Annotated in this window: 40 protein-coding genes, 3 tRNA genes and 1 pseudogene (1 of these 44 running past the window's edge); 25 read left to right on the forward strand and 19 right to left on the reverse strand. The window is 38.4% G+C overall.

Features of this window, described 5'->3' with window-relative positions:
* The 3 genes from MKX14_RS00005 to capA all read left to right on the forward strand — a co-directional run.
* Positions 1-4,264 (forward strand): beta strand repeat-containing protein (locus MKX14_RS00005; RefSeq protein ID WP_240281468.1); only part of this gene is annotated, 4,264 nt, incomplete at its 5' end.
* Positions 4,265-4,407: 143 nt separating this feature from the next.
* On the forward strand, positions 4,408-6,063 hold the full coding sequence (locus tag MKX14_RS00010) for a poly alpha-glucosyltransferase (protein WP_240281469.1): 1,656 nt from the start codon (positions 4,408-4,410) through the stop codon (positions 6,061-6,063).
* On the forward strand, positions 6,060-7,790 hold the full coding sequence (gene capA, locus MKX14_RS00015) for a CapA family protein (RefSeq protein WP_240281470.1): 1,731 nt from the start codon (positions 6,060-6,062) through the stop codon (positions 7,788-7,790). The genes MKX14_RS00010 and capA overlap by 4 nt, the downstream gene beginning before the upstream one ends.
* Here capA and MKX14_RS00020 read toward each other — a convergent pair.
* The gene (locus tag MKX14_RS00020; protein ID WP_240281471.1) at positions 7,787-8,503 is read right to left on the reverse strand and encodes a metalloprotease; all 717 of its coding nucleotides are present in this window, start codon (positions 8,501-8,503) and stop codon (positions 7,787-7,789) included. The two genes, capA and MKX14_RS00020, sit on opposite strands and share 4 nt — an antisense overlap.
* An 81-nt stretch (positions 8,504-8,584) precedes the next feature.
* Here MKX14_RS00020 and MKX14_RS00025 point away from each other — a divergent pair, with 81 nt between their 5' ends.
* Both MKX14_RS00025 and MKX14_RS00030 read left to right on the forward strand, forming a co-directional pair.
* Positions 8,585-8,914 (forward strand): MGMT family protein, encoded by a 330-nt coding sequence (locus MKX14_RS00025; protein ID WP_002115572.1) that lies wholly within the window; start codon positions 8,585-8,587, stop codon positions 8,912-8,914.
* Between the two features lie 25 nt (positions 8,915-8,939).
* A complete protein-coding gene (locus MKX14_RS00030; RefSeq protein WP_240281472.1) occupies positions 8,940-9,689 on the forward strand; it encodes a hypothetical protein in 750 nt (249 codons plus the stop codon).
* Between the two features lie 41 nt (positions 9,690-9,730).
* On the opposite strand, the gene MKX14_RS00035 is transcribed toward MKX14_RS00030, so the two are convergent.
* The 5 genes from MKX14_RS00035 to carA all read right to left on the reverse strand — a co-directional run bounded on the left by MKX14_RS00035 (position 9,731) and on the right by carA (position 15,947).
* Positions 9,731-10,168, reverse strand: coding sequence for a universal stress protein (locus MKX14_RS00035; protein WP_240281473.1), 438 nt, complete (start codon positions 10,166-10,168; stop codon positions 9,731-9,733).
* A 121-nt stretch (positions 10,169-10,289) separates the two neighbouring features.
* Positions 10,290-10,922 (reverse strand): CatB-related O-acetyltransferase, encoded by a 633-nt coding sequence (locus MKX14_RS00040; protein ID WP_240281474.1) that lies wholly within the window; start codon positions 10,920-10,922, stop codon positions 10,290-10,292.
* Positions 10,923-10,997: 75 nt separating this feature from the next.
* Positions 10,998-11,474, reverse strand: coding sequence for a transcription elongation factor GreA (gene greA / locus MKX14_RS00045; RefSeq protein ID WP_002115570.1), 477 nt, complete (start codon positions 11,472-11,474; stop codon positions 10,998-11,000).
* An 88-nt stretch (positions 11,475-11,562) separates the two neighbouring features.
* Complete coding sequence (gene carB, locus MKX14_RS00050; protein ID WP_005067595.1) at positions 11,563-14,793, reverse strand: carbamoyl-phosphate synthase large subunit; 3,231 nt, start codon at positions 14,791-14,793, stop codon at positions 11,563-11,565.
* A gap of 14 nt (positions 14,794-14,807) precedes the next feature.
* On the reverse strand, positions 14,808-15,947 hold the full coding sequence (gene carA / locus MKX14_RS00055; RefSeq protein WP_005067597.1) for a glutamine-hydrolyzing carbamoyl-phosphate synthase small subunit: 1,140 nt from the start codon (positions 15,945-15,947) through the stop codon (positions 14,808-14,810).
* A gap of 124 nt (positions 15,948-16,071) precedes the next feature.
* Here carA and MKX14_RS00060 point away from each other — a divergent pair.
* Positions 16,072-16,231: pseudogene (locus tag MKX14_RS00060) on the forward strand (hypothetical protein).
* A 29-nt stretch (positions 16,232-16,260) separates the two neighbouring features.
* Positions 16,261-16,848 (forward strand): hypothetical protein, encoded by a 588-nt coding sequence (locus tag MKX14_RS00065; protein WP_033847991.1) that lies wholly within the window; start codon positions 16,261-16,263, stop codon positions 16,846-16,848.
* A gap of 59 nt (positions 16,849-16,907) precedes the next feature.
* On the opposite strand, the gene MKX14_RS00070 is transcribed toward MKX14_RS00065, so the two are convergent.
* Together MKX14_RS00070 and yhbY are read right to left on the reverse strand one after the other, a co-directional pair.
* Positions 16,908-17,444, reverse strand: a complete 537-nt coding sequence (locus tag MKX14_RS00070; RefSeq protein WP_068531175.1) for a DOMON-like domain-containing protein — start codon at positions 17,442-17,444, stop codon at positions 16,908-16,910.
* 16 nt (positions 17,445-17,460) lie between these two features.
* Positions 17,461-17,784 (reverse strand): ribosome assembly RNA-binding protein YhbY, encoded by a 324-nt coding sequence (gene yhbY, locus MKX14_RS00075; RefSeq protein ID WP_002115576.1) that lies wholly within the window; start codon positions 17,782-17,784, stop codon positions 17,461-17,463.
* Between the two features lie 199 nt (positions 17,785-17,983).
* Between yhbY and rlmE the strand changes: the two genes are divergently transcribed.
* The 4 genes from rlmE to MKX14_RS00095 all read left to right on the forward strand — a co-directional run bounded on the left by rlmE (position 17,984) and on the right by MKX14_RS00095 (position 22,098).
* The gene (rlmE, locus tag MKX14_RS00080) at positions 17,984-18,634 is read left to right on the forward strand and encodes a 23S rRNA (uridine(2552)-2'-O)-methyltransferase RlmE (RefSeq protein ID WP_000235573.1); all 651 of its coding nucleotides are present in this window, start codon (positions 17,984-17,986) and stop codon (positions 18,632-18,634) included.
* Positions 18,635-18,767: 133 nt separating this feature from the next.
* Positions 18,768-20,663, forward strand: a complete 1,896-nt coding sequence (gene ftsH / locus MKX14_RS00085) for an ATP-dependent zinc metalloprotease FtsH (RefSeq protein ID WP_005803954.1) — start codon at positions 18,768-18,770, stop codon at positions 20,661-20,663.
* Positions 20,664-20,799: 136 nt separating this feature from the next.
* On the forward strand, positions 20,800-21,651 hold the full coding sequence (folP, locus tag MKX14_RS00090; protein WP_240281475.1) for a dihydropteroate synthase: 852 nt from the start codon (positions 20,800-20,802) through the stop codon (positions 21,649-21,651).
* Positions 21,652-21,783: 132 nt separating this feature from the next.
* On the forward strand, positions 21,784-22,098 hold the full coding sequence (locus tag MKX14_RS00095; protein ID WP_005067609.1) for a DUF5713 family protein: 315 nt from the start codon (positions 21,784-21,786) through the stop codon (positions 22,096-22,098).
* Here MKX14_RS00095 and MKX14_RS00100 read toward each other — a convergent pair whose 3' ends face one another.
* Together MKX14_RS00100 and MKX14_RS00105 are read right to left on the reverse strand one after the other, a co-directional pair.
* Positions 22,099-22,476 carry a hypothetical protein gene (locus MKX14_RS00100; protein WP_417891305.1) on the reverse strand — a complete coding sequence of 126 codons (378 nt, stop codon included), beginning with the start codon at positions 22,474-22,476 and terminating at the stop codon, positions 22,099-22,101.
* Positions 22,477-22,516: 40 nt separating this feature from the next.
* Positions 22,517-22,602, reverse strand: a tRNA-Leu gene (locus MKX14_RS00105).
* A 196-nt stretch (positions 22,603-22,798) separates the two neighbouring features.
* On the opposite strand from MKX14_RS00105, the gene phoD reads away from it, so the two are divergent.
* The gene (phoD, locus tag MKX14_RS00110) at positions 22,799-24,562 is read left to right on the forward strand and encodes an alkaline phosphatase D family protein (RefSeq protein WP_240281476.1); all 1,764 of its coding nucleotides are present in this window, start codon (positions 22,799-22,801) and stop codon (positions 24,560-24,562) included.
* Between the two features lie 103 nt (positions 24,563-24,665).
* Here the strand turns inward: phoD and MKX14_RS00115 are convergent.
* Both MKX14_RS00115 and MKX14_RS00120 read right to left on the reverse strand, forming a co-directional pair.
* Positions 24,666-24,751, reverse strand: a tRNA-Leu gene (locus MKX14_RS00115).
* A gap of 11 nt (positions 24,752-24,762) precedes the next feature.
* Positions 24,763-24,836: transfer RNA gene (locus MKX14_RS00120), tRNA-Cys, on the reverse strand.
* 152 nt (positions 24,837-24,988) lie between these two features.
* Here MKX14_RS00120 and folD point away from each other — a divergent pair.
* Together folD and MKX14_RS00130 are read left to right on the forward strand one after the other, a co-directional pair.
* Entirely contained in the window at positions 24,989-25,837 is an 849-nt protein-coding gene (folD, locus tag MKX14_RS00125) for a bifunctional methylenetetrahydrofolate dehydrogenase/methenyltetrahydrofolate cyclohydrolase FolD (protein WP_002115552.1), read from the forward strand.
* Between the two features lie 270 nt (positions 25,838-26,107).
* Entirely contained in the window at positions 26,108-26,776 is a 669-nt protein-coding gene (locus MKX14_RS00130) for a class I SAM-dependent methyltransferase (protein WP_001278008.1), read from the forward strand.
* 21 nt (positions 26,777-26,797) lie between these two features.
* On the opposite strand, the gene MKX14_RS00135 is transcribed toward MKX14_RS00130, so the two are convergent.
* Positions 26,798-27,220, reverse strand: coding sequence for a hypothetical protein (locus tag MKX14_RS00135; RefSeq protein WP_002115580.1), 423 nt, complete (start codon positions 27,218-27,220; stop codon positions 26,798-26,800).
* A 117-nt stretch (positions 27,221-27,337) separates the two neighbouring features.
* Positions 27,338-28,669: an MFS transporter gene (kgtP, locus tag MKX14_RS00140; protein WP_240281477.1), complete on the reverse strand. Its 1,332-nt coding sequence runs from the start codon at positions 28,667-28,669 to the stop codon at positions 27,338-27,340.
* 375 nt (positions 28,670-29,044) lie between these two features.
* Between kgtP and glpK the strand changes: the two genes are divergently transcribed.
* Together glpK and glpD are read left to right on the forward strand one after the other, a co-directional pair.
* Complete coding sequence (gene glpK / locus MKX14_RS00145; RefSeq protein ID WP_240281478.1) at positions 29,045-30,553, forward strand: glycerol kinase GlpK; 1,509 nt, start codon at positions 29,045-29,047, stop codon at positions 30,551-30,553.
* A gap of 154 nt (positions 30,554-30,707) precedes the next feature.
* Positions 30,708-32,225 carry a glycerol-3-phosphate dehydrogenase gene (gene glpD, locus MKX14_RS00150; protein ID WP_240281479.1) on the forward strand — a complete coding sequence of 506 codons (1,518 nt, stop codon included), beginning with the start codon at positions 30,708-30,710 and terminating at the stop codon, positions 32,223-32,225.
* A 41-nt stretch (positions 32,226-32,266) separates the two neighbouring features.
* Here glpD and pckG read toward each other — a convergent pair whose 3' ends face one another.
* Positions 32,267-34,099, reverse strand: a complete 1,833-nt coding sequence (pckG, locus tag MKX14_RS00155) for a phosphoenolpyruvate carboxykinase (GTP) (protein WP_002115528.1) — start codon at positions 34,097-34,099, stop codon at positions 32,267-32,269.
* Between the two features lie 391 nt (positions 34,100-34,490).
* On the opposite strand from pckG, the gene MKX14_RS00160 reads away from it, so the two are divergent.
* The 5 genes from MKX14_RS00160 to groL all read left to right on the forward strand — a co-directional run bounded on the left by MKX14_RS00160 (position 34,491) and on the right by groL (position 47,996).
* Positions 34,491-35,429, forward strand: a complete 939-nt coding sequence (locus MKX14_RS00160) for a diacylglycerol/lipid kinase family protein (RefSeq protein WP_240281480.1) — start codon at positions 34,491-34,493, stop codon at positions 35,427-35,429.
* Positions 35,410-36,168 carry a metallophosphoesterase family protein gene (locus MKX14_RS00165; protein ID WP_240281481.1) on the forward strand — a complete coding sequence of 253 codons (759 nt, stop codon included), beginning with the start codon at positions 35,410-35,412 and terminating at the stop codon, positions 36,166-36,168. Before MKX14_RS00160 ends, MKX14_RS00165 begins: the two co-directional genes overlap by 20 nt.
* A 304-nt stretch (positions 36,169-36,472) precedes the next feature.
* The gene (gene blp1 / locus MKX14_RS00170; RefSeq protein WP_240281482.1) at positions 36,473-45,772 is read left to right on the forward strand and encodes a biofilm-associated Ig-like repeat protein Blp1; all 9,300 of its coding nucleotides are present in this window, start codon (positions 36,473-36,475) and stop codon (positions 45,770-45,772) included.
* Between the two features lie 240 nt (positions 45,773-46,012).
* Positions 46,013-46,303 (forward strand): co-chaperone GroES, encoded by a 291-nt coding sequence (gene groES / locus MKX14_RS00175; RefSeq protein ID WP_002120604.1) that lies wholly within the window; start codon positions 46,013-46,015, stop codon positions 46,301-46,303.
* Positions 46,304-46,361: 58 nt separating this feature from the next.
* Complete coding sequence (groL, locus tag MKX14_RS00180) at positions 46,362-47,996, forward strand: chaperonin GroEL (RefSeq protein ID WP_002120607.1); 1,635 nt, start codon at positions 46,362-46,364, stop codon at positions 47,994-47,996.
* 172 nt (positions 47,997-48,168) lie between these two features.
* Here groL and MKX14_RS00185 read toward each other — a convergent pair whose 3' ends face one another.
* The gene (locus MKX14_RS00185; protein WP_002118962.1) at positions 48,169-48,543 is read right to left on the reverse strand and encodes a diacylglycerol kinase; all 375 of its coding nucleotides are present in this window, start codon (positions 48,541-48,543) and stop codon (positions 48,169-48,171) included.
* A gap of 106 nt (positions 48,544-48,649) precedes the next feature.
* Here MKX14_RS00185 and MKX14_RS00190 point away from each other — a divergent pair, with 106 nt between their 5' ends.
* Complete coding sequence (locus tag MKX14_RS00190) at positions 48,650-49,612, forward strand: MBL fold metallo-hydrolase (RefSeq protein ID WP_046813449.1); 963 nt, start codon at positions 48,650-48,652, stop codon at positions 49,610-49,612.
* A 46-nt stretch (positions 49,613-49,658) separates the two neighbouring features.
* Here the strand turns inward: MKX14_RS00190 and glpQ are convergent, their stop codons facing one another.
* On the reverse strand, positions 49,659-50,801 hold the full coding sequence (glpQ, locus tag MKX14_RS00195; RefSeq protein WP_240281483.1) for a glycerophosphodiester phosphodiesterase: 1,143 nt from the start codon (positions 50,799-50,801) through the stop codon (positions 49,659-49,661).
* A gap of 263 nt (positions 50,802-51,064) precedes the next feature.
* Between glpQ and MKX14_RS00200 the strand changes: the two genes are divergently transcribed.
* Positions 51,065-54,160 (forward strand): multidrug efflux RND transporter permease subunit, encoded by a 3,096-nt coding sequence (locus tag MKX14_RS00200; RefSeq protein ID WP_240281484.1) that lies wholly within the window; start codon positions 51,065-51,067, stop codon positions 54,158-54,160.
* Positions 54,161-54,232: 72 nt separating this feature from the next.
* Complete coding sequence (locus MKX14_RS00205; RefSeq protein ID WP_060464891.1) at positions 54,233-54,808, forward strand: DUF4112 domain-containing protein; 576 nt, start codon at positions 54,233-54,235, stop codon at positions 54,806-54,808.
* A gap of 48 nt (positions 54,809-54,856) precedes the next feature.
* Here the strand turns inward: MKX14_RS00205 and htpX are convergent, their stop codons facing one another.
* Both htpX and MKX14_RS00215 read right to left on the reverse strand, forming a co-directional pair.
* On the reverse strand, positions 54,857-55,762 hold the full coding sequence (htpX, locus tag MKX14_RS00210) for a protease HtpX (RefSeq protein ID WP_016146201.1): 906 nt from the start codon (positions 55,760-55,762) through the stop codon (positions 54,857-54,859).
* 258 nt (positions 55,763-56,020) lie between these two features.
* Positions 56,021-56,881: a lytic transglycosylase domain-containing protein gene (locus tag MKX14_RS00215; protein WP_240281485.1), complete on the reverse strand. Its 861-nt coding sequence runs from the start codon at positions 56,879-56,881 to the stop codon at positions 56,021-56,023.
* A 505-nt stretch (positions 56,882-57,386) separates the two neighbouring features.
* Here MKX14_RS00215 and ttcA point away from each other — a divergent pair.
* Positions 57,387-57,671: the 5' end (the start) of a tRNA 2-thiocytidine(32) synthetase TtcA gene (gene ttcA, locus MKX14_RS00220; RefSeq protein WP_002118895.1), read on the forward strand. It continues 621 nt past the right edge of the window; only the first 285 of its 906 coding nucleotides appear in the window; the start codon lies at positions 57,387-57,389; the stop codon falls past the right edge of the window.

Genomic DNA, 57,671 nt, shown 5'->3' on the forward strand with positions numbered 1-57,671 from the left:
CACGATTCCTGAAGACTTAAATGGCGACGGTATCTTAAATGCAGACGAGCTCGGCACAGACGGCAGCTTCAATGCACAAGTGGCGTTGGGACCTGATGCAGTCGACGGCACCGTGGTGAATGTGAACGGTACTAACTACACCGTGACAGCAGCGGATATTACCAACGGCTTTATCACCGCAGCGATTCCTGTGACAGGCGAAGGCCCTGTGACCATCCATGCAGAAGCAGTGGATGCCGAAGGTAACCTGGATGTTGCAGATGCAGATGTAACGGTAACTCTAGATGTTACTCCACCTGATATCACTACAACTGTGTTAGCAATTGACCCAGTTACTGCTGATAACATCTTGGATGCGACAGAAGCTGGTGGATCAGTGACCTTAACAGGTACATTGACAAACATTCCTGCAGATGCGGCAACAACAGGTGTTGTGGTTACTATAAATGATGTTGACTACGTTGCGACTGTAGATGCCATAGCTGGTACTTGGACAGTTGATGTGTTAGGTAGTGACCTTGCAGCAGATGCAGATTTAACAGTTGATGCCACTGCGACATTTACAGATCTTGCTGGAAATAGTAGTAACGTTCAAGATACGCAAATTTATACTCTTGCAAGCTCTATTATTGCTTTCGATAACACTGATACAGCGGTACTCGCACCTCAACCATTGCTTGTACAAGACGATGCAGCACTAGGAAGTAATACTTATCTAGCACTTGTATCACTTGCTGGACTTGATTTGCAGTTAGGATCAGAGTCAATTGGCTTTACGGTAGCTCCTGACCAAGAAGGAACAGCAACATTTACATACAGTGCATTACTCGGTGCAGATGTTTTATCTGATTACTCATTGGTACTACAAAAACTAGACCCAGTAACAGGTGATTGGACTTCTGTTTACGGTGGTGGTGAAGCTGATATTCTAGATTTAACTCTGCTAGGTGGAACTCCGAGTGTAGTTATTGACGGATTAGAGGAAGGCACATACCGTGCGTTCATGACATATAATGGATTAGCTGGTATTGGTTTACTTGGTACATTAACAGGCACAATGGATGTTTATGACACAACACAAGTAGGCGGCTACTATACTGAAGTTGCTGATGGTAATGTCATTACAGAAATAAATGATGTTGGTCAAGTAGACGTTGTGACTCCAACAACTGTTGTAAGCGCAGTTAACGGTCAACCTGTTCTAGCAGATGGTACGATCATTAATGGTACTTACGGTACCTTGGAAATCAATCTTGATGGTTCATACATTTATACGCCTACTGCAAGTGCAGCAGGTGTGGGTCAAACAGATGTATTTGTTTACACATTAACTGACCCTCTGACTGGTGATACGGCTCAAGCAAATCTCAATATCCAATTGAGTTCTGTAAAAGCGGTGGATAATGTTGTAACAGCAGAAATTAACCCAGAACCATTGCTTGTTGCTGATGATGTAGCGTTAGGCAGTGCGGATTATCTTGTAGCTGTATCGTTAGCTGGTCTGGATTTACAATTGCTTGGTAACGATGCAATTGAATTTACTGTTGATCCAAACCGTGAAGGCACAGCAACGTTTACTTTCGATGCCATAATCACAGCAGATTTACTCAGCGATTATGCGATTGTTGTTCAAAAATTTGATGAAACAACAGGTGAATGGGTATCGATTGGTGGTACTAACCCAGAAGCATCACTCATTGATCTATCACTAATCGGTGGTACACCAACTGCTGTACTTGAAGGATTGGATGCTGGTCAATACCGTGCATTCATTGGATATGAAGGTTTAGTCGGTGTAGGTTTAGGCGGAACATTAACTGGTACGATGGATGTCTACAATCCATACATCGTGGCTGGTTACTCAGTTGAGCCGATCTCTGGCAATGTCATCAAAGATGCAAGCCTCACTGGTGAAGTTGATGCGGCAAGTAGCAATGCTGTGATCTCTGAAGTGAATGGTGTTACGGTTGATCCAGTTGCTGGTGCAACGATCACTGGCGCATACGGTACATTGGTGATCGACCAAGATGGTAACTACACCTATACCCCAACTGTAGATGGTGCAAACCTAGGTCAGGTAGATCAATTTACCTACACCTTGCTTGATCCTGTAACAGGTAACACTTCTGAGGCGACACTTTATGTTCGTCTCGATAGTGACAGTGTAGATATGACCTGGAACGATGCAGATCCATCTCAACCAGCTGTAATTACTAGTCCGCTTCCAGTAGATGCGATGGATAACGTTGCTTCAGCTGAAATAGACATGGTTTATCCTGTAACGACTGAGGTACTTGATAACGCGATTAGCTACAGCTGGTTACTCGGTGTGGGTGGTATCGTTATCGGAGCTAAAGAAGGTACAGCGACATTTACAGTTGATCCAGGTAATCTGACAGATGCCATTATTGCAGTGAACTTTGGTTCGGTTGCTACGGTTGTCGACGGTTTACATGTGGTATTAACACGAGTAAATCCAGATGGCACTCGTACTGTAGTTGCGGATAGTTCTGATACTGGCGTGATTGATTTGTTAGGTATCTTCGGCTCTGAAGTTCAATTCAAGATTGATAACTTAAGTGCTGGTACTTACGAGTTGTTCATGGAAAGCAACACACTTCTTACTGCTTTAGGTAGTGTTACTGCGGATATCACGCTGAATCATGGTGATATTACTCAACCACCTGTACTGGTTGTTGACCCTGTAACTGGTAATGTGCTCTCTGACGATAACTCTGCTGTTTATGGTACAAATTATGTACCAGACTACATTACAACAACTTCAGTCGTAACCATAGTGACTGCTGAAAATGGTAATACAGAGTCGGTTGTAGTCGGTACTCCAGCAACGGTTGTGGGTGTATATGGAACTCTGACTATTAATGCAGATGGTACTTATAGTTATCAGGCAACTGCGGATATGGCGAATGTAGGTAAAGTTGATAGCTTCACTTACACAGTGACAGATCCAGTGACTGGTAGAACTGATACCGCTACATTACATGTTCAAGTTGGTTCACCAGATGTTGATGTAACTTGGAATACAGCAGATCCTTCGGCAGATGCTACACTTCCAACACCGTCTGTAACAGCTGATATAGATGATGCAACAATCAGTATGTCACCAGTGGTAGATCCAGTTGTGGATGTGGTGAGTGGTAATGTGACCATCGGTAACTTGGTTGGTTTCCCAATCCCGCTTCCTGTACTCAGTAGTACTGTAACATCAGACCAGTTTGTGATTGCTGCAAATACAGTAAGTGATGTACATGTACAGCTAAACTACACTGCGACGTTGAGTCTGTCTGCTTTCCCAACAACTGGATATACAATTCAGCAGTTCGTTGGTGGAACATGGGTAGATACAGCATACTCTGGTTCTGCAACAGCATTGGCAGGAGTGTTGGGTGCTCCAGCATACTCAGCAGATATACCGCATTTATCAGCAGGTACTTATCGAGTTGTATTCAGTCTATCCAGTGTACTTTCACTAGGTGTGGTAACTCTAGACTCTGTAGTAACAACTACAGCGACTCATCTAGACCAATACACACCAGATGGTCAAACCGACTGGATTACTGGAAACGTCCTTACTAATGATGTAGTAGAAGGTACTCAACTCTATGTAATGAACTCAACAACTGGCACTTATGAACTAGCTGCTGGTCAAGGAGTGAATACAGGTGAAGGTACATTGTATCTATACAATGATGGTTCTTACTTCTACAAACCATTAGACAGCGCGGCAAATGCGACTGTTGATGTGATTGATTACAAGTTGGTTTCAGTGATCGATGGTAGTGAATACACTTCTTCATTGACGATTAACTTGAGTCAAGAGTTGAATAGCCTTGCAGTAAGTACTGCGGCAAATGATACATTTGCTCTTGGTAATGGCTCTGATACCTTGATCTACAACACATTAACTGCTGCAAGCGTAACTAACGCAACTGGTGGTAACACAACAGGTGGTGGTGTAGATGTATGGACTGACTTCCATGTAGGTGATACTGCAACAGATGATCAGGCTGATAAGATTGACTTAAGTAACTTGTTAATTGGTTCTCAAACTAACTTAACAATCGGTCAATATGTGACAGTAAGTTATGATGCTGGTACTCAAACTGCGACAATCAGCGTAGACCGTGATGGTGGAGTACTTGTAGAAGGTACTTACACTGAAACACCATTGCTTCAATTGACTAACCTCACTGGTCCAGTCACATTGAATGACTTGATCAACAATGGTCAAATCATTTTCTAATCTGACAATCGACTTATAAAAAAAGAGCCTTCGGGCTCTTTTTTACGTCTAAACAATACGTTAACTTAGCTTTTTATATGTTCATGCTATGATGGATTGAAAACTTTATAGAACAACAAATAACGGATAGGGACTGATTTCGAGTGACAGCATTTTTAAACTTCCAAAGACAACTGAACCTTTGGTTAGAACATATCGCTCCCCATGTTTCAGATCATCAGAAAGAAACGATTTTATTTATATCATTTGGTCCCAAAGACCAAAGATGTAATGTCTGGCATAGTGAAAAAACAAGCTTTTCTCAAGCAAAAATACAATTATTAGCTTTCATTAATGACCAGTTTGCACATGAGTCACTTGTTGATTATATAAAAATTGATGTTGCATATAATTTAACGAAACAAGCTTGGAAAGTAGTAGAGCAGCAAGTCCATCATCAATTTCACAATAACCACTACCGTAAAGGTATTGGGTTTGATGAACAATGTTCAGTGGCTTTTCTGGAGCAAGAGATTTATGGAAAAGCAATTATTCGAGGTTTGAGCTATGACAAACCCAACTTTTTTGATGAAACAAACCTAAATTATGCAATTAAGCAAAAATATAACTCGACTAAACCACAGATTAAACTACAAGAGCTACAAGACATTTGGACTTTTGATACCTACGCAGCATTTTATGAAAATGGGCAATTCATTAATTTAGCGAGCGGTTATGATGCGAATGGTATTAGGGCGATTTCGAGCAATAAGAAACAGCATTTTCAGTCGTTAATTGAAAAAAATTCGGCATTTTTGCATGATCAAATTCAAGAAAATGGCAAATTCATCTATGGCTATTTTTCTGCCTATGATCGAGATATTCGTAACTACAATACGGTACGCCACTGTACCTCAGTGTATGCCTTACTAGAAACATTTGAAGTGCAGAGCAAACCAGAATATTGGCCCAAGATACATGCTGCTATCCAATATGCACTGACCAACTTTTATAAAGAAAAAGACTCAGAAACTGCTTTCATGATTGATGGTAAAGAAGGGGAATTTGAAATTAAATTAGGTGCCAATGCGGCTGCTATTTTAATGTTCACTAAATATCAAGAAATTACTCAAAAAAATGATTATCAAAAATATGCAGAAAAACTAGCAAATGGTATTTTAAAATTAGTCGATTCAAATGGCTCAACCACTCATGTATTAAATTATCCAGATTATGATTTAAAAGAAAAATTCAGAATTATTTATTATGATGGTGAGGCTGCTTTAGCTTTATTAAGGTTATATCAAATTAACCAAGATTCTAGATTATTAGAAACTGTTAAATTAATGTTTGAATGTTTTATTGAAAATAGATACGAAAAATATCATGACCATTGGTTAAGTTATTGTACCAATGAGCTTACAAAAATATGTCCTGAAGATAAATATTTTATTTTTGGTTTAAATAATTATTTAAAACATTTTATTTTTATTCGTAACCGAAAAACAACGTATGCGACCTTATTAGAAATGTTAATGGCTGCTTATAAAATGGTTAGCCGCTTAAAAGAGCAGGGGCGGACAGCACTTTTTGAGCAGGCGTATATGCCTGAGCTTCAAAAATTAATTGAGTTTAGAACTGATTTTCAAACAACAGGATTTTTTTATCCGGAAGTGGCTATGTATATGGCACGACCAGATAAAATTTTACATGCATTTTATATTCGTCATGACCGTTTTCGAGTAAGGATTGATGACCAAGAGCATAACTTATCGGGTTACATCGCTTACGTTAAAGATTACAAAGGTGATGAGCTATGAAGTATCAACCCGTTGAAATCAAGTTATTAGCACATATCGACACTACAAATTTTGATGAAGCTGTATGGCAATTCGAATTTGACGATGACATCTCCATGTTATTGCTGATCGACTATGCATTAGAACAATTTCAGCAAAAAAGTGTACTGGCTCAAGACGTCTATGTTGTGCCACAAAATATGAATAAGCACATTGGGCAGCAAAATTTAGGTTTAAAAGCATCTGAAAAGTATACATTTACTAAACTGTTCCAGTTCTTAATTTTTACTCAAGCAGTAGATGTAAAAGAAGCTTTAAGTAATATGCTCTGCGGTACAAATGAGCAAGCTTATTTAATTTTGTCAAAAAGAGCCGCTGCCTATAACTTAACTTTAAAAAATGAAGCTACCCAAAATCAACTAACGCATTTGTTTCTATTACTCAGAAAAATTTATAGCTATTCCAATGAAATAAAAAAGCTCTTCTTTATAAAAGAGCTGAATTTTAAAGGTAAGTCTTATCTCCCTCAGACACCATTAATGGGACAGAATGTAGTAGAGGTCTTATATCTTACAAACTCATTTAGAAAAATTTATCTGACGTTCTTTGAAGAAAACCAAACGATCGGTTTCTTTTCTTTCTTAGATGATATTCATCGTGCTGAGCACTTGATTCCTTATTATCACTGTTTTCAAGCACAGACGGTAAGACCTAAAGTTTGCTCAGCTCCAAGTGGCATTATTAATATTTTAGGCGATACCTACTTTGGGGAAATCTACACTGAAAAGCGTAAGGCTAGAGGGCAAATAGATGCTCTGCAACAGTATGGATATGACTATTCTTTTAAAAAAATAAAAGCTTTTTTAGGTGAACATGACTTAAATATTGCTAACTTTGAAGCGGTATTTTCTTTAGAAAACCAATCTCCTTTAGATCATAAAAAGCCTTTTATTCTTAAAGCTGATGTTCAACAAACATTAGCAGCATTCAAAAATATACACCTTAATCATGTGGTGTTGGCAAATAACCATCTAAAAGACTATGGGGATCGTGGGCTGACCTATACATTACAACAGTTGGATCAGGCTAACATTTCTTATATCGGGGCAGGTGTAAACCAAAAAGATGCTCATAACTACTTTGAGCTCTCTTTTGAAAATAAGCGTTATGCTATTTTTAACGGATACTGGCACAGAGACACTGCCTATCTCGATTATGATTTTTATGCTTTAGGTCATAAGAGTGGGGTTGCGTGTTTAAATGGCGTTTTACTTGAACAAATAGGTCGCTATAGGCTGACTCATCCTGAACATAAAGTTATTGTTATTTGCCATTGGGGTATCGACTTTAAGCCCATTACAAAAGAGCAGAGTAAGCTTGCTGCGATTCTAACCCAAGCTGGCGCTGACCTGATCATTGGTCATGGTGCTCATACTATTCAACCTGTCCAGATCATCAACCAAAAGCCAGTCGTGTTTGGTATTGGAAATGCTGTGTTTAATAGCAATGGCGAATATGATAAACACAATGCTTTACCATTTGGCTGTATAGCAAGGTTAGATTTATCAAAAGACTTACTTCGCCTTTATCCAATTTACACCAATAATTTGAAAACATTTTGGCAACCGTATCCAGTCGATGCTGAAGATTTCTTAAAGGCCAGCACTTACATGACATCTTTACTGACCCCTGAAAATTACATCGCTACCCAAGATAACTTAGGAGCATATATTGAAATTAAATTTTAGGGATATTGTTTGTATGTCGATAAAATAGTTTGAAGTTGTACTGGCGTAAATCCTAAATTTCTTAAGCCACCACTGCCTAATTTACATTCGGCGCTTGCCATGATGTTGGTTGGAGTACGTTTTGTAGCTTTTGGCGCACAAACATGTTTTAGACCAAACACATGTCCCATTTCATGCACGCTACCAGCCTGAATATTATAATTAAGTCGGTTCCAGTCTAATAAAATAAAAGGTTTGCCATTATTGCGAAACGCTCTACTCGTTACATCTTCAAATTTCCATTTCGTTGAGTAGGCATCATAAATAAAAACAATCACTTCTTTACTTGCAGTTCGTTTCGGAAAACACGTATTTACACTGGCAGGAATGGTTTCAATCGTAATTGGGTAGGGCTGATTAATCTGTTGTTTTAAATCACAATGTAATTTTGAAAACTCTTCATAAGGAATATAACGATGTAATTTAAATTTAAAAATTTTATTATTTTTATCATCTACATAGTATTTATTTAATATTTTAATTTCCTTACGCATCTGTTGATAATTATCAAACTTTGTAGCTTCTGGAGAGTTGGTTGTAAAAACAAAAGTGACTGAAATAATAGGGCGGCCATCTGTGGAGACTTTAGGTGTTTCTCCTAAAGGAAGAGGAGGGCGTGTAGTACAAGAAACGCATAGTAAAGTGCCAGTAATCACCAGTAATGTTTTTTTCATGCAGATTTCCCTCAAGCCCACCTTGGATTGCATTTAGTTTTGTTCAAAATTTTTTATATGATATGAATGATGTCAATTTTTATGGAGTCCATTTTGACAACTCAGTATGAACTACATCGGCAAATTTTAGAAGTCATTGCTTTGATTCCTTACGGAAAAGTTGCAACCTATGGACAAGTGGCTCGTATGGCAGGATTACCAAAACATGCAAGATTAGTCGGCTATGTATTGAAACATCTTGAAGCTGATCATCAAGTTCCTTGGTATCGTGTAATTAATTCTCAAGGCAAAATTAGCCTAAGTAAATTTAATGAAAAAGGTGAAAATATTCAGCAATTAAAATTGGAAGCTGAAGGTGTCTATTTGTTAAATGGTAAAGTTGACTTAAAGCAGTTTGCTTGGCAGCCTTAATATTTATGTTAGTGAGTAAATACACATGCAAAAGAATAATAAATGGTGTAGTGGAGCAGTATTACTTTTAAGTTTGATGGCGCAGGTGAGTTATGCTGAAAAGGATATTTCAACTCAACCTTTTGCAAATATAAAGGCTTCTCAGCAAGACATAGATTTGATATGCAAGCAACTGAGACAGAAATGCAGTGGTGAAGCTATCCTGTGGAAGGGAAAAAATACGCAAGATCTAGTTTATTACCTAATAGATGAAAGTCCACAAATTGTTCAGGTTAAGAAGCAAAATAATCAATATAAAGTAGTTGATCAATGGGACTTTAAAGATTATCAACATAATAATAAAGAGCCTCACACCGATGATTTGGCACCAGATGGATTACAAATCTTTCCAGCTTTATATCCATTAAATAAAAATGAGTATGCAATAGCAGTAGTTAATAGATGGTTTACGGGTTACTCAGGAGGAGGGCGTTTTGAAGAAAATGCTGACTTCATTAAGCTCAAACCTCATGGGAAGTATCAAGTTGCACTAAAAGATATTGCTTTTTCTTCACGAGAAATGATTCGAGCATGTTTTTCAGAACAAGATTATAAAAAATCGCCCCATTGTCATGATGAGGCATGGATGATACTAAACATTCAATTTAAAGATGTGGGACAACCATATTATTTATGGCAATTAAATTATAAAAATTATTCTTGGGAAGCTTTCAAAAGTAAAAAAACGATAACGGTTGAGCAATCGCGTGAAGAGGTTATGCCTTTTAAGAAATAGAAGCCTATCTTGCTCACTTTAGCCAGACAGGCATTCTCACTTTAGCGAACAATTAACACGGGAATATGGCTTTCCCCTAAAACTTTTTGTGCAACACTTCCTAACACAAGTTTTCGGACTCCTGTGCGTCCATGAGAACCCATGACAATCAGATCTGCATTTAAGTCTTGAGCAGCTTGAATGATTTCCTCATGTACAACAAAGCCTTCCAACAGTTTGGTTTCAATAGTAATGCCTTCGTTGGCAAATTCTTGTTTTGCTTGTTCTAAAATGTCGAGTAAATAAGCTCGTGTGCGTTCAATCAACTCATTAGTTTGACCAGTTTTTACGTAGACATCAGCAATAAATGGATCAAGTGCCATCACTTGTACAACTGTAATTTTACTATTTAACGCTTTTCCCAGCTTAATAGCCTCTTTCATGGCGACCATAGAAGTTTCAGAACCGTCAATTGGAACCAGAATATGTTGATATAACATGAGTATTTTCCTTATTGTAATGATGCTTATTTATTAATACTTTATACTTATTTTTTGACGATTTAAATTCAAGCACGTAATCATTTGTGATTTTATAACAACAAATTTTGTAGGTAAATTTTTATAAAATGCGCAAATTTTCTATATGCGTAGATAAAGCATCAATATCGTCAGTTTGAAGATATTCACGTATTTTCAAAATTTGCTTCTCATCTAAATCATAAAGTTTTAAAGCAAGTAGTTTGTCGATTTGTTCTTGAGGAAAGCGATATTTAATAATTTTCGCAGGCACTCCACCTACAATTGCATAGGGAGGAACATCTTTAGTTACTATGGCTCCAGTGGCGACCACTGCGCCTTCACCTAGTTTGACACCTTGCATAATCATTGCACGGCTACCAACCCAGCAGCCATCAGCAATAATAGTATCGCCAGCCGCCAGAAAACTACGAGTATCAAAAGGAAAAGTTGAAATCCAGTCGGGTCTATGAAGCTGATTACCACCCATCATGATTACACACTCAGCGCCAAAACAAACAAAATTGCCAATATAAAGTTGGTCAATTGGTTTTTCTGGCGTTGAAGCTTTGTCATGTAAATAACGGACTACACAACGTTCAAAGCCTTGATCCCAATAGGCCGAATAATAAGAATAATTTCCTTTAATATGGATATTTGGATTTTTCACAGTTTTTGAAATAAACTCAAATTCACACCAATGACGAACAGGAGTGTTAATTAAAGGAGTATCCATAAGTATTTTTCCAAAAAGTATATCAACGCTTGAACTAAAAAACCCCTCTTTAAGAGGGGTTGTTTGTACATTATCTTAGAGATATTCTACACTTACAATTTCATATTCCACTTCGCCTTGAGGAGTAACGATTTTTACTTCATCACCTTCACTCTTGCTCAAAAGGCCACGTGCGATTGGTGAGTTCACTGAGATTTTATTGATTTTAAAATCAGCTTCATCATCACCAACAATTTTATAAGTCTTGCGTTCTTCAGTATCAAGGTTTTCAATCGTTACCGTAACACCGAATACAACACGACCGTTTTGTTCTAAGTCTTTAACATCGATGACTTGTGAAGCACCCAATTTTCCTTCGATATCTTGGATGCGTCCTTCACAGAAACCTTGCTGTTCACGAGCAGCATGGTATTCTGCATTTTCTTTTAAGTCCCCATGTTCACGTGCTTCAGCAATTGCTTGAGTAATACGTGGACGTTCAACAGATTTCAGATGTTGTAATTCTTTCTCTAAGGCGATTTTACCTTCAGGGGTCATTGGATAACGTTGCATTTCGGTCCCTCTTAAGTTGAGAAAACACAGTTAAAAAAATGAAAAAATCCCGCCACCGATAAGGTGACGGGACTTATCGGTAAAAAAATTAACCTACAGTTAAATCTTGCAAGCGGTATACATCCATTGGCAATTTCACAGCAAAGGCTTGGCAAACAGCTTCTGCACCATTGATAGTCGTTGTGTAATACACTTTGCCTTGTAGGGCAGCACGACGAATCATTGCAGAGTCATATTGAGCCTGTTTACCTTCAGTGGTATTGACAATAAGGTGTATTTCACCATTTTTCAAGCGGTCAACAATATGTGGACGACCTTCAGTAACTTTATTAACAGATTCGCATTCTAAACCTGCTTCTTTAAGCACTTGGTAAGTACCACCTGTTGCAACAAGCTTGAAGCCATATTCAACTAATTTCTTAGCGATATCAGCGATGTATTTCTTGTCAGATTCACGTACTGATAAGAAAGCATGTTTTACTTCGCCTTCAGTTGGTAAACCAGGTAAACGTTCATTTGAGCCTAAAACAGCTTTATAGAATGCTTCACCAAATGTTTTACCTACGCCCATCACTTCACCTGTAGATTTCATCTCAGGTCCAAGCATAGGGTCTACGCCTTGGAATTTAGCGAATGGGAAAACGGCTTCCTTCACAGCAAAGTGAGTTGGAATGATTTCTTTAGTAAATCCTTGAGACTCAAGAGATTGACCTGCCATACAACGCGCAGCAACTTTCGCTAAAGAATCTCCAATACACTTAGATACGAATGGAACTGTACGTGAAGCACGTGGGTTAACTTCTAGAACGTAAATATCGTCACCTTTTACAGCGAACTGAACGTTCATCAAGCCAACAACACCAAGTTCTTTTGCCATCGCAATTGTTTGACGACGCATTTCATCCTGAATTTCTTTTGATAAAGAATAAGGAGGAATTGAACATGCAGAGTCACCTGAGTGAATACCCGCTTGTTCGATATGCTGCATGATGCCGCCGATCACAACGTCTTTACCGTCAGATACACAGTCAACATCAACTTCAGTTGCGTCATCTAGGAAACGGTCAAGAAGAACAGGGGCTTCATTAGATGCTTGAACTGCTTCACGAAGGTAACGTTTAAGTTCTTCTTCGTTATATACGATTTCCATTGCACGACCACCTAATACATAAGATGGGCGAACAACAAGCGGATAACCTACTTTTGCAGCTTCAGAGATACCTTCTTCAGCAGATTTTACAATGCTGTTGTTTGGTTGACGAAGCTGTAAACGTTGGATCATTTGTTGGAAACGTTCACGGTCTTCAGCACGGTCAATCGCATCTGGTGATGTACCGATAATTGGAGTACCTGCTTCTTCTAAAGCACGTGCCAATTTAAGCGGAGTTTGACCACCGTACTGTACGATTACGCCTTTAGGCTTCTCTGTACGTACGATTTCAAGTACATCTTCAAGTGTTACAGGCTCGAAGTATAGACGGTCAGATGTGTCATAGTCGGTAGAAACAGTTTCAGGGTTACAGTTCACCATGATTGTTTCATAACCGTCTTCACGCATAGCTAAGGCAGCATGTACACAGCAGTAGTCAAATTCGATACCTTGACCAATACGGTTTGGACCGCCACCAATCACCATGATCTTGTCACGGTTTGATGGATTTGCTTCACATTCTTCATCGTAAGTTGAATACATGTATGCAGTACCAGACTCAAACTCTGCTGCACATGTATCAACACGTTTGTAGACTGGATAAACACCCAAGTTCCAACGTTGTTTACGGAATTGCTTTTGTGAAATGCCCATGAGGTGAGCAATACGAAGGTCAGATAAACCTTTACGCTTGAACGAACGGATGTTGTCAGCGTTTAAGTCACCAAAACCTAAAGTTTTCACTTGAGCTTCAGTTTTAACGATGTCTTGAATTTGGATAAGGAACCAGCGGTCAATCTTAGTCGCTTCAAAAACTTCATCTAAAGAGAAACCATGACGGAAAGCATCCGCTACGTACCAGATACGCTCAGGACCCGGAACTTTAAGTTCTTTTAGAATAATTTCTTTTGCATTTGTTGCACCAGCTTCGATTTTTTCATCAAAACCGCTTACACCAACTTCAAGACCACGTAATGCTTTTTGTACAGATTCTTGGAAGTTACGGCCAATTGCCATCACTTCACCAACAGATTTCATCTGAGTGGTAAGAACTGGTTCAGCTTGCGGGAATTTCTCGAAGTTAAAACGAGGAATTTTCGTTACAACATAGTCAATTGATGGTTCGAAGCTTGCAGGAGTCACGCCACCAGTGATGTCATTTTTCAATTCATCAAGGGTATAACCAACAGCAAGTTTTGCTGCGATTTTAGCAATCGGGAAGCCTGTTGCTTTAGAAGCAAGTGCAGATGAACGAGATACACGAGGGTTCATCTCGATAACAACCATACGGCCGTCTTTCGGGTTAATACCGAACTGAACGTTAGAACCGCCTGTCTCAACACCAATTTCACGAAGAACTGCAACCGAAGCGTTACGCATCAATTGGTATTCTTTGTCAGTTAATGTCTGAGCTGGTGCTACAGTGATTGAGTCACCAGTGTGTACGCCCATTGGGTCGAAGTTTTCGATCGCACATACGATAATACAGTTGTCATTTTTGTCACGAACAACTTCCATTTCGTATTCTTTCCAACCAATTAAAGATTCATCGATCAATAACTGGTGAGTAGGAGAGAGATCAAAACCACGTTCACAAATCTCAAGGAATTCTTCACGGTTATATGCAATACCGCCACCCGAACCACCCATTGTGAATGATGGACGGATAATTACCGGGAAACCAAAGCGTGACTGGATTTCTAAAGCTTCTTCCATTGTTTCAGCAATGGCAGCTTTTGGACATTCCAAGCCAATTTTACGCATAGCGATATCGAAGAGTTTACGATCTTCGGCTTTCTCAATTGCGTCTTTAGTTGCACCAATTAATTCAACATTATATTTTTCAAGAACGCCGTGCTCATCAAGTGCAAGAGCACAGTTCAATGCAGTTTGGCCACCCATAGTTGGCAATACTGCATCTGGGCGTTCTTTTTCAATAATCTGTGCAACTGTTTGCCAAGTAATTGGCTCAATATATGTTGCATCAGCCATTGAAGGGTCTGTCATAATGGTTGCTGGGTTAGAGTTAACCAAAATAACACGGTAGCCTTCTTCACGAAGCGCTTTACACGCTTGAGCACCTGAGTAGTCAAACTCACATGCCTGACCAATCACAATCGGGCCAGCACCAATAATTAAGATGCTTTTAATATCCGTACGTTTAGGCATTATTCGCTCCTTAATTACTGTTTAGATGCTTCGATAAGTTCGATGAAGTGATCGAACAATGGGGCACAATCATGTGGACCTGGGCTTGCTTCAGGATGACCTTGGAAGCTGAAAGCTGGTTTGTCTGTACGGTGAATCCCTTGTAAGGTGCCATCGAACAATGATTTATGCGTTGCTTTTAAGTTAGCCGGTAAAGTTTCAGCATCTACAGCGAAACCATGGTTTTGTGAAGTAATCATCACTGTACCATCTTCAAGATTTTGTACAGGGTGGTTAGCACCGTGGTGACCATGGTTCATTTTTACAGTTTTTGCACCAGAAGCGAGTGCCAAGATTTGGTGGCCTAAGCAAATACCAAATACAGGTAATGTTGTGGTTTCAACAATAGTTTTTACAGCTTCGATTGCATAATCACAAGCAGCTGGATCGCCAGGGCCATTTGAAAGGAATACGCCATCCGGATTAAGTGCCAATACTTTTTCAGCCGGAGTTTCTGCAGGTACAACGGTTAATTTGCAACCGCGGTCTGCAAGCATACGCAAGATGTTGGTTTTGACACCGTAATCGTATGCAACTACATGATATTTTAATTCAGGTTGAGAGAAGCCTTGGCCTAGAGTCCATGAACCTTCAGACCATTCAAAACCAGTTGGATCGCAACATTCTTTTGCAAGGTCTAAACCGTTTAAGCCACCAAAAGCGCGAGCTTTGGCAATTGCTTCTTCTTCAGTAATATTTTCGCCAGCAAGGATGCAACCATTTTGTGCACCTTTGTCACGCAAAATACGTGTTAATTTACGTGTATCAATATCCGCGATTGCAACAACATTGTGTTCTTGCAAATATTCACTCAAAGACTGCTCAGCACGGAAGTTACTGTGTAGTAGAGGAAGGTCACGAATAATTAAACCATTCGCCCATACTTTATGGATACGACCAGATTCAACGTCTTCTGCGTTGCAGCCAGTGTTTCCAATATGAGGGTAAGTTAATGTCACAATTTGTTGTGCATAACTTGGGTCAGTCAAAATTTCTTGATAGCCTGTCATGGCTGTGTTAAAAACGACTTCTCCAGTCGTACTTCCCGTTGCGCCGATTGACGTTCCTTTAAAGATCGTTCCATCTGCGAGGGCTAAAATGGCGGGGGTGCTCAAACCAAAGCTCCTGAATTTCGGCTGTAAAAAAGCGAGTAGACCCAAAAAAGATAGGCGATGTTGTGATAAAACATGCCCCTCCCTATCGGTCTGCTCGCTTGTAACTTAACAGCGCATTATACGCATGGAACCTCAAAAAGTCTATTTATTTTCTGCTAAAAAACATAATTCATTGCTTGATTTTTACAAAAAAAATTATCAGCTCATCCGAATCAGTTACTTTTGATAAATTGTCTAACAATTTGCTGGCTGAATTTTTAGAACTGGATTTATTGTATTGCTAGTTAAAAAATAAACAATATGAGGAAATAGCATGAGTAATGATCAAGTTTCAAAAGATGTGAGCGAGAAAGCTCAAGCAGTCGTTGATTCAGTAAAAGCTGAGGTGAATGAAGTGAAAGAAACCGTAGCTGCTACTACAACTAAAGCGAAAAGAACAGTAACTGCTAAAACTGCGCAAGTCAAAGAAAGTGTTGCCGAGAAAACTGAGCAGATTAAAGAAGTTGCTACAGAAGCGAAAACTCAGGTGAAAGAAGCTATTACTGAAACTCAAGAGCAGGTCAAAGAAGTTTTAAGTGAAACTCAAGAAAAAATTGAAGCTGAAACTCATGAGTTAAACAAGAATATTCAAAATCAATTTATTCAAATTAAACAAGATATTCTACAACGTCTTGATGTGATTAAAGCTCAGTTTAGCACTTCACAAGAAGGACTATCTGAACTTAAAAATGCTTTGAAAGCAGAAATTAACGCGCTTATCGAAGATTTGACTAAAGTCAGTAAAGAATTGAAAGGTGATATTAGCCAGATTTCTTTGAAGCACAAAGATTCTTTAAGTGAAAGTATTAAGCGTACTAAAAATAATGCAGTTGAAGCCTGGAATAAAGCACGAGATAACTAATGATCTTAGCTTTTGGCCAGCTATAAAAAAGCGAGAATTAATTTCTCGCTTTTTTATTTTTAAAACTGATGTAACCAGTCACGCTTATTATGGAAATCTGCACTTTTTCCACTATGCTGCATTGCATAGTACTGGATACCTTCTTTGGTTTTTAAAACTGCAGTTAAACCTAAATAAAGGTTTGCCCATTTCAAGCGATGCTGTTGCATAAATTGTCCCAAATCAAGACTAACATTTAAGCCATAATGAGTACGCTTGAGATGGTTCAGTTCGATATCGTAAGCAGCAAGGGGAGGCATACTTTCTGGATAGCGATATTCTTCAAACTGATAAGACTGCCATGCTTGAGAAGGGGAAAGATTAATTTCCCGATAATAATCTTCATCATGCACGCCAACAAAAATTTCGAAACAAGTTTCTTCCCACAAAAAATCCTGACGAGGATTAGCCGTGACTTCTTGGGGCCAGACAATGAGTTGATTTGGATCACGAATCCAAAAACCGACATTTAAGGTGTGCGGTGCTTGCTGTTCAATTGCGCCAACAACAGAAACAGCATGAAAACGATCAAAAGCTGAAAGTTCGTAACTTGCCATAGTTTGTCAAATCAAATTAGTTTGCTAAATGAGCGTGGCGAACAAGATTAGACAAATGCTGGTTTTGTTTAGCTGCTTTTTTGTAAAGTAAAACAATTTTACCAATCTTTTGCACAGCTTCTGCACCAGTAGCTTCTACAATTGCATCAATTACAGCAGTACGTGCTTCACGGTCTTCACCAGCAACTTTAACTTTGATAAGTTCGTGGTCGTTTAAAGCACGAAGAGTTTCTTCGATAACAGCATCTGTTAAGCCTTGTCCACCAATCATGACAACCGGATTAAGCACATGACCAATTTGACGTAAACGTTTACGTTCATGGATAGATAAAGCGGCCATTAAAAATACCTGATTTTAAAAACGACTTAGTATAGCAAAAAACTTAAATTCAGATGTACGAAAAACTGTATAAATAATCGATCAACATTATTGAAAAAAAACTGTAAAACTTGGTGAGATTACGCTACATCCGTACTGTAATGAGAGTAATTTTCACGTACAATGAACGATCAGAAGTTTTTTTGATATTTAGTGAGTTATGGCAACACGCATTACAAACCAGAAATTGTCGAAAAGCAGTCGTGCGTGGATGAGGGAACATCTAGACGATCCTTTTGTAAAAAAAGCACAAAAGGAAGGATATCGTGCGCGAGCAGCATATAAACTTCTTGAAATCCAAGAAAAATATAAGTTGATCAAGCCAGGCATGACGGTAGTCGATTTGGGTGCAGCTCCTGGTAGCTGGTCTCAAATTGCTGGAAAACTTGTGGGTAGCAAAGGTTTAGTGATTGCTTCCGATATTTTGCCCATGGATGCTTTGCCTGATGTCACTTTCTTACAAGGCGACTTTAGAGAAGAAGCTGTATTTGAAAAATTGTTAAATATTTTAAATGGGCGACAAGTAGACATTGTAATTTCTGATATGGCCCCCAATACATCAGGTAATAGGGCTGTTGATCAACCTAGACAGATTTACTTATGTGAACTGGCTTTAGATTTTGCTCAAAAGGTTCTTGGTCCTAATGGACAGTTTGTGGTTAAAGTGTTCCAAGGCGCAGGATTTGATGAGTTTCGTAAACAAGTGGTTGATAGTTTTGATGTGTTAAAGACAGCAAAACCAGCAGCTTCTCGGGCACGCTCTAAAGAAGTTTTTTTGGTTGGACAAGGGCGTAAGAAAGCATTGCAATAAAGTTTACTTGCCAAGCTCCTAAAAATTGTGCATTTTGTACTTTTAGGTTATCCGCAAGCAATACAGTTGCTGTTTTTATGACGATCAGCCAAGATTAGGCATGATCAAATTAGATCGATATGGGAATAAAGCTTTGAGCGATTACTTCAAGAATGCCGTATTGTGGCTAATAATACTTGGTGTTCTGATTTTAATTTTCAGTAATATCAGTGACCGCAATAAGCCTACTGCGATGAAATATTCAGATTTCGTTGCAGCGGTGAATGCTGGCCAAATTAAGCAAGTCACAATTGACGGTTTAAATATTAATGGTGAAAAAACTAACGGATCACAGTTTGAAACTGTTCGTCCGCAAGTTGAAGACACTGAGCTTATGCCGAGCTTAAATAAGCAAAATGTTGTTGTAGAGGGAACAGCTCCTCAACGTCAAGGCATTTTGATGCAACTTCTCATTGCTAGTTTCCCTGTACTGTTAATCATTCTGTTATTCATGTTCTTTATGCGTAACATGGGTGGTGGTGCAGGCGGAAAAAATGGACCGATGAGCTTTGGTAAGTCGAAAGCAAAAATGCTTTCTGAAGACCAAATCAAAGTCAATTTTTCTGACGTTGCCGGCTGTGATGAAGCAAAACAAGAAGTTGTTGAAATTGTAGATTTCTTAAAAGACCCTGCAAAATTCAAACGTTTGGGCGCTACTATTCCTCGTGGCGTACTTATGGTTGGTCCTCCGGGTACTGGTAAAACGTTATTAGCCAAAGCAATTGCTGGTGAAGCTAAAGTTCCTTTCTTCAGCATTTCAGGTTCTGACTTTGTCGAAATGTTCGTGGGTGTGGGTGCGTCCCGTGTCCGTGATATGTTCGAGCAAGCGAAGCGTCATGCGCCTTGTATTATCTTTATTGACGAGATTGATGCAGTAGGTCGTCACCGTGGTTCAGGTACAGGTGGTGGTCATGATGAACGTGAGCAAACCTTGAACCAAATGCTTGTAGAGATGGATGGTTTTGAAGGTAACGAAGGTGTAATCGTAATTGCTGCGACGAACCGTGTTGATGTCTTGGATAAAGCATTATTACGTCCAGGTCGTTTTGACCGTCAAGTAATGGTAGGTTTACCTGACATTCGTGGTCGTGAGCAGATTCTGAATGTACATTTGAAAAAATTACCTTCAGTTACGGGTGTGGATGTTAAAGTTCTATCTCGTGGTACTCCAGGTTTCTCTGGTGCACAGTTGGCAAACCTTGTTAACGAAGCTGCATTATTTGCTGCACGCCGTAATAAGAACACTGTTGACATGCATGACTTTGAAGATGCAAAAGACAAAATCTACATGGGACCAGAGCGTAAATCGATGGTTCTACGTGAAGAAGAGCGTCGTGCAACTGCTTATCATGAAGCGGGTCATGCGATTGTTGCAGAGATTTTACCGGGTACAGATCCTGTTCATAAAGTAACGATTATGCCGCGTGGTTGGGCTTTAGGTGTAACTTGGCAGTTACCTGAACAAGACCAAATTAGCCACTATAAAGACAAGATGCTAAACGAAATTGCAATTTTGTTTGGTGGTCGTATTGCTGAAGAAGTATTTATCCAACAGCAATCTACTGGTGCTTCAAATGACTTTGAGCGAGCTACTAAAATGGCGCGTGCAATGGTTACGAAGTACGGTATGTCTGACAAAATGGGTGTAATGGTTTACGAAGATGAAAACCAAAATGGTTTCTTTGGTAATGTAGGAAGCCGTACGATTTCTGAAGCAACTCAACAGTTAGTTGATGAAGAAGTACGTCGTATTCTTGATGAGCAATATAAAGTTGCACGTAATATCTTAGAAGGTAATAAAGATATTGCACATGCGATGGTAAAAGCTTTGATGGAATGGGAAACTATTGATCGTGATCAAATCCGTGACATTATGGAAGGCCGTGAGCCACAACCGCCTAAAGTATATGTTGCTGAAAATCCAGTGGCTGCATTTGAACCACCAAAAGATGGTCCATCTACACCGCCACCATTACCAGCAATGAACTAATAGTTAGTTAATTAAAAAAGCCACAGTCATGTGGCTTTTTTTATGGGCTTGAGTTTGTTAAAAGCTAAAAACAAATCAACACCATATATAGATGATAATTGCTAAAATACAGCCTGATTTTAAACTGGAGCTTTTTATGCAACTAATGCCTTTGCCTCAACAGATTTTACAGTGTGGACAGCTTCAGTTAGATCTATCACAGCCTCACGTTATGGGCATATTAAATGTCACACCAGATTCTTTTAGTGATGGTGGAAAGCATAATCAAGTAGATCAAGCGATTGCTTATGCGCTAGCCATGGTAGAGCAAGGCGCTACCATTATTGATATTGGTGGTGAGTCTACCCGTCCAGGAGCATCTGAAGTAAGCGTAGAAGAAGAAATACGAAGAGTTGTGCCCGTAGTTGAAGCTTTAGCTAAACATAATATTGTTCTATCAATTGATACAAGTCAGCCTGATGTTATTTGTGCAGCGAAAGAAGCAGGAGCACATATTTGGAATGATGTACGTGCACTTACTCGTCCCAATGCTTTAAAAACGGCAGCAGATCTGGATATACCCGTAGTGATCATGCATATGCGTGGTGAACCGACTACAATGAATCAGTTAGACCAATATGCGGACGTAACCTTAGATGTTATAGCGGAGCTCCAGCAGCGCGTGAATGAAGCTTTAAATGCAGGTGTTAAAAAAAATAATATTATTATTGATCCTGGGTTTGGTTTTGCAAAAAATGCGCAGCAAAATTTAAGGCTACTAAAAGAATTTTGGAAGCTTGGTGAAATGGGTTATCCGATTTTATCTGGCCTTTCTCGTAAACGTTTTATTGGTGAAGCATTAAAGGGTGCAACTGCAGATCAGCGTGCGGTAGGAAGCGTTACTGGGCATTTGATTAGTATTCAGCAAGGAGCATCCATTGTTAGAGCGCATGATGTCAAAGCAATGACTGATGCAATTCTAGTTTGGAAGGCGATGATACAAGCTTAATAAAGTAGGCTTTATAAAAATCATCTAGCTCATTAATTTAATGAGCTAGATGATTGAGTCAGGGAAAAATATCGTTATTCTTTTGAAAATATGTTATAAGCGGCAAGTTTTTGCTGTTGTGTAAACTTTTGTATGTTCGAAGACTTACTTCTCCCGATGTTTGATGATGAGTATTATCCAGATATTTTGGTCGCTGAACTCAAGCAGCTTATTGAACAATTTGCTAAAAAAGTTCAGAAGCCTGCCTTAGCTGAGCAGGATATCTATCGATATGCTCATCAAACTGTGATTGAAATTAATGAGATGAAACCTCAGTTCGAAGATCTAGATTCTTCGTTAGATGATAGTGCTGCTGACTATATTGCTGAAGCAATGATGATGGTGGCACAGGAAGCTGGATATTTAGATCTGGAAATGGAAGAGCTGGTTATGAATCGAGAGTGGTGATTACTCTCGATTTTCAATATCTTCAAATGCATCTAATAAGTGGCAAGATGCCTTTAAATGTATTTCGTCTATTTCTTTAACATTTAAAACTAAAACACCATTCTCTTGATAATCTGCGTCCGCTAACAAACTGACCCAATAAGTTTCTCTTTTTTGTTCCAGCGTTTTAAATTTATCTATTATCTGTTCGGGTGCTTTAACTAAATAATCATCTTTGGTAATAGAGCAACGTGAAAAATACCAATGGTTGTCTTTGAAAGAAAGAGTCCCAGAGAAAAGATCAGTGGCATAAACCTTTGTTATAAAAAGGGTAGTGCAAACGAGTAATAATATTCTTATCATAAAATTCATTTTAATTAGGCATAAAAAAACCAGCATACGCTGGATTCTTTGTAGCACCAAATTCAATACTTGAAAATGGTGCCCGGGGCCGGACTCGAACCGGCACGCTTTGTGGGCGGGGGATTTTAAATCCCCTGTGTCTACCTATTTCACCACCCGGGCATGTGCGCAATAATAGAGGACAAATACACGATTGGCAAGAGAAAATCAGAGAGTTTGCTTTATTTTCAATCAGTTCTTGTTGGTATTTATATAAATTGACCAGTTTATGTCATGATTTGTTCATTAAACTGAGATCAGTTGTTCATCTTATCTACCTAAATTTAAGACACTCATTGCTTAAAACTTAGGTAATTTTATGTCAGAGAAAATTTCACGCCGAGAATTAATTCAAAAAAGTTTATTCGGTTTTGGGGCGCTATCTTTGCCTGTAGCTTTTACGGGGTGTAACGATGGTTCCGATGATGAAAGTCCAGAAGCACAAGCAGATTTCCTTCATGGTGTAGCAAGTGGTGACCCATTGCAGGATAAAGTAATTTTATGGACGCGTTTAACACCAGTAGACCTTAGTGCACCTCTTAAGGTGACTTGGGAAATTGCTACCGATGATCAGTTCAAGCAGAATTTAAAGACTGGTACGGTTCAAACGACTAAAACTGACGATTTTACCGTGAAGGTGGATGCAACAGGTCTACAAGCAGGTACGACTTATTATTATCGCTTTCGATTTGGTGGTAAAGTCTCGCCAATAGGGCAAACTAAAACTTTACCTGTAACTACTAATAAGGTTAGCTTTGCGGTATGTTCTTGTTCTAATTATCCTGCGGGTTATTTTTATGTTTATCGTGAAATGGCAAAACAGAACGTGGATGTAGTCATTCATTTGGGTGATTATATTTATGAATATGGGGTTGATGGCTATGCGACAGAAGATGCTGCAAAGCTGGGCCGTACTTTACCGTCCGATAATAATAAAGAAATTATTAAATTAGATGATTATCGCAAACGTTATGCGCTATATCGTCAGGATAAAGACTTGCAGGCGGTTCATCAGCGTCATGCTTTTATTGTAATTTGGGATGACCATGAGTTAGCGAATGATACTTGGCGTGATGGTGCGGAAAACCATCAAAGTAATGAAGGTCCTTTCTTGGAGCGTAAATTAGCTGCTCTACAAGCTTATTTTGAATGGATGCCGATTCGCCCAGTTTCTAGTGCCGATCATTTAAATATTTATCGTCAGTTTAACTTTGGTTCGCTGGTTCAATTAACCATGTTAGATACACGTATTATTGCGCGAGATAAACAGCTCGAATATACAGACTACATCACAGCTTCAGGTTTAGATGCTCAAAATTTTCAGACTGATTTAACAGATCCAAAGCGTACTTTAATGGGATATACGCAACGGGATTGGCTGGTCGATAAATTAAAGCAATCTACAGCAACATGGAATGTGATTGGTCAGCAAGTCTTAATGAGTAAAATGTGGATTCCAGCTGAGTTATTGGCATCGCTAGGGCAAATTACTTCAGGCGGAACTTCGCCTGATACGTTAGCTAAAATGACTGCTCAAATTACAGAATTAGTCACATTAAAATTACGATTAGAGCAGGGTGATCCAACTTTAACTGTTCAAGAAAAAGCACGAATCACAACATTGGTTCCATATAACCTTGATGCTTGGGATGGTTATTACGCTGAACGAGAGTTTTTGTACGCTAAATTGGCAGAGTTTAATAAGAAAATTATTGTTTTGGCGGGTGATACTCATAATGCGTGGACATCTTACTTATATAGCCAAAAGGGTGAATATGTCGGTGTTGAACTGGCGACAAGTTCGGTTTCTTCCCCAGGTCTTGAAAAATATTTAAGTATTCCACTAGCTCAGCTGCAACAGTTTGAATTTGCCTTTACTACGCTTATCGATGAATTGGCATATTGTAATTTAAATCAGCGGGGTTATTTGATGGTTACACTAGATGATAAGCAGGTGCTGTCGGATTGGATTTTTGTAGATTCAATTAAAAATGCAGAATATAAAGTAGATTCTAGTCGAGGTTATCAATTGGTGTTGGATGCGAATTTAACACCTGAAAAAGATAAGCAAAAAACTGCTTAAATATATGGGGCGAGAAAGGGATGCTAATAAGTATCCTTTTTTTAGACATAAAAAAACCAGCTTTCGCTGGATTCTTTATGACACCAATTTCTGTACTAGAAAATGGTGCCCGGGGCCGGACTCGAACCGGCACGCTTTGTGGGCGGGGGATTTTAAATCCCCTGTGTCTACCTATTTCACCACCCGGGCTTTACCAAATTTGGAGGCGGAGGTCGGAATCGAACCGGCGTCCACGGAGTTGCAGTCCGCTGCATGACCACTCTGCCACCCCGCCTACATTTGGTGATGCACATATTAGCAACCTTTACAAAAAAAACAATACTGTTTTGAGATAAGATGAACATAAAAGCAACATCTAGAATAAATTTGTCCAAATAATCATGTATTATTGGCACATTAAATTCATGTCTACCTTGGAGATGTGCTGTGGCATTGGTTTTAGACGGTCGCGCATTAGCAAAGCAAATTGAAGAAAATTTGTCAGTACGTGTTGAAGCTTTAAAAGCTAAAACAGGTCGTACCCCAATTTTGGCGACTATTTTAGTTGGGGATGATGGTGCATCTGCAACTTATGTACGCATGAAAGGAAATGCTTGCCGTCGAGTAGGCATGGACTCTTTAAAAATTGAATTGCCACAAGAAACGACAACAGAACAATTATTAGCTGAAATTGAAAAACTTAATGCTAACCCAGATGTACACGGCATTCTTTTACAACATCCAGTTCCAGAGCAAATTGATGAGCGTGCATGTTTCGATGCAATCTCATTAGCTAAAGATGTTGATGGTGTAACTTGTCTTGGTTTTGGCCGTATGGCTATGGGTGAAGCTGCATATGGTTCAGCGACTCCTGCAGGCATCATGACCATTTTAAAAGAAAACAATATCGAAATTGCTGGTAAACATGCGGTTGTAGTCGGTCGTTCAGCAATTTTAGGTAAACCAATGGCAATGATGCTTTTGCAAGCGAATGCAACAGTAACGATTTGCCATTCACGCACACAAAACTTACCTGAGCTTGTGAAACAAGCCGATATTATTGTCGGTGCAGTTGGTAAAGCTGAACTTATCCAAAAAGATTGGATTAAACAAGGTGCAGTGGTTGTAGATGCTGGTTTCCATCCTCGTGATGGCGGTGGTGTAGGTGATATTCAACTACAAGGTATTGAAGAAATTGCTTCTGCTTACACACCAGTACCGGGTGGTGTTGGTCCAATGACTATTACAACTTTGATTCGTCAAACTGTAGAAGCTGCTGAAAAAGCTTTAGGTTAATTTAATTAACGCTAGGCTGTTATTTGATACGCGTAACCGTCATCCGCAATTGTTTGAGGCAGAAATACGTTAAAAATTTAATGTTTCTGCGATGCTTCAATTCCAGATAGTATCTGCCGAGTTTTGCGGATGACAATGGTTGGACTTCATTTTCACGAAAGCCTTGTGAAGCAGGGCTTCTCAGGTCCAACCGAAGGTTATTCTAAAAATTCAAATCATAATGGAATGACTCTGTTATGCTTGTTATAAAAATGAATTAAAAGAAATCTGATGAGCTGCACCTTTCAACTGTCCAAAGCCCCTGAACATTTACTTCAAGCCTTACATGAAGTCATTCCTCATTGTGAATTAATGGCACAACAGTTGCCAGAAACTCCAATTTCTTTATGGTTGATTCCACCTGTTTTTCCAACTGATCGATTGGATGACGAAGTTATTCGCCGTATCTGGAATGACACGCCGTATTGGATTTTCTGTTGGGCATCAGGCTTGGCGATGGCTCAGTGGATACTTGCAGAGCCGCACCATGTTAAAGATAAAGTGGTGTTAGATTTCGGAGCAGGTTCTGGTGTAGTGGCAATTGCTGCAAAAATGGCAGGAGCAAAACGCGTAATCTGCTGTGATATTGATCAGGTCAGTTTAAATGCTTGCCGTGAAAATGCTTTACTTAATGATGTAGAACTCGAATATTTGGATGATTTATATAAGGCTGAACAAGTCGATGTTTTACTTGCTGCCGATGTGTTATATGACCAATGTAATCGCTTTTTCTTAGACGAATTTTTAAAATTTGCACCTGAAGTATGGGTAGCAGATAGCCGTGTTAAAAATTTTAGTCATCCAAAATATGAAAAAATTGAAGAAAGAAGTGCAACAACTTGGCCAGATCTGGATGAGGCGAAAGAATTTAGAAACGTAAGTTTTTATAAGACGCTGTAAAAGAACAGCGTCTTATTTAAATTATGAACAAGTATAACGAACAACTTTTAGAGTGCTTGGACGTGCTTCAAGTGCTTGGCGGGTCGCATAGTCTTCACCATTATTTAAACTAGGTGTATTGGATAAGCCAAAAGAAGCACGAGTTTCACCAAGTTGAATTCCATAATGCTCATCTTTTGCTGGATTAGGAATTTCATTGATACTCAAAATTGATAATTTATAAACTTTCTGAGCACCTAGCACATTCTGACAAGCGCGTTGTAATTTACGTTCATCGAGTTGCTGGTTATTACGACCAGCTAAAGTGTAAGCTAAAGTCGCCGAAGTTTTTGTTTGGTTTTCAATCTGGTATCCAGTTGAACCATTATATTGTCGAGGGGTAGTCTGACAAGCAGTTAAAACAAACATACTACTTAATGCCAAGCATAAAATACTTCTATTCATCAGTATCGTCCTTATTTTCTTATAGCTAGTATCTCATAAAATACAAAGGTTGTTGGGGCTTAATCTCATGATTTGAGCTAACATCGGCGAAGGATATTAGCCCTTATTAGTAAAGTATTAATGTTCTTTGATTTTTGAATGATGCTTGGTATCTTTCATAAAAATATAAATAATGAGAGAAATGAAGATCATAATACTTACATAAATAAAGTACCAAGATTCATGCCCAGCTTCTTTAAAACTTAAAGCAAAGAATTCTGCTGTTCCGCCAAATAATGTATTGGCAATCGCGTAAGGTAATGCAACTCCTAAAGCGCGAATGTGTGAAGGGAAGAGCTCGGCTTTAACCACAGCATTAATTGAAGTGTAACCAGTCACCATTACGAGACCCCCAAAACATAACCAGAAAGCTGTCCAGTAATTATGTGTATTTGCGAGTGCATCAAATAAAACGTATGTGAATAAAACACCTGTTATTCCGAAGAAAATCATAAGAGGTTTTCGGCCAATGCGATCGGATAAAGCACCCGCTACAGGCTGTAGACACATAAAAATAAATAGCGCTAAAGTTGTAATTTGAGTGGCTTCAGGTTTGGTGAATCCAGAGGTGTTGACCAAATATTTTTGCAGATAAGTCGTGTAAGTATAAAAAGCTAAAGTCCCGCCAGCGGTTAAAAACAATACTGTGAAAGCTTCTTTAGGGTAATGTTTAAATAAAGCAAACATGCCTGATTTTGGCTGGTCTGTTTCTGCCTGAGCATTTTTAAAAGATTGAGTTTCTAATAGGCCACGTCGAATACGGAAAACTACAATAGCAAGTAAAGCCCCGATAAAGAATGGAATACGCCATCCCCAATCATGTAATTGTTCTTCAGTTAATACCATTTGTAATATTAATAGAACACATAGGGCTGTGAGCTGACCAGCAATCAATGTTACATATTGGAAGCTAGAGAAAAAACCACGTCGATTTCTTTCAGCCATTTCACTTAAATAGGTAGCACTAGCTCCATATTCTCCTCCTACACTTAAGCCTTGAATTAAACGAGCGACAACTAAAAGAAGAGGGGCAAATACACCAATACTTTCATAACTTGGCGTCACGGCAATAAGCAGCGAACCGATACACATTAACGTGACTGAAAGCGTAAGACCCGCCTTGCGTCCTTTACGGTCGGAATAGATTCCCATAATCCATGCACCGATTGGGCGCATTAAAAAGCCTACAGCAAAAATTGCGGCCGCTTGAAGGAGCTGAGCCGTCTGACTACCTTTCGGGAAAAAAGCATGAGCAAAATAGAGCGTAAATGCGGCATATACATACCAGTCGTACCATTCGACAAGGTTACCGGCAGAACCGCCCAAAATTGATTTTAGACGAGTTTTTGTATCTAAAATAGAATGTGGAGTTGTTGCGGTAGAAGGTTGATCAACCATGAGTCGCTCCATGTTTCGCTTGGGTTGAATGCTAAAAAAAGAGAAGATTTATTCCGTTTTTACATATTTTCTAGAGGAGTATTTCACTTTATTTTTTTTATGTCTGTAAAACAATGTTTATTATTTAAGCAAAGAAATAAGTTGAATATTTATGTGATTTCAAATTAGCCGATCAGCTCACGTTTATAATATTGTTGGGATCTTTGGCATATTATTTTTTTCCAAGTAGTAAAAAACTGATAAAGAATGAGTAGAGTTTGGGCGAAGAAAACCTATACCCCTTAAAAATAATGATATATTCCAAAGAAAATTTTAAGTAAATATAGTTAGGCATGATGTCTTGGCATTGTGGACTAGATGTGTGTGAATAATGAAAGGGACATTCAGATGTCAAATTGCCCGAAAAAATATATTGTTGCTTTTGATCAGGGAACAACAAGCTCAAGAGCAATTGTTTTAGACCATGATGCTAACGTTGTAAGTATTGCTCAAAAAGAATTTACTCAGATTTATCCTCAGCCTGGCTGGGTTGAGCATGACCCTATGGAAATTTGGGCTACGCAAAGTGCTGTTTGGGTAGAAGCATTAGCTCAAGCAGGCATTAAGAGTGAACAAGTTGCAGCAATTGGGATTACCAATCAGCGGGAAACTACAGTTGTTTGGGATAAAAAAACGGGCAAGCCGATTTACAATGCGATTGTTTGGCAAAGTCGACAAACGACTGAGATATGCAATCAACTACATAAAGCAGGATGGCAAGAATACATACGTAAAACAACGGGTTTGGTGATTGATCCGTATTTTTCGGCCACAAAAATTAAATGGATTTTAGACCATGTTGAAGGAAGCCGTGAGCGTGCTGAGCGAGGAGAGTTGTTGTTCGGTACGGTGGACACTTGGTTAATCTGGAAACTAACCAATGGTGCTGTTCATGTGACTGATTTTACCAACGCATCACGAACCATGCTGTTTGATATCGAAAAGCTAGAATGGGATGAAAAACTTTTACAAGTTTTAGAGATTCCTCGAGCAATGCTACCCGAAGTACGTAGCTCATCTGAGGTTTATGGATATACACATACCATTAGTGGGCAAGAAGTTGGTATTCCAATCGCAGGAATTGCAGGTGATCAACAAGCCGCACTGTTTGGTCAAATGTGTGTTGAATCTGGTCAGGCAAAAAATACCTATGGCACAGGCTGTTTTCTATTAATGAACACAGGTAAGAAGATTGTACGTTCAGAACATGGATTACTAACTACTATTGCATGTGGTGCGAGTGGTGAGGTGAACTATGCCTTAGAGGGTGCCGTGTTCAATGGTGGTTCTTGCGTTCAGTGGTTACGCGATGAATTAAAGGTCATTAAGAATGCTAAAGACTCTGAGCTTTATGCAACACGTGTGAAAGATAGTAACGGTGTATATGTTGTACCTGCTTTTACAGGATTGGGCGCACCGTATTGGGACCCAACTGCGCGAGGAGCAATTTTCGGACTTACTCGCGGGGCTAGCATTGAACATATTATTCGTGCAACTTTAGAGTCTATTGCTTTTCAAACCCGAGATGTTTTAGATGCAATGCAGCAAGATGCAGAAGAAGAGCTCCGTACACTCCGTGTTGATGGGGGAGTGACGGAAAATAATTTCTTAATGCAATTTCAGGCCGATATTTTAGCGACACCAGTAGAACGTCCAATAATGAAAGAAACCACAGCTTTGGGGGCGGCTTTCCTTGCTGGACTGGCGACGGGTTTCTGGCAAGATCTACATGAGTTAAGAAATAAATCTGCCATAGAAAAGGTATTTGAGCCAAAAATGTCTTCTGAACAATCAGAAATTATTTATAAAGGTTGGCTCAAGGCAGTTAAGCGTAGTCAAAGTTGGGCTGAGGATTAATTCGTTCTTTAATTGGTTGAATTCAATAGTAGGGTCATCAATTAACGGTTAAATACTTGGTTATTTAAAATTGATTATTCTACTTTTTTGATTGTTGTTTCTTCAATTTGGTGTTTTAATTTTTATAAGATCAACAATAAAAAGAAAACGAAAAATGACAGTACAGCCTAATGATTATTCAAAAATATATGACATTGCCGTAATTGGTGGCGGTATTAATGGCGTCGGTATTGCTAATGATGCGGCAGGCCGTGGACTGTCCGTATTTTTATGTGAAAAAGATGATTTAGCTAGTCACACCTCATCTGCTAGCAGCAAATTAATTCATGGTGGTCTGCGCTATTTAGAGCATAAAGAGTTTAGATTGGTTAGAGAAGCCTTAGCAGAGCGTGAAGTGTTGTTGGCTAAAGCGCCACATATTATTAAACCCATGCGCTTTATTATGCCTCATCGACCACATTTACGTCCTGCGTGGTTAATTCGGGCGGGCTTGTTTTTTTATGATCATTTGGGAAAACGAGAAAAACTATTAGGATCAAATCTTATTTACTTCAAAGAAGATAGTCCTTTAAAACCAGCTATCACACGTGGCTTTGAATATTCTGACTGTACTGTAGATGATGCACGTCTTGTGGTGTTAAATGCATTACAGGCTAAAGAGAAAGGTGCCAAAGTCGTAACGCGTACGCGTTGTATTAAAGCTTATAGGGAACAAGAGCTGTGGCATCTGGAGTTACAAAGTGGAGCAGAGTTTTACCAGATACGTGCAAGAGCTTTAGTGAATGCAGCAGGCCCTTGGGTTGAAGAAATTATTAGTGAAAACCTAAATTTAAGATCACCTTATCAAGTCCGATTGATCCAAGGAAGTCATATTGTTGTGCCAAAATTATATGACTGTCATAAAGCCTTCATTATGCAAAACGAAGATCGACGCATCGTGTTTGCAATTCCATATTTAGAAAAATATACCCTAATTGGTACAACAGATCAGGAATATATAGGTGACCCACAAAAGGTAGAGATCACAGAGGTAGAAATTGATTACCTCTTAACAGTGACCAATTCACATTTTAAAAAGCAGTTAACTCGAGCTGATATAGTAAGTCAGTACTCGGGTGTACGTGCTTTATGTGATGATGAGTCTGATAATCCTTCAGCGATCACACGTGACTATACCTTGGCATTACAGGCTGAACATAAAAAAGCACCTTTGTTATCTGTGTTTGGTGGCAAGATCACAACTTACCGAAAATTAGCCGAAGCTGCTTTAGATCATCTGTCTGCATTTTTTAATGATATGGCAGAAGAGTGGACTGCAGATGAGCCATTACCTGGCGCTGAAAACTGGACAACCTTAGAGGATTTAATGCATCAGATTCAGTCACGTATAAGCGGAGTTTCTGAGTCACTTGCCAACCGTTGGGCGCATGCATATGGCACAAGAGTCTGGAATATGCTCCAAGAGAGAAATGCAATAGAGCAATTAGGCCAGAATTTTGAACATGATTTATTTGAATGCGAAGTCAAATATTTATGTGAATATGAATGGGCAACTACTGCTGAGGATATATTGTGGCGTAGAACAAAACTAGGTCTAGCATTTGATGAAAAACAAGTAAAAGTATTAGAAGCTTATTTATCTGAGCGTCGACAAAAAAATGATGCCGCATAATAAAAAAGGTCGCATATGGCGACCTTTTTTATATATAGCAATTAGAAGCCAGTTTTTACAGCTTCAAGTAAAGCTGCTTGACGTTCTTTTAATGCTTTCGGTAAGCGATCACCGAGTTTATTAAATAAATCAGTGTGGCTTTCAATTTCAGTAATCCACTGATCTTTATCTTGAGCTGTGATTAGGTCAAATTCTTCTTTAGAAAATTCAGTACCTTCCCAGTTCAAGTCGTCATATGTTGGAACAAGACCAATTGGAGTTTCAACAGCGTTTGCACGACCTTCACAACGATCAATGATCCACTCAAGAACACGCATGTTTTGACCGAAACCAGGCCATACGAAGTTGCCTTCAGCATCACGACGGAACCAGTTTACATTGAAGATTTTTGGTAATTTATTACCAGCTGCTTCAGCTTTTGTACTTACTTGTTGACCAAGGCTTAACCAGTGATCGAAGTAGTCAGCCATGTTATAGCCAGCAAATGGAAGCATCGCGAATGGGTCACGACGAACGATACCTTGTTGACCAACAGCAGCAGCAGTAGTTTCAGAACCCATAGTTGCCGCTTTATATACACCGTCAACCCAGTCGAAAGCTTCAGAAACTAAAGGAACTGTATCTGCACGGCGACCGCCGAAGATAAATGCAGAAATTGGAACGCCTGCTGGATTTTCCCAGTCAGCATCGATAGAAGGGCATTGACCAGCTGCAACAGTGAAGCGAGCATTTGGATGCGCTGCTTTTTCACCATTTACGTGAGGCTGACCTTTCCAGTTAGTTAAGTTTGTTGGAACTTCTTTAGAAAGACCTTCCCACCATACTTGACCATCTTCAGTTACCGCTACGTTTGTATAGATAACATCTTTATGAAGAGTTGCCATACAGTTTGGGTTAGTCTTGGTGTTTGTACCAGGAGCTACACCGAAGAAACCAGCTTCAGGGTTAATCGCATATAAACGACCATCTTCACCTGGTTTGATCCAAGCAATATCGTCACCTACAGTTTCGATTTTCCAACCTTCATAACCTGCTGGTGGAATTAACATTGCAAAGTTTGTTTTACCACATGCAGAAGGGAATGCTGCAGCGATGTAGTGTTTTTCACCTTGAGGGTTAGTTACACCAAGAATAAGCATGTGTTCAGCTAACCAACCTTGTTCGCGTCCCATGACAGAAGCGATACGAAGAGCTAAACATTTTTTACCAAGTAATGCGTTACCGCCATAACCAGAACCGAAAGACCAGATTTCGCGAGTTTCTGGGTAATGAACGATATATTTTTCAGGGTTACATGGCCAAGCAACATCTTGTTGACCTTCAGCAAGTGGAGCACCTACTGTATGTACACAAGGAACAAACTCGCCGTCTGTACCTAATACGTCATAAACTGCTTTACCCATACGTGCCATTTTACGCATGCTAACAGCAACGTAAGGAGAGTCAGTTAGCTCAATACCGATATGAGCAATATGGCTACCTAAAGGACCCATTGAGAAAGGAACAACGTACATTGTACGGCCTTCCATTGAGCCTTCAAATAAACCATTTAATTTTTCACGCATAACAGCTGGGTTTTCCCAGTTGTTTGTCGCACCAGCATCTTCTTTATTTTGAGAGCAGATGTAAGTACGGTCTTCAACACGTGCAACGTCAGATGGGTCAGAATTTGCAAGATAAGAACCAGGATGTTTTTCTTGGTTTAATTTCTGCATGGTGCCGTTAGCGATCATCAAGTCGATTAGACGTTGATACTCTTCTTCGCTTCCGTCACACCATTCGATTTTTGCTGGTTTGGTTAAGTTTGCAATTTCTTCAACCCATGCGATAAGCTTAGGATGACGAACGAATTCTGGTGCGTTCACTGTGGTCATGGTGAGGCCTATTCAAAATATGTACAACGTACAAGTCATTCATTGAGAGGTACAATGAAAGATCAAATAAAAAAGTGGCTGTATTAAAGCACAAAATCATAAAAAAAATAAGACTAAAGACTAAGAAATAGATATTTTACTTTTTTGTATTTTTCTTATTTAAATCAATAACTTGTAGTTTTTTACAATATCTTATTCTCAATATTTTTATGTTGTATGTGTGTTATTTATATTATTTATTTCTTTAAAAATCAATATCTTGATTCTTATTTTTTTCTTGAGAATTATTATTGATTAAACAAATGATCTTCATTCAAAATTTACATAAAGAGACTTTTATTAGGCGTTTTTATATACAATATTCAGGATGAATCCCTCTAAGATAATAAAAATGCGGACTTTAAAACCTCTCTCTATCATTTATAACCAAAAGTCGGGTTTTCATGCGTCAAAACATGAAGATATGTATGAACAGTTAATGACTGTGTTCACCGAATTTGGTTTTGAAATACAAGTTTTTGAATTAGCGGAAGATGTTTCTTTTGAGGATTTGATGACTCAAGTGATTCATCGGCATAGCCAAAATGCAAATTTAGGTGTTGTTGTTGCAGCGGGTGGGGATGGAACGTTAAATGCCGTAGCATCAAAACTTAGACATACTCATATTCCAATGGGAATATTACCTTTAGGAACTTTTAATTATGTCGCTAAAGTTTTAGATATTCCATTAGATTTGTTAGAAGCTGCTGAAGTCATCGCTACAGGTACACCAAGATCTGTACATATTGCGACAATTAATGACCATGTTTATTTAAATAATGCAAGTTTAGGACTTTATCCATTATTTATAAAAAAACGTGAGCTTTATAATAAATACTTAGGACGCTTACCTTTGCATGCCTATACCTCAGCACTGGATGTTTTATTAAGAGAAAATAAATCCATGAAACTTTCTGTCACAGTTGATGGGAAGAAATATCCAGTCAAAACACCTTTAATTTTCTTTGGTAATAATCAGTTGCAGTTGTGTGATATGAAATTAAGAATTGCTGAATGTGCAGCACAAGGTCGGGTCGCTGGAGTGGTCATTACGAAAAGTGATAGGCTTAGTTTATTAAACATGTTGTGGCAGTGGATTCAAGGCAAAGTAGAAGAGACACACGATGTTTATAGTTTTTGTGCAGATCATGTAGTGGTAGATTGTGCAAAAAGATCAAAACTTACAGTAGCTTTAGATGGTGAAATATTAGAGATGAAAGCACCTTTAAATTTCTCTGTAGAAAAGAATGCTTTAAATATTATGGTGCCAAATGTTGTTACATCTGTCTGATCTGCATTTTGGAACAGAAGTTGAGGCATGTTTAGATGCAATCCGACTTTTTTGCACTCAACATAAACCTGAAGTCATTGTGGTGAGTGGTGATATTACTCAACGTGCCCGATATCAACAGTTTTATAAATGCCGTCAGTTTTTAGATAGCCTTAATATTCCTTATCTTGTTGTGCCTGGTAATCACGATATTCCGTTGTACCATGTCTGGAACCGTTTTTTCTCACCATTTACTCGCTACCAATATTTTTTTGGCCAGCTTGAACCAACTTTAGAAACCGAACATTTTTATATTGTTGGAGTGAATAGTATTCGCCGTCGTTATCATACTCGTGGACATATTTCGATTGAGCAAATTCAAACTACATATGAGCGATTACAGCAAGGGCCAGCTGATAAAATCAAATTAGTTGTTTTCCATCAGCCTTTTTATACTCCACCTGATGATGAGCATGGTATTAAAGATTGTCCTGTATTAGGAAAAATGGCACTCGAAAAATGGAGTACAACGGGATTATTTGGAATGTTACATGGGCATTTACATAAAACCGCTGTATATGATTTAACGCAAATTTATCAGTTAAAGATAAATCATCCTATTTATGATATTCATGCAGGAACAGCGACTTCTAGCCGTTTGCATTATCATGTTCCAAATAGTTTTAATGTCATTTCAAATGAAGGAAAAATTAATCATTATTGGTTTAATTACGATTTAAAGATTTTTCAATTAATTTAATTTATAAAAATTCTATAAGACATTTAACTTAAGAGTAGATTGATAAAATTTTATCCATTACAATGCCTAAGCTTTAAATTCTATATATGGGGAATAGGAAAACATTCTAAATGTTTTATCATTTTAAAAATAATATTAATGGATACATAAAAAATTTTTAACTATATAAAAAGCCGCGATTTAAAGTAGCTACAATAAGGGTTTAGTGTTTTATGATAGTTAATAATATTTAATTAAAATGAGTGTCTATTTATCTTAATATTTTAGAATAACTTAATAATATTTAAAATTTCATGGTGGAAAAATGGTACAAGTATCATTAATGGCAAATAATGCTTCAAAAAATAATACAGTTGATATTAATGTAGGCCAGACAAAAAATATTGTAGTAAATCCTAAAGAAGTCGCAAAAATCGATATAAATCCAGAAAAAATTTCTTCAATAACAAGAGAAGGAAACAGTGCAATTGTTCATCTAAAAGATGGAACTGAAATTGTTTTAGAAAACTATTTTATTAGCGAAAACCCGCAAATTCTTTTAAATGAAGGGCAGAGTTATTGGGCTGCTAATCTGGGAGAAGATGCTAGCGGACAGACCACTGTTAATTATTTAGAATTAAAAGATACGCCAAAGCTTATTGATAGTTCATCTTCTGTACCCCTCTGGTCGTGGGTAGTCAGCGCTTTAGCAGGAGCAGGAACAATTGCTTTATTGTCTCGGAACGACTCTAAAGATACAACGCCTCCTGAGCCAGGTACTTTGAATCTCAATAATTTTTTAGATTCTGGGGGATCAACTACAGACCAGATTACTCAAGATAAAAACTTCACTTTAAAGATTGAGGGACAGGAAAGTGGTAGCCAAGTAACGTATTTAGTTTCTACCGATGGTGGTAAGTCTTGGCAGGAAACAACGGTTGCTCAAAAAGATTTGGCCGATGGTGTTTACCAATATAAAGCAGTAGTAACCGACGTTGCGGGAAATAAATCAGAAACCGCTATACAAAAAGTCGTTGTGGATACAACAGTACCGCAAGCAGGTGAATTAACTTTAGCTACTTTGACTGATACGGGCATTTCAGCAACAGATCAGATTACACAAGATAAAACTTTTGATTTAAAGATTAGTGGACAAGAAGTAAATAGCCAAATTACTTACTGGATATCGAAAGATGATGGAAAGACATGGCAGGAAACCACAGTAGCTCAAAAAGATTTAACCGATGGTGTTTACCAATATAAAGCTATAGTTACAGACGTTGCAGGGAATACATCAGAAACCGCTATACAAAAAGTCGTTGTAGATACCACGGCGCCAAAAGCAGGTGAACTGACTTTATCTGATTTGACTGATACAGGTGTTTCAGCAACCGATCAAATTACGCAAGATAATAATTTTACTTTGAAGCTAGCTCAACCGATTGTAATCGGAGAGCAAGCTGCTTTACTAGATCACTATGAAATTTCGAAAGATGAGGGAAAAACTTGGCAGGAAACAACAGCTGAACAAAAAGATTTAGCTGATGGTAGTTACCTCTATAAAGCTGTAGTGACAGACCTTGCAGGCAACACATCAGAAACTGGTGTGGAAAAGGTAATTATAGATAATTCTTTAAATATTGAATCAACTACAGTAACTGTAAAGTCGATTACTGAAGACAATATAATAAGTCTAGTTGAAAAAGATCAAGTTATTTCTATAAGACTGGACGTAGATAATCTACCAACAGATTTAAATAGTTCACTGACTTCAGTAAATACGACATTAAACAATGTTGTTTATAACTTTCATTTTGATGAAGTCACCCAAGAATGGGTTACTGAAATTCCAGCAGAGTTTCTGTGGTTAGATGAATCGCAAACCAATATGTCAATTGATATTAGTCTTACTGATCAAGCTGGCAATACAGCCATTATTAAACAGAACCAAAATTATAATGTAGATCATACTCCGAATTCGCCAACTCTAGATTCGCTAACTTTCAACAATATAGATGGAGCTATCATTTCAGGTAGTGCATATAAAGGAAGTAAGGTCGATATCTACAATAAAAATGGTGACTGGCTTGCAACTACAATAGCTACTGAGGAGGGTAAATTTACTTTACAAAACCTTTCGATTAACTCAAATCAAGAGGTTTATGCAGTCGCTACTTATAATGGATATAGCAGTGAAAATTCGTCAATTAGCCTAGTTACTGAAGTTCCTGCTATTAGTATTACAAGAATTAGTCCAGAAGGTGTGATCACTGGTTATGCGACCGAAGGCAGTCATTTTATTGTAAAAGATCAGAATGGAAATATTCTACAAGAGTTTAACTCCATTGCATTTGAGGGTTCAGGTATTACGCCTTTTAGTGTAATGGCATTAGGTGAAGTCAGACCATTTACTTTGTCTCTCGACCAACCTTTGGAGGAAGGCACTCAAATTATTATTTCTACAGATAAAGATAATATTTCAGGCCATCCACAATATATTACCGCAGACTATACTCCAGCAGTATTTTTAGAAACTCCACAATTTGATATCAGTGGTGAAACTTTATCAGTACATGTTAATGAGCCGAACAGCTTTATTCGGGCATTTTCTGGAGAGGGTAATTTAATTGCTACAGGTTTTACCGATGAGCAAGGCTTTGCAAGTTTACAGGTGTTCCAATTTTTAAAAGAAGGTGAGTCGGTTACCGTACAAGTAGTAGATAAAAATCAAAATACGAGTGAAGCCCTAATCGAAGTTCCAAACTTTGCTTATATTCCATATGTTGAACGTATTACACAAGAAGGCTTAATTTCTGGGTTTGCTGAAGATAATAGTACAGTAATCGTGCGTGATGCTGACGGTAATGAATTAGGAAAGGCTACATTAGGTGATGACAATAGTTGGAATGAATTTAGTCATTTTAGCTTGAGTGTAAACCGACCTTTAATTGATGGAGAGCAAATTTCCGTTCAAATTATTGATAATAAAGGGTTGATGAGTCCTGAGCAGAATATCATTGTAGATCTGACTCCTCCACCTGTCCCAACAGATTTAAATTTCAATGATGCTGGCGATTTAGTTTATGGTCATGCAGAACCTTTCTCTGAAATTTTAGTTAAAGATGGGCAAGGAAACATTCTTAATAAATGGTTCTGGAATAACTGGACCGATGAGAGTGGAAGTTTTTCGATAGAACTAGGTATGTTTTTAACTAATGCTGAGACGGTTTATGTCACGGCTACCGATGTGAATGGAAATGTAAGTTTAGCAGCGCAGATACAGGCGCCTAATTATGCTTTTGCCCCCCATGTAGATAGTTTTACTTCGGACGGAGTGATAAGTGGACAAGCTGAAAATAATAGTACTCTCATTGTTAAAGATGCCAAAGGTGAAGTCGTAGCCGAAATTAAAGTTGGTGAAGATAACGGTTGGAATGGATCAAGTTATTTTAAACTCCAGCTTGACCGCCCTCTTGTTGATGGTGAGCAGTTTTTCTTATCAATTAAGGATGCTCGTGGACAAGTAAGCACCGATACTGTAATTACCGCTGATACGGTTGCTCCTACACCAGCCAGTAATTTAGTTTTCTCAGAAGATGGTTCCTATCTTACAGGTGTAGCAGAGCTGAATACTACGATTCAGGTTTTTGATCATAATGGTCAGCTCGTGAATATATGGAATAACACTATAAACTCGGACGGTACATTTACTATTTTCTTAGGTAGCAATAATTTACATGGAGAGGTATTCACGGTCACCGTTAAAGACCAAGCCGGAAATGTGAGTGAAGCTGTTTCAATAAATGCTCCACTTGATGATATTGCACCAGATCCAATTAAAAATATTTTACTTGATGCAAACGGTCAAAACTTTACAGCGCAAGCAGAAGCAAATAGTCAGATCGAAGTTTTTGATTCATTAGGTAATCAGACGGGTTGGGGCTCTACAGATAGTGCTGGTAATGTCTCAGGCTTTTTCAATCAAAGCTATTTACATGGTGAAGAACTTACTTTTGTTGTTATAGATCGAGCAGGTAACCGTAGTATCGAATTTAAGCAAAATGCTTTAATTGATACCATTGCACCAAATCCGATTGCAAATATCATCTTCAACGAAGATGGCCAAAGCTTTACAGCTCAGGCAGAAGCTGGAAGCTCTATTGAAATATTAGATCAGGCTGGAAATAAGATTACTACTAGTTATACCGATAGCTTAGGTAATGTATTTGGTTATTTCCCGCAAGTTTACTTACATGGTGAGGAACTTACTTTTGTTGTAGTTGACCGAGCGGGTAACCGTAGTGCAGAGGTCAAGCAGAGTGCTTTAACTGATGATATCGCACCAAACCCGATTGAAAATATTGTATTAGATATCAATGGACAGAGCTTTACAGCTCAGGCTGAAGCAAATAGCCAGATTGAAATTAAAAATACCAATGGTGACATTATTGGTTATGGATCAGCAGATAGCACAGGCAATGTTTCAGGATATTTGTATCAAGTACATTTACATGGAGAAGAACTTACTTTTGTTGTCGTTGACCGAGCGGGTAACCGTAGTACAGAAGTTAAGCAGAATGCCTTGATTGATGAGATTGCACCAAATCCGATTGAAAATATTGTATTCGACTCAAACGGTCAAAACTTTACGGCGCAAGCAGAAGCAAACACTCAAATTGAAGTTAGAAATGCTGCAGGTGAGGTCATCGGTTCAGGTTATGTAGATGGCGCTGGTAATGTGTCAGGTTATTTATATCAAGTCTATTTACATGGAGAAGAACTTACTTTTGTTGTCGTTGACCGAGCGGGTAACCGTAGTGCAGAGATCAAGCAAAACGCTTTAACTGATGATGTCGTACCAAATCCGATTGAAAATATTGTACTTGATGCGAACGGACAGAACTTTACAGCTCAGGCAGAAGCAAACACTCAAATTGAAGTCAAAAATGCTGCTGGTGAAGTCATAGGATCTGGTTCAACCGATAGCATGGGGAATGTTTCAGGTTACTTCTATCAGGTCTATTTACATGGTGAAGAACTCACTTTTGTTGTAGTTGACAAAGCGGGGAACCGCAGTACAGAGGTCAAGCAGAATGCCTTGATTGATGACATTGCTCCGAATGTGATTGAAAACATTATCTTTAATGAAAATGGTCAAAACTTTACAGCGCAAGCAGAAGCAAATAGCAAAGTTGAAGTTAAAAATGCTGTGGGTGAGGTTGTAGGTTTTGGTTATGTGGATGGTGCTGGTAATGTGTCAGGTTACTTGAATCAAGTTTATTTAAAAGGTGAGGAACTCACTTTTGTTGTGATTGATCAAGCCAGTAATCGCAGCGCTGAATTAAAACAAACAGCCTTTCTTGATAATACAGCACCGGAAAATGCGACTAATTTAGTATTTAGTGAAGATGGCTCATATCTAAGTGGTATCGCTGAGCCAAATGCGACGATTCAAATATTTGATCAGAATGGTCAATTATTAAATCTTTGGAATAATAATGTTAATTGGGACGGAACATTTAACATCTATTTAAACAGTAACTACATGCATGGAGAAGTATTTAAAGTAGTTGTAGTTGATCAGGCTGGTAATTTGAGTGGTGAGGTTACTGTAAAAGCACCGCTTGATGATATTGCTCCTGTAGCTGCAAGTAATCTGGTCTTTAGTGAAGATGGTTCATCCCTTTCTGGAGTAGCTGAACCAAATACTTTCATCCAGATTTTTGATCAAAATGGTCAGCAGATGAATACGTGGAGTCAGAGTGTAAATGCTGATGGTACATTTACTATTTTTTTCGGTATTTACAATTTACATGGTGAAGAGTTTACAGTCATTGTTAAAGACCTTGCTGGAAATGTGAGTGAAGCTGTTTCAGTTAAGGCGCCGCTTGATGATATTGCGCCTAATCCGATTAAAAATATTGTACTTGATGTGAACGGTCAAAACTTTACAGCACAAGCGGAAGCAAACAGTCAGATCGAAGTTTTTGACTCATTTGGTAACCAGATAGGTTGGGGCTCTACCGATAGCACTGGTAATGTGACGGGTTACTTCTACCAAGTTTATTTACATGGAGAGGAATTAACTTTCGTTGTCATAGATCGAATGGGTAACCGCAGTGTCGAACTTAAGTTAAATGCTTTGGTGGATACCATTGCGCCAGATCCAATTGAAAACATCATCTTTGACGAAAATGGGCAAAATTTTACGGCACAAGCAGAAGCCAATAGTTTTATTGGTGTCAAAAATGCTGCGGGTGAGTTTGTCGGTTATGGTTATGTTGATAGCACTGGTAATGTGTCCGGTCACTTCAATCAGGTTTATTTAAAAGGTGAGGAACTCACTTTTATCGTTATAGATAAAGCAGGTAATCAAAGTATTGAGTTTAAGCAAAATGCTTTGATTGATGATATTGCACCAAATCCGATTGAAAACATTGTCTTAAATGAAAATGGTCAAAACTTCACAGCGCAAGCGGAAGCAGATAGTCGAATCGAAGTTAAAAATGCTGTTGGTGAGGTGGTAGGATCTGGTTCAACCGATAACATGGGTAATGTTTCTGGTTACTTCTATCAAGTTTATTTACATGGAGAGGAGCTTACTTTTGTTGTAGTTGACCGAGCTGGTAACCGCAGTACAGAGGTCAAACAGAATGCCTTAATTGATGATATCTCGCCAAATCCGATTGAAAATATTGTGCTCGACTCAAACGGTCAAAACTTTACTGCGCAAGCAGAAGTAAATACTCGGATTGAAGTCAAAAATGCTACGGGTGAGGTTGTAGGCTATGGTTATGTAGATAGTACTGGTAACGTGTCAGGTTATTTTAATCAAGTCTATTTACATGGAGAAGAGCTTATATTTGTTGTAATTGATCAAGCAAGTAACCGAAGTATTGAGGTTAAACACAATGCTTTAATTGATGATGTTGCACCATCAGCTGCTTCAAATATTACATTAACCTCAGACGGATTGCTTTTTGGTGAGGCTGAGCCAAATGCAACGATTGAAATTATTGATCAATATGGTGCAGTTATCGCAACAACTTATGTTTGGTACGATGGCACATTTAATCAATGGATTAATCTGAGTCAATACCAGACACAAAATTTGAGTATTGTTGTCAAAGATATTGCTGGCAACCGAAGCGAAGTTGCTCATGAATTAGTACCAGTATTTACCAACTCACCAATTACTGCAACAGAGCTAAAACTGGATGTAGATGGTCATATTCTAACAGGAAAGGCAACAGCAGGAATGTCGATTGTTGTTACATCTACTGATGGTCAGATCATTAATGGAGGGTGGAATAATGTTGTGAATGAAGATGGTAGTTTTGCTATTCAGTTAATTGATTACTATCTACAGGGACAGACATTACAAGTTCGAGTTTATGACCAGAATATCAATCAATACAGCCTAATCTCTGAAATTATTGCGCCTTTAGACAATATTGCTCCAGTGATTGACGATGTGGTAATTAACAATGACGGTTATGGTATTACTGGGCAAACTGATCCGAAAGTAACCATTAAAGTAATGGATGCGGATGGAGATTTTAGAGCAGAATTTCAATCGGATGAAGCTGGATATTTCAATGCTAGTATTTATCCACCATTATTACGTGGAGAGCAGTTATTTATAACGGCAATAGATTTAGCTAAAAATATAAGTATCCCACTTAATATTACTTTTAATCCAGACACTAATGCACCACCAACAGCAGATCAGGTCGTTGTATCTGAAAATGGTTTCTTCATTGAGGGAACTGCTACACCAAATAGTGAGGTGCGTATTTTTGATGTGTATAGTAATTATATTGGTGGTGGTTCTGTAGATGAAACAGGGCATTTTAATATCCAGTTATACTCACCTCAGGCGAATGGGCAAACTTTACGCATTGTTGTGGAGCAAAATGGCTATCAAAGCGCTTACACCGAAATTAAGGCACCGATAGACATCGTTGCACCAAATGCAGCAACTCAGCTTGTCTTAGAAGATGGAAATGTACTTTCAGGACAAGCGGAAGCATATTCAACAGTTAATATTTTTGATGCTAATAATAATTTAGTTGGTCAAACTACTGTCAGAAATGATGGAAGTTTCACAACATACTTATGGTCACAATATTGGCATGGTGAAACATTGACGGTAAAAGTAGTTGATGCCAATCAAAATGTGAGTGTAGGTACAACGATTATTGCTACAAATGATACAACAGCACCGAAAGTGGTCACCCAGCTTGCCATAAATGGATGGGGAGAGCTCACGGGACACGCAGAAAGTAAGGCTACTCTTGAAATTACATATTATTTTGCTGATCAAGAACCTTCCGTAACGAGTACTACGGTCATGGCAGATGGAACTTTCTCTACTTATGTGTATGGGACTGCAATGTCATTTGACCTTACCATTATTGATCGTGCAGGAAATCGTAGTGAAACTATCAGCAAAGCGATTAATGATTTACCTACAATCACTGTCGATCAATTTAAAGGTGATGCTACGGATAATACGTATATAGTTGATCATATAAGTGATTTTGTTGAAGAATATACTGTTGAGCCGTATGCAACATATAAAGATGTTTGGATTGATAATAGCTATATGTATCCAGAATGGATTAATGAAGGGCATTATGAACAGATATGGCTTGTTGATGGATATTATGAACAACAATTAATAACAGATGTATATTATGAAAAGCAGTGGATCATAAGTGGTTATTCGACTATACAAAAAATATATATAAATCAAGATAATATAACTTATATAGATAATGGTACGGCAGAGAGCGACTATAGTCGATATGTAGAACAACATTATGATGCTGTAAATGAACAATGGCAAGAAGGCTACGAACTGACCTATATACGTTCAGAAGAAGGCTGGGTTGATACTAGTCATTTTGAAGATATCTATTTTGATACAAGTCATTATGAAGATGTTTGGGTGGATGCTAGCCGTTATGAAGATGTTTGGGTAGATACTAGCCACTATGAAGATGTTTGGATAGAAAGTGGCTATTGGGAGAACCAGCTTATCGAATCAGGCTACCGAGATGTCGATTTTGGTGGAAACGATAAAATAGTTAGCTCTGTGAGTTATAGTCTGGTTGGATATTCTGATTGGTCGACAAATATAGAAAGTGGTCGTTATGTTGAAGACTTGGAGTTAGTTGGCTCTGCTCATCTAAATGCAACAGGCAATGCTTTAGATAACCTTTTAACAGGTAACTCTGGTAATAACATTTTGAATGGGCGTGAAGGTAACGATACCTATATCACCAATGAAGGTACAGATACTATTCTGTTCCAATTGCTAAATAGCCAAGATGCGACTGGCGGAAATGGACATGACACGGTGTTAGATTTTACTTTAGGTGATGTAAGAACCGATGCTCAAGCAGACAAAATTGATTTAAGTGAACTATTAATTGACTATTCTAAAGATGTGAGCACATTAGCGAAATTTATTACTGTAGCGCAAGATGCTGGAAACACGACTATTAGTCTTGACCGAGATGGTGAAGGTGCAATGTTTAGTAGTGTGTCATTGATAACTTTAAATCAAGTAAATACAACATTAGATGAATTGTTAAATAATCAGCAACTCTTTGTTTAACATTAAAATTTATCTTTATAAAAGAGGCTATGAAAATAGCCTCTTTTATTTTGTGCTTTAAATTTAATAAAAACTTTTCACAACCTGTTAAAAAATGACCAAAAAAGATAAGTTTTTTTTCATTTTCCCCTTGAAGCCTTTTTTTTCATCCCCACAAAAGTGACATCTAAATATTTTGTTATTGCTCTGGATTAAAGCAATAACGATTAATCAAAAAGACTTAGTCTGATGGAGTTAATTATGAGCAACATTCGTCCATTACATGATCGCGTTGTAATTCGTCGCGTAGAAGAAGAAACCAAAACTGCTGGCGGTATTTTACTTCCAGGTTCTGCTGCTGAAAAACCATCTCAAGGTGAAGTAATTGCAGTAGGTAATGGTCAAATCACTGAGAATGGCGTACGTGCTTTGGATGTTAAAGTTGGTGACAAAGTATTGTTTGGTACTTATGCAGGTACAACAGTGAAAGTAAGTGGTGAAGAACTCTTAATCATGAAAGAGTCAGACATTTTAGCTGTGTTGGAAGGCTAATCAATCCATAACTCAATTCATTATCAGATTCAGTATTTAAAAAGATTCGGAGTTTAATATGTCAGCTAAAGACGTAAAATTTGGTGATTCAGCTCGCTCAAAAATGATTGCAGGCGTAAACGTACTTGCAGATGCGGTTAAAGTGACTTTAGGCCCTAAAGGTCGTAACGTAGTGATTGACCGTTCTTTCGGTGCTCCGCACATCACTAAAGACGGCGTAACGGTTGCTAAAGAAATTTCATTAAAAGACAAGTTTGAAAACATGGGTGCTCAACTTGTTCGTGAAGTTTCTAGCAAAACTAACGACATCGCTGGTGACGGTACTACAACTGCAACTGTACTTGCTCAAGCAATTTTAAATGAAGGGATCAAATCTGTAACTGCAGGCATGAACCCAATGGATTTAAAACGTGGTATCGATATCGCAGTAAAAACTGTAGTTGAAAATATCCGTTCAAATGCAAAACCAGCTGACGATTTTAAAGCGATCGAGCAAGTAGGTTCTATCTCTGCTAACTCTGATACTACTGTTGGTAAACTTATCGCTCAAGCGATGGAAAAAGTAGGTAAAGAAGGCGTAATTACTGTAGAAGAGGGTTCTGGCTTCGAAGACGCGTTAGACGTTGTAGAAGGTATGCAGTTTGACCGTGGTTATATCTCTCCATACTTCGCAAACAAGCAAGATACTTTAACTGCTGAACTTGAAAACCCGTTCATCCTTCTTGTTGACAAGAAAATCAGCAACATCCGTGAATTGATTTCTGTTTTAGAAGCAGTTGCAAAAACTGGTAAACCACTTCTTATCATCGCTGAAGATGTTGAAGGTGAAGCGCTTGCTACGCTTGTTGTAAACAACATGCGCGGTATTATTAAAGTGTGTGCTGTTAAAGCTCCTGGTTTCGGTGACCGCCGTAAAGCAATGCTTCAAGATATCGCAATCTTGACTGGTGCAACTGTTATTTCTGAAGAAGTTGGTATGTCTTTAGAGCAAGCAACTCTTCAAGATTTAGGTACTGCGCACAAAATCACTGTTTCTAAAGAAAACACTGTTATTGTTGATGGTGCTGGTGATGCTGCTGGTATTGCTGAGCGTGTTCAACAAATCCGTGCTCAAATTGAAGAATCTACTTCAGAATATGACCGTGAAAAATTACAAGAACGCGTTGCTAAATTAGCAGGCGGTGTTGCTGTAATTAAAATCGGTGCAGCAACTGAAGTTGAAATGAAAGAGAAGAAAGACCGTGTAGATGACGCGCTTCATGCAACTCGTGCAGCAGTTGAAGAAGGTGTTGTTGCTGGTGGTGGTGTTGCTCTAGTACGTGCGGTTAATGCATTAGATGGCTTAAAAGGCGCTAATGAAGATCAAACAGCAGGTATCAACATTTTACGTCGTGCGATCGAAGCTCCACTTCGTCAAATCGTTGCAAACGCTGGTGATGAGCCATCTGTAGTGATCAATGCAGTTAAAGGTGGTGAAGGTAACTTTGGTTACAACGCTGCAACTGGTGAATATGGCGATATGTTAGAAATGGGTATCCTTGACCCAGCTAAAGTAACTCGCTCTGCACTTGAGCATGCAGCTTCTGTTGCTGGCTTAATGTTAACTACAGAATGTATGATTACTGACATTCCTGAAGATAAACCAGCTGTTCCAGATATGGGCGGTATGGGTGGTATGGGCGGCATGATGTAATAACGCATCAACGCTTTAACCAAAAAATCCCTGCTTATGCAGGGATTTTTTTATTTTTCACGTAATTTTAAGAAATAATTAAGTTCCATTATTTATATTAAAAACAGGAACAGCAGCTAGAAGTTCCTCTTTTGTTACAACCATGCTTATTTACTTGTAGGCATGGTTTTTTTTAGCCTAATAAAATAATTAACCATGTAATAGCAATGATAGAGAGTGCAACAAATTGGGCAGCACTTCCCATATCTTTTGCATTTTTAGAAAGCTGATGTTTTTCAAGAGAGACTCGGTCAACCACAGCCTCAATAGCCGAGTTGAATAGCTCAACGATCATTGCAAAAAGACATACAATAATCAGTAATACATGTTCACTACGGCTCACATCAAGAAAAAAACTAACCGGAATCAAAATAATATTTATCAAAACAATTTGGCGAAAAGCTGCCTCATTTTTATAAGCTGCTTTAAATCCTGAAATAGAGTAGCCCGTAGCATTGAGTATGCGCTTAAGACCGCTTTTACCCTTATAGGGAGAATAGCTATTCATATACTTATATTTCTGACACTTTTCATGCATTATATAATTTGGGTCTTAAAAAATTATTAAATCTTTTTTAAAGATTTCGACTTTATAACTCAATAGAGAAGAAAAGATGAAAAAATTATGTGTAGCGTTGGGCCTTGCAATTGGAAGCATCCATGTAAGTTATGCTGAACCAACAGCAACCCCGCAAGTACCAGGATATTATCACCATCAATTTGGAAACTACCGCGTAACTTCTTTGCTTGATGGTACGATTTATTTAAATCCTGATTTATTCAAAAACTTAAATCAGGCCCAGAAAACTAAAATCTTAACTAAATATGCTGCTGTTAATGAGAAAGGGATTCAAACCTCGGTAAATGCATTTTTAGTTGATGATGGAAAAAGTTTAACGCTTGTAGACAGTGGTGCAGCAAGTTGTTTTGGCCCGCAACTTGGTTCGATTGCAAAAAATATTGAATTGGCAGGTTATAAGCTTGCTGATGTAAAAACTGTCTTACTTACTCATCTACACCCAGACCATGTGTGTGGTATTGCTCAAAATGGAAAAGCTGTATTTCCTAATGCAACTGTATATGCACATGAGCGTGAAGCTGATTACTGGTTAAATCCAGCTTCTGAAAAAACAGTACCAGCAGACAAAAAAGAAAATTATTTGGGTACTGTTAAAAACGTAAAAACTGCTCTTGCTCCATACCAAGCAAAAAAAGCATTCAAGACATTTAAAGATGGCGACGTCATTCAAGGTTTTGAGGTAATCGATACGCGCGGTCATACACCAGGTCATCATAGCTTCCGCTTAAAAAGTAATGATCAGCAAATCATTTTTGTTGGAGACATTGTCCACTCACATTCATTGCAATTTGATGCTCCAAAAACTGGGGTAGATTTTGATGTGAATTCTGAGCAGGCGATTAATACACGTTTAAAAATGTTTGCAGAAATTTCAAATAAGCAACAATGGGTGGCCGCACCACATTTACCATTTCCGGGCATTGGCCATGTTTATAAAGTAAATGCTGAGCAATATCAGTGGATCCCGCTCTATTTTGATAATGTTGTAGAGAAATAAAAAAAACAGGGCATTTATTGCCCTGTTTTTTTATTAGAAACTTTATTTATTTTGCAGCTTTTTCAAAATTAATAACGGCTTCACGGCCAAGTGCTGGGTCATCTGTAAAGACACCATCAACACCTGCTTTGAAATAGGCTTCAAACTCTTTTAAAGCACCAGATGGACAGCGCTCCGCTGGTTTATCTTGACTACATTTTAAAGGTGTTGGTAAATAATAATTTTCTGGGCGGAAAGTATAAGGATGTACTTTCAAGCCAGCTGTATGTGCATCAGTAATAAACGAAGTCGTTTGAACTGAGCCATTGTCATTAAAGTTAAGAATATAGCCTTTGCTTGGCCCTACACCGTTTGCATATTTAGCCACGTCTTTTAAACCTTGTGCTGTGGCTAAATCGGCATAAGTTTTAGTTTCGCCAGATTCAACGAAGTCGGCTGGTTGCGAAGTTTTAGCGTCATATAATTGAATGATTTGTGCATGTTTAATCGTTTTATGAAGATCAAGCTGATCTTTTAAATATTTTAAATTACTCACTTCAAAAGACTGTAAATAGACTGGTGCAATATCACGTGTATATTCGTATTTAGCTAAGGTTTTAAGAAGGGTATCTTCCATTGCCAGTTTCTGGTTTTTAAAGTAAGTCGGATGTTTAGTTTCAATATATAAACCAATAATTTTTCCCGTTTTCTTATAATTTGCTTCAGCCAGTTCAATCACTTGCTCTAGAGTCGGGACAGGGTAAAGATCATTATAGGCTGTGTTTGCTGGTCGGAACTCTGGAATACGTTCACGCGCTTTAAGCTGCTGTAATTCACTTAAAGTGAAGTCTTCTGTAAACCAGCCTGTTAAGTCTTTACCATCAATATTTTTTGTTGTTTTACGATCTGCAAACTGGCTTAAAGTGCTTACATTGGTTGTTCCACCAATCTCATTTTCATGGCGAGTAACCAATACGCCATCTTTTGTAGAGACTAGATCAGGTTCAATGAAATCTGCACCATCATCAATCGCTTTTTGATATGAAGCTAATGTGTGTTCAGGACGCAAAGCGCTCGCGCCGCGATGTCCTACCACTAAAATTTTTGGAAGTTGATATTCTGGTGTGGTTGGTGAGTTTTCAGTTTTATCGTCATCATTACAACCAACCAAGCTAATTAAACTTAAGCATAAAAGTGCTCTTTTAAACATAATTCTACTCATATTGTTTTAGTCGAAACGTATTTAGTCTGATGATTGAACTTGACGTGATCATGAAGAATTCATGAATTTTCAGTGACACTTATTAAAACCTTGTTTATGGGTTTGTAGGAAATGCCAGTTCTTGCTTTGTTTTTGTTCTAATTGCATTTATTGTGTTAATTCTACTTGTCTTTTTTATATCGCTCGTTGATGATCAAAAGGGCAAATTTGGTATTGCCATCTGTTAATTGACGACCTAATTCTGAGCAACCATGCTATCTAAATTTTTTATTCAGCGTCCCATTTTTGCCAGTGTACTAGCAATTATTGTTATGGCATTTGGTATTTTCTCGGTGCTGAATTTACCCGTAGAGCGCTATCCTGATATTGCCCCTCCTAAAATTACAGTCTCGGCAAGTTATAGTGGTGCGGATGCGCAAACGGTTGAGCAAAGTGTTACTCAGATTTTAGAACAACAAATACAAGGTATTGATAATTTACTTTATTTCAGCTCTACCAGTGATTCATCTGGACGTAGCCGAATTACCATTAGTTTTGATAATGGAACAAATCCAGATACAGCACAGGTCCAAGTACAAAATAGTATTAGTGGCGTCATAAGACGTTTACCCGATGAAGTACAACGCCAAGGGGTGACCGTGAGTAAGTCACTCGGCGATACTTTTATGGTGGTAGGTTTATATGACTCTACAGGTAAATCGGGCAATATTGAGCTATCGGACTATTTAACTACGCATGTGGTAGATGACCTGAACCGTATTGAAGGGGTGGGTGAGTCAGATGTTTTCGGTTCGCAATATGCTATGCGAATCTGGCTAAATCCAGAGAAATTAAAACAATATAATTTAATGCCAAGTGATGTAGCGAATGCAATCACTGCTCAAAATACACAAGTTGCCGCAGGTGCAATCGGTGATTTACCTGTCATTGATGGACAATATTTAAATACTAAAGTCACCGCAGGGTCTCGACTAAAAACAGTCGAAGATTTTAAAAATATTGTAGTGAAAGCAAATCAAACAGCGAGCTATGTCTACTTAAAAGATATTGCTAGAGTCGAGTTAGGTGCAGAAAATTATCAGTCTTTTAACACTATTAATGGTTATCCGGCTGCTGGTTTAGGCATTTCACTATCTTCTGGTGCAAACGCAATTCAGACCTCTAAACTCATCCATCAAACTTTAGATCAGCTTAGAACGAAGCTACCTGCTGGTTATAAAATTGTTTATCCACGAGATAATACGCCGTTTGTTCAAGAGTCTATTAAGGAAGTTGTAAAGACGCTTATTGAAGCCATTATTTTAGTTATTTTGGTGATGTTCCTATTCTTGCAAAGCTGGCGCGCTACACTCATTCCAAGTATTACTGTTCCTGTTGTTATTTTGGGAACTTTTGCTGTTTTATATGTACTCGGTTTTAGTATTAACACCTTAACGCTGTTTGCATTAGTGCTCGCGATTGGTTTGCTTGTAGATGATGCGATTGTAGTGGTTGAGAATGTTGAGCGGCTCATGCATGAACAGCATTTAACACCAAAAGAAGCAGCCATTGAGTCGATGGGAGAAATTAGTGGTGCCTTAGTCGGAATTACATTGGTTTTAACTGCTGTTTTTATTCCAATGTCGTTTTTAGGTGGTTCAATTGGCGTGATTTACCGTCAGTTTTCCATTACCTTAGTTGCCGCTATGGCGTTATCACTCGTTGTGGCATTAGTCTTAACACCTGCTTTATGTGCCTTAATTTTAAAACCGAATCCGGAGCCTATGCGCTGGGCAGTTTGGTTTAACAAAAAAATTGATCAACTTAAAAATCAATATATCAAGATCGTCCAAACAAGCATTCGCTACAGTAAATCGGTTATCGTAATTTTTGTGGCTTTGATTGCTGTTTTTGCACTGTTCTATAGTGGTTTAAAAAGTGGATTTATTCCTAAAGAAGACCAAGGCATTTTGAGCGTTCAAATTAAGCTTGTTGATAGTGCGCCAATCTCTCAAAGTCAAAAAATTGGAGAACAAGTCCGTCAATATTTCTTAACTCAAGAAGATAAGAATGTGGATCTGGTTTTGATTCGCTATGGCCGAAATTATTCTGGTACAGGCCAGAACTTGGCTCAGGGATTTATTGCCTTAAAACCTTGGGATGTACGTACAGGTAAGGAAAATTCGGCTGACGCTATACAAAAGCGTGCGATGAAATATTTTAGTCAATTTAGGAATGCACAAATTAATGTGACTTTACCCGCTTCAGTCAATGGTTTGGGTCAAACCGATGGTCTGGATTTATGGATTCAAGATTTAAATGGGCAAGGACAAGATTTTCTAGATAACACGTTCCGTCAGTTGCAAACGCAGAGTAAAAGCTATTCAAGTTTTGAAAACTTTGATAAGCAATCTACTAACAGTAAAGCAAACCTCAATATCAAAATTGATCAGAAACAAGCATTAGCAAATGGATTAGAACTACCCGCGATTAACAACACCTTATCGAGTGCATGGGGTGGAACGTATGTAAATGACTTTATTGACCGTGGTCGTATCAAGCGCGTTATGATTCAAGGTGATGCGCAGTTCAGATCAAAACCGGAAGATTTATATAATTGGTCTGTACGTAATAACCAAAATGAAATGGTACCTTTTAGCTCATTTGCTAATTTCAGTTGGGGCGGTGCTCCTGAAATCGTAAAACGCTATATGGGTTATAGTGCCTTGCAGTTACAAGCCGATGTTGCAAGTGGTAGCAGCTCGGGTCAGGCCATGAAAGATGTTGAACAACTTGTAAATCAGCAAAAGGATGTTGGCTTAGCGTGGACAGGTCTATCTTTTGAAGAGCAGAAGTCGACAAATCAGGCCGTCTGGTTATATTTAATCTCAGCAGGCTTTATCTTCTTATGTTTAGCTGCACTCTATGAAAGCTTGAGCATTCCGGCTGCGGTGATGACCTCTATTCCGCTTGGTGTAGGAGGAAATATCATTTTCTCTTATATTTTTGGTCTCCCAAATGATGTGTATTTTCAAATTGCGCTATTAACCACAATTGGATTGTCTTGTAAAAATGCAATTTTAATTGTTGAGTTTGCCGCTTTGGCTCAGGAAAAAGGTAAGAGTGCCATTCAGGCAGCTTTAGAAGGCGCGAGCTTACGTTTAAGACCGATTTTAATGACATCTTTGGCTTTTGGTGCAGGTGTAATTCCTCTTGTGTTTGCACAAGGTGCAGGAGCTGTAAGCCGTCAAGAAATCGGCATTAGTATTTTAGGCGGCGTTATGTTTGGTACAGTACTGGTTCTTTTCTTTATTCCAGTCATGTACGTGTTACTGCGTTCGCTGTTTAGATCGAAAGCTACTAGTTAAAAGTAAACAATTTAAAAAAAGGCATCAAATCAAGTATATTAAGATTAACTTCTCTTTGTATATTTGATTTAAATGCCTCAAGAAAAAAAATTAACAGAGCAACAAGTCATCGCACTAGAACGAGATCTGGCCAAGTTTGCAACCATGATGGATAGTGCGGTTCGTATTCCTTTTACAAAGCAGGGTATTGGTGCCGATGCTGCACTAAGTACTATTCCGATTGCCGGTGACGTCGCTGGTTTCGCATTAACCTGTTATGCCATCTATAAAGCTAAACAAATTGGTGTGCCTCAACATAAGCTAACGCCAGTCATCAAACTCGCTGTTGTAGATGCTGTAGTAGGTTTTGTTCCTGTGGCTGGGACTATTTTTGATATTTTTATAAGACCAAGTCGAAAAGCATTAGATGTAGTGCACACGCATATACGCGAAGAATATGCGATTCAGAGTGATATTCATGTCGTTCATCCGTACTTACATGAAAAGCTCGAAAAGAAGCAGCAGAACTCAGCTTTCTGGCGTAATCCTGTTGTCAGTTGGTTATGGTTGCATATTCCCGATTTAGTAGGTGCATTAGTACTCCTTTTAATTGGCTTAGCTGTGTGGTGGGGTGCAAGTTACCTTTGGGGTCTCTATCAAACCATGTAATAAAAAATAAAGCCTCCATTTGGAGGCTTTATTTTTACATTAAACGTTTTATGGACAATCTAATTGATGTAAAGCTGCCACACGCTGTTCAATTGTTGGGTGGGTTTGGAACAAAGCAGCTAAGCTGAAACCTTGTTCTTTACCTTCCGCAATTGCGAAGGCTTTCATTTCTTTTGGCATTTGATCTGGCATTTCTGTCTCAGCTTGTAGACGTAATAATGCAGAAATCATTGCTTGTTTACCTGCTAAACGTGCACCTGCTTCATCAGCACGGTATTCACGATAACGAGAGAACCACATCACAATGGCAGACGCGAGAATACCAAAGACGATATCCAATACGATGGTAATAATGAAGTAACCCATACCAGGGGCTTCATCGTCTTGACGACCAAAGACATTACGGTCGATAAAGTCACCAACGACACGAGCAAAGAACATAACAAAGGCGTTTACAACACCTTGGATGAGCGCTAGGGTAACCATGTCACCATTCGCAACGTGACCAATCTCGTGCGCAAGCACAGCACGTAGCTCATCTTTGTTCATACGCTCAAGTAAGCCAGTGGAAACGGCAACTAAGGCATCATTTTTGTTCCAGCCCGTTGCAAAGGCATTGGATTGATATGATGGAAAAATACCAACCTCTGGCATGTTAATACCAGCACGTTGAGAAAGTTCAGCGACTGTTTGCAATAACCAGCTTTCAGCTTGGTTACGAGGAGCATTCGGGTCGATCAGTTCTGTACCAGTCGTTTTCTTAGCCATCCATTTTGACATGAATAACGAGATTAAAGATCCCACCATACCAAACACAAAACAGATCACTAAAAGGTTGCCTAGATTCAAGCCACCCGCGCCATGGTAACTACCGACACCGAAGAGTGACAAAATAATGCCAGCTACAACCAGTACCGCGAGGTTGGTAAGCAAAAACAAACCAATCCGCATCATTGAGAAAATCCTCTTATAAATAAAATGTTATCTGATTTATAAACTCTAAATCATGCAGCTAATATGCGGGGCTTAGGAGAAAAATTCAAGAAAAAAATAAGGAATTGATACATTCTTTCACGTAGCAGAATGTACCTAAATTTAAAGAATAATTGGCTAAATTCATCAAAATGGTAAAGATCAGGTAATAGATCATTACAATTTAAAACACAGAGAATCGGTTGAATAGAACTGTTGGTAACTATTCTTCTTCATTATTTATTCAATTCGTATATGGGCAATTGCAGTGGCATTGTTGGTGACATAAGTACCCGTTGGTGCATCTGTATAGGTGCCGTCAGATAAAGTTACGATTTGACGAGAAGATGAATATTTCGGTGATTGAGCCCTGATTTGAGCTGTTGTATTCTCTGCCAAATTAGAAGAATGAGTTACAGTTTGTGCTGAACTATTCGTAAAAGATGAAAGGCCTGCACCCGATGCATATAGGTTTTGATAGCGACTTGTGACACGGCGCACGTAATCTTGTGTTTCACGGAAAGGCGGGATGCCACCATATTTATCGACATTACCTTCACCTGCATTGTAAGCTGCAAGTGCCATTTGTGTGTTTCCATTAAAACGCTTAAGCAACCAGCTTAAATATTTGGCCCCAGCAAAAATATTTTGTTGCGGGTCATAAGCGTTAGAGACATTAAAACGACGTGCAGTCGCAGGCATTAGCTGCATTAAGCCTTGAGCACCTACTGGCGAACGGGCTCTTACGTTAAATCCTGACTCGGTGTGCATAACGGCTTTAATTAGACCTTCTGAAACACCATGTTGTTGTGCAGCTTGTCTAATAATATGGTCGAAAGCATTTTTATTCTTATTGTAGCTTGGCAGAACAGAAGCTTCAGATGCTCCCCAGTTTGTATAGTTGTGAATATTGCTATCGGGATAATAGGTTACTTTTACTTTTTTTAGAGATTGGTCATAGCTTTTTCGGTTGGTGAGCAATGTACTACCGTTTTTATCTTGGTAAATATACATTTGACCTGCTGAACTCGAAGTTATGCCGACCGCAAAAGTGGTCATCCCCAGCAAACAAGAGACAATAAATTGAACCGAATTTTTCATTTTATGTTATTCACAATTTTTAGGTACTCAAAACTTGCAAAAGAGTTTATCAAAAAATATTACTTAAAGAAGATTTGTGTAATTTTTTTTATTTCGACTCTTTCAAAAAATCAAGCTGATTTGTTCGAATGCTCATCAAAAAAAATTAAAATTTTTTTTTAAAATGATTCTATTGACATGGTTAACTTATTGATTGTTAATAATAAAAAACATTGGTTAAAAAATGATCAATTTAAAGAAAACCCTTAACAGAAGGCCAAAACAGTTTGTCAAGTACGAAGAAATCCACAATTTTATCCACAGGTTTTGTGGAAAACTGTGGAAAAGTCCAAAAAGTAAGCATTTTGCACAAAATTTGAACGCTATAGTCAAAATTAGAGTGTGTCTTTTGCATCATGCACGAGCAATGTGACGACTTCAAGAATTGAAACTATTCTTTTGATGCGATTCTCTTCTGAATCATATAAAATTGCGCGGTATTTTTATTTATGGGTATATCTCGTCTATGTACGCGCCAGTTGAGTCCAATCAGGGATTTAATTTTAAGCCTGAACTTCCAACAAGCTCGGCCTATTACCGTTTGCTCAAGAAGCTTCGCCGTCAAGTTGGGCATGCTATTCGTGACTTCAATATGATTGAAGATGGCGATAAGGTCATGGTGTGTGTGTCTGGTGGTAAAGACAGTTATACCTTGCTCGATATTTTGTTGCAGTTTAAGCGTATTGCACCAATCAATTTTGAGGTGGTTGCGGTTAACCTTGACCAAAAACAACCAGGCTTTCCTGAAGAT

The organism is Acinetobacter pittii, assembly GCF_022449185.1.
In the GTDB taxonomy this organism is placed as follows: Bacteria; Pseudomonadota; Gammaproteobacteria; order Pseudomonadales; family Moraxellaceae; genus Acinetobacter; species Acinetobacter pittii_I.

What these genes read in the sequence shown, in the direction of transcription:
- groL (WP_002120607.1), top strand. Translation starts at nt 46,362, where the DNA reads ATGTCAGCTAAAGACGTAAAATTTGGTGATTCAGCTCGCTCAAAAATG.
- MKX14_RS00215 (WP_240281485.1), bottom strand. Translation starts at nt 56,881, where the DNA reads ATGAAAAATTCGGTTCAATTTATTGTCTCTTGTTTGCTGGGGATGACC.
- MKX14_RS00100 (WP_417891305.1), bottom strand. Translation starts at nt 22,476, where the DNA reads ATGCTGGTTTTTTTATGCCTAATTAAAATGAATTTTATGATAAGAATA.
- MKX14_RS00070 (WP_068531175.1), bottom strand. Translation starts at nt 17,444, where the DNA reads ATGGCAAGTTACGAACTTTCAGCTTTTGATCGTTTTCATGCTGTTTCT.
- capA (WP_240281470.1), top strand. Translation starts at nt 6,060, where the DNA reads ATGAAGTATCAACCCGTTGAAATCAAGTTATTAGCACATATCGACACT.
- MKX14_RS00020 (WP_240281471.1), bottom strand. Translation starts at nt 8,503, where the DNA reads ATGAAAAAAACATTACTGGTGATTACTGGCACTTTACTATGCGTTTCT.
- MKX14_RS00190 (WP_046813449.1), top strand. Translation starts at nt 48,650, where the DNA reads ATGAAAAAATTATGTGTAGCGTTGGGCCTTGCAATTGGAAGCATCCAT.
- yhbY (WP_002115576.1), bottom strand. Translation starts at nt 17,784, where the DNA reads ATGGCCGCTTTATCTATCCATGAACGTAAACGTTTACGTCAAATTGGT.
- phoD (WP_240281476.1), top strand. Translation starts at nt 22,799, where the DNA reads ATGTCAGAGAAAATTTCACGCCGAGAATTAATTCAAAAAAGTTTATTC.
- greA (WP_002115570.1), bottom strand. Translation starts at nt 11,474, where the DNA reads ATGCAACGTTATCCAATGACCCCTGAAGGTAAAATCGCCTTAGAGAAA.
- htpX (WP_016146201.1), bottom strand. Translation starts at nt 55,762, where the DNA reads ATGATGCGGATTGGTTTGTTTTTGCTTACCAACCTCGCGGTACTGGTT.
- groES (WP_002120604.1), top strand. Translation starts at nt 46,013, where the DNA reads ATGAGCAACATTCGTCCATTACATGATCGCGTTGTAATTCGTCGCGTA.
- MKX14_RS00135 (WP_002115580.1), bottom strand. Translation starts at nt 27,220, where the DNA reads ATGAATAGAAGTATTTTATGCTTGGCATTAAGTAGTATGTTTGTTTTA.
- MKX14_RS00130 (WP_001278008.1), top strand. Translation starts at nt 26,108, where the DNA reads ATGAGCTGCACCTTTCAACTGTCCAAAGCCCCTGAACATTTACTTCAA.
- MKX14_RS00040 (WP_240281474.1), bottom strand. Translation starts at nt 10,922, where the DNA reads ATGGATACTCCTTTAATTAACACTCCTGTTCGTCATTGGTGTGAATTT.
- MKX14_RS00185 (WP_002118962.1), bottom strand. Translation starts at nt 48,543, where the DNA reads ATGAATAGCTATTCTCCCTATAAGGGTAAAAGCGGTCTTAAGCGCATA.
- glpD (WP_240281479.1), top strand. Translation starts at nt 30,708, where the DNA reads ATGACAGTACAGCCTAATGATTATTCAAAAATATATGACATTGCCGTA.
- rlmE (WP_000235573.1), top strand. Translation starts at nt 17,984, where the DNA reads ATGGCAACACGCATTACAAACCAGAAATTGTCGAAAAGCAGTCGTGCG.
- pckG (WP_002115528.1), bottom strand. Translation starts at nt 34,099, where the DNA reads ATGACCACAGTGAACGCACCAGAATTCGTTCGTCATCCTAAGCTTATC.
- MKX14_RS00095 (WP_005067609.1), top strand. Translation starts at nt 21,784, where the DNA reads ATGTTCGAAGACTTACTTCTCCCGATGTTTGATGATGAGTATTATCCA.
- MKX14_RS00200 (WP_240281484.1), top strand. Translation starts at nt 51,065, where the DNA reads ATGCTATCTAAATTTTTTATTCAGCGTCCCATTTTTGCCAGTGTACTA.
- MKX14_RS00205 (WP_060464891.1), top strand. Translation starts at nt 54,233, where the DNA reads ATGCCTCAAGAAAAAAAATTAACAGAGCAACAAGTCATCGCACTAGAA.
- MKX14_RS00160 (WP_240281480.1), top strand. Translation starts at nt 34,491, where the DNA reads ATGCGGACTTTAAAACCTCTCTCTATCATTTATAACCAAAAGTCGGGT.
- blp1 (WP_240281482.1), top strand. Translation starts at nt 36,473, where the DNA reads ATGGTACAAGTATCATTAATGGCAAATAATGCTTCAAAAAATAATACA.
- glpQ (WP_240281483.1), bottom strand. Translation starts at nt 50,801, where the DNA reads ATGTTTAAAAGAGCACTTTTATGCTTAAGTTTAATTAGCTTGGTTGGT.
- kgtP (WP_240281477.1), bottom strand. Translation starts at nt 28,669, where the DNA reads ATGGAGCGACTCATGGTTGATCAACCTTCTACCGCAACAACTCCACAT.
- MKX14_RS00065 (WP_033847991.1), top strand. Translation starts at nt 16,261, where the DNA reads ATGAGTAATGATCAAGTTTCAAAAGATGTGAGCGAGAAAGCTCAAGCA.
- glpK (WP_240281478.1), top strand. Translation starts at nt 29,045, where the DNA reads ATGTCAAATTGCCCGAAAAAATATATTGTTGCTTTTGATCAGGGAACA.
- MKX14_RS00165 (WP_240281481.1), top strand. Translation starts at nt 35,410, where the DNA reads ATGTTGTTACATCTGTCTGATCTGCATTTTGGAACAGAAGTTGAGGCA.
- folP (WP_240281475.1), top strand. Translation starts at nt 20,800, where the DNA reads ATGCAACTAATGCCTTTGCCTCAACAGATTTTACAGTGTGGACAGCTT.
- carB (WP_005067595.1), bottom strand. Translation starts at nt 14,793, where the DNA reads ATGCCTAAACGTACGGATATTAAAAGCATCTTAATTATTGGTGCTGGC.
- MKX14_RS00030 (WP_240281472.1), top strand. Translation starts at nt 8,940, where the DNA reads ATGCAAAAGAATAATAAATGGTGTAGTGGAGCAGTATTACTTTTAAGT.
- MKX14_RS00025 (WP_002115572.1), top strand. Translation starts at nt 8,585, where the DNA reads ATGGAGTCCATTTTGACAACTCAGTATGAACTACATCGGCAAATTTTA.
- MKX14_RS00035 (WP_240281473.1), bottom strand. Translation starts at nt 10,168, where the DNA reads ATGTTATATCAACATATTCTGGTTCCAATTGACGGTTCTGAAACTTCT.